General features: G+C 59.8%; 55 protein-coding genes and 1 pseudogene (2 of these 56 cut by a window edge). 36 read left to right on the top strand and 20 right to left on the bottom strand.

The genetic code is table 11. From position 1 onward, the window contains the following. The 4 genes from A3OQ_RS21110 to A3OQ_RS0101690 form a co-directional block, all read left to right on the top strand. On the top strand, window positions 1-85 hold the 3' portion of the coding sequence (locus A3OQ_RS21110) for a DUF2852 domain-containing protein (protein ID WP_020173622.1). 428 nt of this gene lie to the left of the window's left edge; only the last 85 of its 513 coding nucleotides appear in the window; the start codon falls outside the window, past its left edge; it ends in the stop codon at window positions 83-85. A gap of 60 nt (window positions 86-145) precedes the next feature. Continuing rightward, the gene (locus A3OQ_RS0101700; RefSeq protein WP_020173621.1) at window positions 146-538 is read left to right on the top strand and encodes a DUF2306 domain-containing protein; all 393 of its coding nucleotides are present in this window, start codon (window positions 146-148) and stop codon (window positions 536-538) included. A gap of 116 nt (window positions 539-654) precedes the next feature. Then, window positions 655-921 carry a nucleotidyltransferase family protein gene (locus A3OQ_RS0101695; protein ID WP_244427073.1) on the top strand — a complete coding sequence of 89 codons (267 nt, stop codon included), beginning with the start codon at window positions 655-657 and terminating at the stop codon, window positions 919-921. Further along, window positions 921-1,271, top strand: coding sequence for a HepT-like ribonuclease domain-containing protein (locus A3OQ_RS0101690; protein ID WP_020173619.1), 351 nt, complete (start codon window positions 921-923; stop codon window positions 1,269-1,271). Before A3OQ_RS0101695 ends, A3OQ_RS0101690 begins: the two co-directional genes overlap by 1 nt. A 1-nt stretch (window position 1,272) precedes the next feature. Here A3OQ_RS0101690 and arfB read toward each other — a convergent pair whose 3' ends face one another. Continuing rightward, window positions 1,273-1,695, bottom strand: a complete 423-nt coding sequence (gene arfB / locus A3OQ_RS0101685) for an alternative ribosome rescue aminoacyl-tRNA hydrolase ArfB (RefSeq protein ID WP_020173618.1) — start codon at window positions 1,693-1,695, stop codon at window positions 1,273-1,275. Window positions 1,696-1,789: 94 nt separating this feature from the next. Between arfB and A3OQ_RS0101680 the strand changes: the two genes are divergently transcribed. From A3OQ_RS0101680 to A3OQ_RS21105, 5 genes are all read left to right on the top strand, one after another. Next, the gene (locus A3OQ_RS0101680) at window positions 1,790-2,779 is read left to right on the top strand and encodes an extensin-like domain-containing protein (RefSeq protein WP_020173617.1); all 990 of its coding nucleotides are present in this window, start codon (window positions 1,790-1,792) and stop codon (window positions 2,777-2,779) included. A 78-nt stretch (window positions 2,780-2,857) separates the two neighbouring features. Continuing rightward, entirely contained in the window at window positions 2,858-3,082 is a 225-nt protein-coding gene (locus tag A3OQ_RS0101675; RefSeq protein WP_020173616.1) for a hypothetical protein, read from the top strand. A 78-nt stretch (window positions 3,083-3,160) separates the two neighbouring features. Then, the gene (locus A3OQ_RS0101670) at window positions 3,161-5,356 is read left to right on the top strand and encodes a hybrid sensor histidine kinase/response regulator (RefSeq protein WP_020173615.1); all 2,196 of its coding nucleotides are present in this window, start codon (window positions 3,161-3,163) and stop codon (window positions 5,354-5,356) included. A gap of 24 nt (window positions 5,357-5,380) precedes the next feature. Beyond that, window positions 5,381-6,148 (top strand): SDR family NAD(P)-dependent oxidoreductase, encoded by a 768-nt coding sequence (locus A3OQ_RS0101665; protein WP_020173614.1) that lies wholly within the window; start codon window positions 5,381-5,383, stop codon window positions 6,146-6,148. Between the two features lie 153 nt (window positions 6,149-6,301). Beyond that, entirely contained in the window at window positions 6,302-7,534 is a 1,233-nt protein-coding gene (locus A3OQ_RS21105; RefSeq protein WP_020173613.1) for a hypothetical protein, read from the top strand. Here A3OQ_RS21105 and A3OQ_RS21100 read toward each other — a convergent pair. After that, entirely contained in the window at window positions 7,531-9,315 is a 1,785-nt protein-coding gene (locus A3OQ_RS21100; protein WP_083931446.1) for an ABC transporter ATP-binding protein, read from the bottom strand. The two genes, A3OQ_RS21105 and A3OQ_RS21100, sit on opposite strands and share 4 nt — an antisense overlap. Window positions 9,316-9,615: 300 nt before the next feature. Between A3OQ_RS21100 and A3OQ_RS0101650 the strand changes: the two genes are divergently transcribed. Both A3OQ_RS0101650 and ppa read left to right on the top strand, forming a co-directional pair. After that, window positions 9,616-10,122, top strand: coding sequence for a GNAT family N-acetyltransferase (locus tag A3OQ_RS0101650; protein WP_020173610.1), 507 nt, complete (start codon window positions 9,616-9,618; stop codon window positions 10,120-10,122). A gap of 105 nt (window positions 10,123-10,227) precedes the next feature. Then, a complete protein-coding gene (gene ppa / locus A3OQ_RS0101645; RefSeq protein ID WP_026595378.1) occupies window positions 10,228-10,767 on the top strand; it encodes an inorganic diphosphatase in 540 nt (179 codons plus the stop codon). Here ppa and A3OQ_RS25255 read toward each other — a convergent pair. The 5 genes and pseudogenes from A3OQ_RS25255 to metX form a co-directional block, all read right to left on the bottom strand. Beyond that, complete coding sequence (locus A3OQ_RS25255; protein WP_341872090.1) at window positions 10,764-12,041, bottom strand: NAD(P)/FAD-dependent oxidoreductase; 1,278 nt, start codon at window positions 12,039-12,041, stop codon at window positions 10,764-10,766. The genes ppa and A3OQ_RS25255 overlap by 4 nt on opposite strands. Window positions 12,042-12,545: 504 nt before the next feature. Next, window positions 12,546-12,860: pseudogene (locus A3OQ_RS25250) on the bottom strand (DoxX family protein); the annotation flags it as partial. Between the two features lie 208 nt (window positions 12,861-13,068). Beyond that, a complete protein-coding gene (locus tag A3OQ_RS0101635; protein WP_020173607.1) occupies window positions 13,069-13,404 on the bottom strand; it encodes a hypothetical protein in 336 nt (111 codons plus the stop codon). 222 nt (window positions 13,405-13,626) lie between these two features. After that, window positions 13,627-14,277, bottom strand: coding sequence for a methionine biosynthesis protein MetW (gene metW, locus A3OQ_RS0101630; protein ID WP_020173606.1), 651 nt, complete (start codon window positions 14,275-14,277; stop codon window positions 13,627-13,629). A gap of 2 nt (window positions 14,278-14,279) precedes the next feature. Continuing rightward, window positions 14,280-15,473 (bottom strand): homoserine O-acetyltransferase MetX, encoded by a 1,194-nt coding sequence (gene metX / locus A3OQ_RS0101625; RefSeq protein WP_020173605.1) that lies wholly within the window; start codon window positions 15,471-15,473, stop codon window positions 14,280-14,282. 794 nt (window positions 15,474-16,267) lie between these two features. On the opposite strand from metX, the gene A3OQ_RS0101620 reads away from it, so the two are divergent. Beyond that, the gene (locus A3OQ_RS0101620) at window positions 16,268-19,939 is read left to right on the top strand and encodes an autotransporter domain-containing protein (RefSeq protein WP_210162188.1); all 3,672 of its coding nucleotides are present in this window, start codon (window positions 16,268-16,270) and stop codon (window positions 19,937-19,939) included. Window positions 19,940-20,199: 260 nt separating this feature from the next. Further along, window positions 20,200-20,517 carry a hypothetical protein gene (locus A3OQ_RS0101610; RefSeq protein WP_020173601.1) on the top strand — a complete coding sequence of 106 codons (318 nt, stop codon included), beginning with the start codon at window positions 20,200-20,202 and terminating at the stop codon, window positions 20,515-20,517. A 219-nt stretch (window positions 20,518-20,736) separates the two neighbouring features. On the opposite strand, the gene A3OQ_RS0101605 is transcribed toward A3OQ_RS0101610, so the two are convergent. After that, complete coding sequence (locus tag A3OQ_RS0101605) at window positions 20,737-22,176, bottom strand: helix-turn-helix domain-containing protein (RefSeq protein WP_020173600.1); 1,440 nt, start codon at window positions 22,174-22,176, stop codon at window positions 20,737-20,739. 165 nt (window positions 22,177-22,341) lie between these two features. Here A3OQ_RS0101605 and aceA point away from each other — a divergent pair, with 165 nt between their 5' ends. Then, window positions 22,342-23,658, top strand: coding sequence for an isocitrate lyase (aceA, locus tag A3OQ_RS0101600; RefSeq protein ID WP_020173599.1), 1,317 nt, complete (start codon window positions 22,342-22,344; stop codon window positions 23,656-23,658). Window positions 23,659-23,803: 145 nt separating this feature from the next. Next, window positions 23,804-25,303, top strand: coding sequence for a phosphomannomutase/phosphoglucomutase (locus A3OQ_RS0101595; RefSeq protein WP_020173598.1), 1,500 nt, complete (start codon window positions 23,804-23,806; stop codon window positions 25,301-25,303). 94 nt (window positions 25,304-25,397) lie between these two features. Here A3OQ_RS0101595 and A3OQ_RS0101590 read toward each other — a convergent pair whose 3' ends face one another. Further along, window positions 25,398-25,874 (bottom strand): pilus assembly protein N-terminal domain-containing protein, encoded by a 477-nt coding sequence (locus A3OQ_RS0101590; RefSeq protein WP_020173597.1) that lies wholly within the window; start codon window positions 25,872-25,874, stop codon window positions 25,398-25,400. 431 nt (window positions 25,875-26,305) lie between these two features. Between A3OQ_RS0101590 and A3OQ_RS0101585 the strand changes: the two genes are divergently transcribed. The 10 genes from A3OQ_RS0101585 (at window position 26,306) to A3OQ_RS0101545 (ending at window position 35,320) form a co-directional block, all read left to right on the top strand. After that, on the top strand, window positions 26,306-26,470 hold the full coding sequence (locus A3OQ_RS0101585; RefSeq protein ID WP_020173596.1) for a Flp family type IVb pilin: 165 nt from the start codon (window positions 26,306-26,308) through the stop codon (window positions 26,468-26,470). Between the two features lie 111 nt (window positions 26,471-26,581). Then, window positions 26,582-26,770 (top strand): hypothetical protein, encoded by a 189-nt coding sequence (locus tag A3OQ_RS24240; RefSeq protein WP_152428278.1) that lies wholly within the window; start codon window positions 26,582-26,584, stop codon window positions 26,768-26,770. Beyond that, a complete protein-coding gene (locus tag A3OQ_RS0101580) occupies window positions 26,760-27,278 on the top strand; it encodes an A24 family peptidase (protein WP_026595376.1) in 519 nt (172 codons plus the stop codon). The genes A3OQ_RS24240 and A3OQ_RS0101580 overlap by 11 nt, the downstream gene beginning before the upstream one ends. Before the next feature lie 121 nt (window positions 27,279-27,399). Continuing rightward, entirely contained in the window at window positions 27,400-28,197 is a 798-nt protein-coding gene (cpaB, locus tag A3OQ_RS0101575) for a Flp pilus assembly protein CpaB (RefSeq protein ID WP_026595375.1), read from the top strand. Between the two features lie 47 nt (window positions 28,198-28,244). Next, the gene (locus tag A3OQ_RS0101570) at window positions 28,245-29,726 is read left to right on the top strand and encodes a type II and III secretion system protein family protein (RefSeq protein ID WP_020173593.1); all 1,482 of its coding nucleotides are present in this window, start codon (window positions 28,245-28,247) and stop codon (window positions 29,724-29,726) included. 80 nt (window positions 29,727-29,806) lie between these two features. After that, window positions 29,807-30,517, top strand: coding sequence for a CpaD family pilus assembly protein (locus tag A3OQ_RS0101565; protein WP_020173592.1), 711 nt, complete (start codon window positions 29,807-29,809; stop codon window positions 30,515-30,517). Continuing rightward, a complete protein-coding gene (locus A3OQ_RS0101560; protein ID WP_020173591.1) occupies window positions 30,517-31,758 on the top strand; it encodes a CpaE/TadZ family protein in 1,242 nt (413 codons plus the stop codon). Before A3OQ_RS0101565 ends, A3OQ_RS0101560 begins: the two co-directional genes overlap by 1 nt. A 63-nt stretch (window positions 31,759-31,821) precedes the next feature. Further along, a complete protein-coding gene (locus A3OQ_RS0101555) occupies window positions 31,822-33,267 on the top strand; it encodes a TadA family conjugal transfer-associated ATPase (RefSeq protein ID WP_026595373.1) in 1,446 nt (481 codons plus the stop codon). A gap of 38 nt (window positions 33,268-33,305) precedes the next feature. After that, on the top strand, window positions 33,306-34,280 hold the full coding sequence (locus A3OQ_RS0101550; protein WP_020173589.1) for a type II secretion system F family protein: 975 nt from the start codon (window positions 33,306-33,308) through the stop codon (window positions 34,278-34,280). A 59-nt stretch (window positions 34,281-34,339) separates the two neighbouring features. Continuing rightward, the gene (locus A3OQ_RS0101545; RefSeq protein ID WP_020173588.1) at window positions 34,340-35,320 is read left to right on the top strand and encodes a type II secretion system F family protein; all 981 of its coding nucleotides are present in this window, start codon (window positions 34,340-34,342) and stop codon (window positions 35,318-35,320) included. Between the two features lie 98 nt (window positions 35,321-35,418). On the opposite strand, the gene A3OQ_RS0101540 is transcribed toward A3OQ_RS0101545, so the two are convergent. Next, entirely contained in the window at window positions 35,419-36,210 is a 792-nt protein-coding gene (locus tag A3OQ_RS0101540) for a tetratricopeptide repeat protein (protein WP_244427072.1), read from the bottom strand. Between the two features lie 185 nt (window positions 36,211-36,395). On the opposite strand from A3OQ_RS0101540, the gene A3OQ_RS0101535 reads away from it, so the two are divergent. Beyond that, window positions 36,396-37,883, top strand: a complete 1,488-nt coding sequence (locus A3OQ_RS0101535; RefSeq protein ID WP_020173586.1) for a leucyl aminopeptidase family protein — start codon at window positions 36,396-36,398, stop codon at window positions 37,881-37,883. Between the two features lie 9 nt (window positions 37,884-37,892). Next, entirely contained in the window at window positions 37,893-38,750 is an 858-nt protein-coding gene (locus A3OQ_RS0101530) for a C40 family peptidase (protein WP_020173585.1), read from the top strand. A 132-nt stretch (window positions 38,751-38,882) separates the two neighbouring features. On the opposite strand, the gene trmD is transcribed toward A3OQ_RS0101530, so the two are convergent. The 4 genes from trmD to ffh form a co-directional block, all read right to left on the bottom strand. Then, entirely contained in the window at window positions 38,883-39,590 is a 708-nt protein-coding gene (gene trmD / locus A3OQ_RS0101525) for a tRNA (guanosine(37)-N1)-methyltransferase TrmD (RefSeq protein WP_020173584.1), read from the bottom strand. Between the two features lie 3 nt (window positions 39,591-39,593). Further along, window positions 39,594-40,169 (bottom strand): ribosome maturation factor RimM, encoded by a 576-nt coding sequence (rimM, locus tag A3OQ_RS21095; RefSeq protein ID WP_020173583.1) that lies wholly within the window; start codon window positions 40,167-40,169, stop codon window positions 39,594-39,596. 136 nt (window positions 40,170-40,305) lie between these two features. Further along, window positions 40,306-40,671: a 30S ribosomal protein S16 gene (rpsP, locus tag A3OQ_RS0101515; protein ID WP_020173582.1), complete on the bottom strand. Its 366-nt coding sequence runs from the start codon at window positions 40,669-40,671 to the stop codon at window positions 40,306-40,308. A gap of 46 nt (window positions 40,672-40,717) precedes the next feature. Further along, a complete protein-coding gene (gene ffh / locus A3OQ_RS0101510) occupies window positions 40,718-42,304 on the bottom strand; it encodes a signal recognition particle protein (protein ID WP_020173581.1) in 1,587 nt (528 codons plus the stop codon). A gap of 399 nt (window positions 42,305-42,703) precedes the next feature. Between ffh and A3OQ_RS0101505 the strand changes: the two genes are divergently transcribed. From A3OQ_RS0101505 to A3OQ_RS0101485, 4 genes are all read left to right on the top strand, one after another. Continuing rightward, window positions 42,704-43,612, top strand: a complete 909-nt coding sequence (locus A3OQ_RS0101505) for a hypothetical protein (RefSeq protein WP_152428277.1) — start codon at window positions 42,704-42,706, stop codon at window positions 43,610-43,612. A 240-nt stretch (window positions 43,613-43,852) separates the two neighbouring features. Then, window positions 43,853-46,075 (top strand): sensor domain-containing diguanylate cyclase, encoded by a 2,223-nt coding sequence (locus A3OQ_RS0101495; protein WP_244427071.1) that lies wholly within the window; start codon window positions 43,853-43,855, stop codon window positions 46,073-46,075. A 244-nt stretch (window positions 46,076-46,319) separates the two neighbouring features. Further along, the gene (locus A3OQ_RS0101490) at window positions 46,320-47,417 is read left to right on the top strand and encodes an AbrB family transcriptional regulator (protein ID WP_026595370.1); all 1,098 of its coding nucleotides are present in this window, start codon (window positions 46,320-46,322) and stop codon (window positions 47,415-47,417) included. Continuing rightward, window positions 47,414-47,989: a YbhB/YbcL family Raf kinase inhibitor-like protein gene (locus tag A3OQ_RS0101485; protein ID WP_020173576.1), complete on the top strand. Its 576-nt coding sequence runs from the start codon at window positions 47,414-47,416 to the stop codon at window positions 47,987-47,989. The genes A3OQ_RS0101490 and A3OQ_RS0101485 overlap by 4 nt, the downstream gene beginning before the upstream one ends. Before the next feature lie 241 nt (window positions 47,990-48,230). Here A3OQ_RS0101485 and A3OQ_RS0101480 read toward each other — a convergent pair whose 3' ends face one another. From A3OQ_RS0101480 to A3OQ_RS0101460, 5 genes are all read right to left on the bottom strand, one after another. Next, window positions 48,231-48,623: a carboxymuconolactone decarboxylase family protein gene (locus tag A3OQ_RS0101480; protein ID WP_020173575.1), complete on the bottom strand. Its 393-nt coding sequence runs from the start codon at window positions 48,621-48,623 to the stop codon at window positions 48,231-48,233. A 163-nt stretch (window positions 48,624-48,786) separates the two neighbouring features. Next, window positions 48,787-49,116 (bottom strand): hypothetical protein, encoded by a 330-nt coding sequence (locus tag A3OQ_RS0101475; protein ID WP_020173574.1) that lies wholly within the window; start codon window positions 49,114-49,116, stop codon window positions 48,787-48,789. Then, window positions 49,117-49,344: a hypothetical protein gene (locus A3OQ_RS0101470; protein ID WP_020173573.1), complete on the bottom strand. Its 228-nt coding sequence runs from the start codon at window positions 49,342-49,344 to the stop codon at window positions 49,117-49,119. Window positions 49,345-49,459: 115 nt separating this feature from the next. Beyond that, window positions 49,460-49,801 carry a Rieske 2Fe-2S domain-containing protein gene (locus A3OQ_RS0101465; RefSeq protein ID WP_020173572.1) on the bottom strand — a complete coding sequence of 114 codons (342 nt, stop codon included), beginning with the start codon at window positions 49,799-49,801 and terminating at the stop codon, window positions 49,460-49,462. 68 nt (window positions 49,802-49,869) lie between these two features. Continuing rightward, window positions 49,870-52,077: a TonB-dependent receptor gene (locus A3OQ_RS0101460; protein WP_020173571.1), complete on the bottom strand. Its 2,208-nt coding sequence runs from the start codon at window positions 52,075-52,077 to the stop codon at window positions 49,870-49,872. A 239-nt stretch (window positions 52,078-52,316) separates the two neighbouring features. On the opposite strand from A3OQ_RS0101460, the gene dmeF reads away from it, so the two are divergent. Then, a complete protein-coding gene (gene dmeF, locus A3OQ_RS0101455; RefSeq protein ID WP_026595369.1) occupies window positions 52,317-53,276 on the top strand; it encodes a CDF family Co(II)/Ni(II) efflux transporter DmeF in 960 nt (319 codons plus the stop codon). Between the two features lie 28 nt (window positions 53,277-53,304). Here the strand turns inward: dmeF and A3OQ_RS21090 are convergent, their stop codons facing one another. Next, window positions 53,305-53,787: a Fur family transcriptional regulator gene (locus tag A3OQ_RS21090; protein WP_020173569.1), complete on the bottom strand. Its 483-nt coding sequence runs from the start codon at window positions 53,785-53,787 to the stop codon at window positions 53,305-53,307. A gap of 398 nt (window positions 53,788-54,185) precedes the next feature. Here A3OQ_RS21090 and A3OQ_RS0101445 point away from each other — a divergent pair, with 398 nt between their 5' ends. The 4 genes from A3OQ_RS0101445 to A3OQ_RS0101430 all read left to right on the top strand — a co-directional run. Beyond that, window positions 54,186-54,956, top strand: coding sequence for a metal ABC transporter ATP-binding protein (locus A3OQ_RS0101445; protein WP_026595368.1), 771 nt, complete (start codon window positions 54,186-54,188; stop codon window positions 54,954-54,956). Continuing rightward, complete coding sequence (locus A3OQ_RS0101440) at window positions 54,953-55,828, top strand: metal ABC transporter permease (protein ID WP_020173567.1); 876 nt, start codon at window positions 54,953-54,955, stop codon at window positions 55,826-55,828. The genes A3OQ_RS0101445 and A3OQ_RS0101440 overlap by 4 nt, the downstream gene beginning before the upstream one ends. Before the next feature lie 65 nt (window positions 55,829-55,893). Next, window positions 55,894-56,784, top strand: coding sequence for a metal ABC transporter substrate-binding protein (locus A3OQ_RS0101435; RefSeq protein ID WP_026595367.1), 891 nt, complete (start codon window positions 55,894-55,896; stop codon window positions 56,782-56,784). A gap of 124 nt (window positions 56,785-56,908) precedes the next feature. Further along, a protein-coding gene (locus tag A3OQ_RS0101430; RefSeq protein WP_152428276.1) for a GNAT family N-acetyltransferase crosses the window boundary here: on the top strand, window positions 56,909-57,374 show its 5' portion. Its footprint extends 77 nt past the window's final position; 466 of the gene's 543 nt are visible here — the first part of the coding sequence; it begins with the start codon at window positions 56,909-56,911; the stop codon falls past the right edge of the window.

The raw sequence follows: 57,374 nt of genomic DNA, 5'->3' as shown, positions 1-57,374 counted from the left end.
CGCCAAGGATCGCGAAGAATTCGATCGCTTCATGAATGCCCGCCGCAACTGGCAGCAGCCGCCGAGCGATGCACCTACGGCCTAATCCCAAAAAGTTGCAGACTTTTTGGATCAGATTATGCGGTGAAAGAAAGTGGGTCGGCGCATGAGTCTCGCGCCGATCCTGGCTTCGTCCGCCGCCATTCAGTTTCATCTGGCGGCGGCGGTTTTGGCCCTGGGCCTCGGATCGGCGGTGCTCGTGATGCGCAAGGGAACGCTTGCGCATCGATGGATCGGTTGGGCGTGGATAGGCGTGATGCTCGCCGTGGCTTTATCGTCCTTTGCGATCACGTCGATCTGGCCCGGCCATTACAGCCCGATCCATATTCTCTCGATCATCACTTTGATCTCGCTGCCGGCGGCGGTCTGGCTGCGGCGGCGCGGTCAGATTAAAGCGCATGCGATCACGATGGTCTCGACCTTCTCGGGACTTCTGATCGCTGGTGTCTTTACGCTTGCGCCGGGGCGACTGCTGCACGCGGCGATATTTGGGCTGTGAGTTTAAAAAACTCTCGTTCTGGCCCTGCGCGATCAATGGAATCGGGACGGCGGTGGAAATCGGCTTCCTGTTTGTGCTATATTTAATTTATGGAACGCGATGAAGCCATTAGCCGATTGCGATATCACGAAGCCGATTTGAAGCGGCTGGGCGTCGAACGTCTTTATATGTTCGGCTCGACAGCGCGCGGCGAGGCCAAAGCCGATTCCGACATCGACCTATTTTTCGACTACGAAAAAGGTAAGCTCGGCCTTTTTGAATTGATGGATGTCAAGGACTACGCGGCCCGCATTCTCGATCGCAAGACCGATATTATGACGCGCGACAGCCTTCACAAGACCTTGCGGCGGCGGATCGAAGATACAGCCATCCGCGTGTTTTAGTGGCTGCGCGCGCGCTCATCCCGCGGTTGACGGATATCGTAGAGGCCATTGAGCGCATTCGCGACGTGCTGGCAAATACACCTATCGACGCTTTCGAAGCCGATTGGCAGCGCCAATGGCTGGTGGAGCGCGGTATCGAGATTATTTCTGAGGCGAGCCGTCATCTCACAGATGAGTTGAAAGCCCGTCACCCGGAAATTCCTTGGCAGAAAGTGGCTGGCATCGGCAATGTACTGCGCCACGATTACGAAAGCATCGCGGCGCCTATCCTATGGAAGCTGGCACGGGATGATCTTCCTGCCTTGGAACAGGTGTGCCGGCAAGAACTCAAAGCGGCGGAAGAGCCGTAGATCAATCCTCCCGGCTCTGCCGCAACCGCTTCGTTGCGCCGTGTTTCACCTTGCTGTCGACGCGGCGCTTGCGCGAGGCGAGTGTCGGCCTTGTTTTGACGCGCGGCTTTTCCCGTTCCAAAGCTTTCGCGATCAGCGCGACCAGCCGGGCGATCGCATCTTCCTTATTGCGGTTCTGGGTCCGGAACCTTTGCGCGAAAAGCACCAGCACGCCGTCGCCCGTTAACCGGCTACCGGCAAGACGCGAAAGCCGCCGCTTGGTTTCATCATCAAGCGAAGGCGAAGCCCAGACGTCGAAGCGCAATTCGACGGCGGTCTCGACCTTATTGACGTTCTGACCCCCCGGCCCGCTGGCGCGCACGGTCGAGAAGACGAGTTCGCCGTCATCTATGGCCTGTCTTTCGGTGATCTCGATTTTGGCCATGCCTTCGATCTTCGTATTTGGCAGTTTTGGAATTTGGAATGCGTTAACCCCGATGGTTTAGCGCGCCTTAAAGAATTCCGCACAAATTGCGCCAATGGCGCGTCGCGTTTTGCCATATGCGGTGGCAGCTCTGGTCCTCGGACTTGCCGGCTGCTCCAATTATCAGTCGGCTCAGCGTCCTGCCTGGCGCGGCCAAGCTGAAAACGCATGTCTGTCGCAAAACCTCGTCCATGTCTCGGCCTATCTGCAACCGTCGCGCGAGATCGACGGGCCGGGCATTTGCGGCCTCTATCATCCGTTCAAGGTGACGGCCCTGCAAAACGGCGAGGTCGCACTGAATTCGACGGCTTTGCTCGGCTGTCCGATGATCGCCGAACTTGACGCCTGGCTCGCCGACGTGGTGCAGCCCTTGGCGCAGGCGCGGTTCGGCCAGCGCGTCGTCGAGATCAATTCGATGGGCGCCTATTCCTGTCGCAGCATGAACAATCAATATGGCGCGCCGGTTTCCGAACATGCCTTCGGCAATGCTATCGACATCGGCGGTTTCAGGCTCGCCGATGGGCGCGAGATTTCGATCGTGCGCGACTGGACGCGCGGCGACGATCAGACCCAGGCCTTTTTGCGCGACGTGCAGGCGGGCGCCTGCACGCATTTCACGACGGTGCTCGCGCCGGGCTCGAACGTGTTTCACTACAATCATATTCATGTCGATCTCGCGATGCACGGCAACACATCGACGGGCGCCCGCCGCATCTGCAAACCGGCGCCGCAGATGACCTTGCCCGCGCCGCCGAGCGACGGGCTGCCCGAGGCGCCTGCGATCGACGACGAAACCGATATCGCACAAGGCCGTGCGCCGCAGCCGGCCATGGCTTTGCACGCAGGGCCGGGAAGCCCCGTCGCCAGCCTGCCGCCGGCCTATACGGCGCCCGCCTATACGTCTTCGACCCGGCCGCCGCAGTCTTCGGCCTATGCGCCGGCGCCTCAGCCGCCGGCGCGCGGCAGCATGCGCGAGGACGGCGCTTTCGTGCCCGAAGGCCGCCCTGAAGAGTGGGATATCACCTCCTCTATCGCGCCGCGCTGATGGCTGCGTTTTGAGGCAATCGCGCAACCAAGTCTGTCTCGCTTAGTTGTTACAGTGGACCAACGCGAGGAGGGCCGCATGGTAAAGCTCATGGACAAGGCGAAAGCTGCGAGATCAGTCCCGCCGCGGGGGGCGCCCGCGCGAAAACCGGCTGCCGCGCCGCAAACGCGCAGCGAGACCGAATGGCCGGCGGAAGGGCCGCATGCCCGCGCCGATCTTATTAACGAGGCGGCGACGCCGGGCTCCGGCCTTTTTTCCAGCAAAGCCAAACGCGGCGGCAAAGTCGATCCTGGAGCCGGTTGAGCGTTGCAGACTTGACAACTTGCTCTAGTGTTGAGGTCATGCCCAAAGCGGCAGCCATAAAAGGCGGACCAAAGACACGTGCCCATTGGCTCGGAACCCGAACGGATCGACGGACGTCCCCTGGCCGTCCGGCCGCGCCGCATCCTGCTTCTGGCCGGTGTCGTGGTCGTCTTGGCGCTATGCGCCGCGACGGCATTGGTGATTTGGCAGTTGCGCACCCAGGAAATCCGCGCCGCGAAGCGCGAATTGATCACGCTCGACGTCCTTCTTGTCGAGGAAACCGAACGCGCCTTGCAAAGCGTCGATCTCGTCTTGCGCAATCTGCAGGAGAAAATCGCAGCCGATGGTGTAACGACTGTCGAGGATTATGTGCGCACCCAAAGCGGCCAGGAGACGCACGAGCTTTTGCGTTCGAAGATCACCGGCATTCCGCAGATCCAGGCCGTCGCGCTGATCGGTGCGGACGGGCATCTCATCAATTCATCGCGCGACGACTTGAACCCCGCGATCAATGTGTCCGGCCGGGATTATTTCGAAGCGATGCGCGGGGCTCCGGCAGACGCGCCCTTTCTCGCCGATCTTGCGCCGACGCGCGGGGCGCAGACATGGAGCATGTTTCTCGTAAGGCGGGTGAGCGCGCCCGACGGGACATTCCTCGGCTTGATCCGCGGTTCGATCGATGTCGGCTATTTCGAAAACCTTTATAAGGCGCTTGAAATCGGCGATGGCGCCGCCGTCGCCCTGTGGCGCGAGGACGGTACGCTTCTCGCCCGCTATCCGCCTGTGGTCGGCGGCGCGCGCAGCTTTAGAAGCAATGTCATCGCCGGGCGGCCGCATCTTGGCGTCCCGCAGACCTATAGCGTCGAACATTCTTCCGGTGATGGTCTGGCGCGGCTTTTCGCGACCATTACCGCGAAACAATTCCCCGTCGTCGTGACCGTGGGGCAGACCTTCGACGAAATATTGAAAGATTGGCGGCATGTCGCGACGCTCATCGTTGCGAGTGCCATTCTCTGTATCACCGCGGTTATTTTGAGCCTCTGGCTGCTCGCGCGGCAGTTCGCGGCCTATGAGGCTTTGCATATTGCGATGCAGCAGCGCGGCGCGGCCGAGGCGGCGCGGATCGAGGTCGAAGAACAATTGCGCCAGGCCCAGAAGCTCGAAGCCATCGGCCAGCTCACCGGCGGCATCGCGCATGATTTCAACAATCTTCTGACGGCCGTGATGGGCAATCTCGAACTTTTGATAAAGCATATAGGCAGTGCCGATCCGCGTCTGCCGCGCTGGGCGAAGAGCGCTTTCGAAGCCGCCAAGCGCGGCGCGATGCTGACCCAGCATCTGCTTGCCTTTTCGCGGCGCCAGCCGCTCGACCCGAAACCCACGGATATCGTGCAGCTTTTGGACTCCATGCTGGAGCTTCTCTGCCGCACGCTCGGCGAGAACATCGAGATCAAGACCATGGTTGCAGATGGCCTCTGGCGAGCCTTCGTCGATGTCAATCAGCTCGACAATGCGATCCTCAATATTGCGATCAATGCGCGCGACGCCATGGAAGGCAAAGGCCGGCTGCTGATCGAAGCCCATAACGTCGTGGTCGATGCCGAGACCTCCGCGCAATTGGACATAGAGAGCGGTGGTTATGTACTTGTTTCGATCAGCGACACGGGCAAAGGCATAGCCAAGCACGTGCTCGACAGGGTCTTCGAGCCTTTCTTCACCACGAAACCCATCGGGCAAGGCACTGGATTGGGCTTGAGCCAAGTCTATGGCTTTCTGAAGCAGACCGGCGGGAAAGCCGCGCTTGAAAGCGAACTTGGACATGGCACCACGGTTAGAATCTATCTGCCGCGCGCGGTGGCCGATGAGCCCGCCGTGTTAAGACCTGCGTCCTTGGCCGAAAAGACCAAAGCCGATGCGGGCAGCGTGATTCTTGTGGTCGAAGACGAGGACGACGTGCGCGCCTATATGGTCGAGATTTTGATCGATCTCGGCCATGCCGTGCGCGAAGCCCGGAATGCAACGGAAGCGCTCGATATTTTGCGGCGGGATCAAACCATAATCCTGCTTTTGACGGATATAGGCCTTCCGGGACTGAACGGGCGCGAACTCGCCAAGCAGGCTTTGATCTTGCGGCCCGATCTCAAGACGCTTTTTGCAAGTGGCTATGCGCGCCAGGCCATCATGCACAATGACCGTCTGGACGAAGGCGTCGAGCTTCTCGTCAAGCCTTTCACGCACGAGGAATTGGCACAGAAGGTTCGCCTTGTCCTTTAAACAGCTTTTATCCGCAGGCATGCCGTGACGCTTTTCGATCTCACCGGCAAAGTGGCCTTAATCACCGGCTCGAGCCGCGGCATCGGCCGCGCCATTGCCCTTCGCATGGCCGAGCATGGCGCGAAGATCGTTGTCTCGAGCCGGAAGCTTGCAGCCTGCGAGGAGGTCGCCGATCAGATCAAGGCGCAAGGCGGGGAGGCTCTGACGCAGGCTTGCGATATCGCCGATCAAGCCGCGCTCAAAGCCTTGGTCGAGACGGCCTTGCGCCGGTGGGGCCGCATCGACATCCTCGTCTGCTGTGCATCGATCAATCCGCATTTCGGGCCGAGCGCCGAAATTTCCGACGCCGATTTCGACAAGACGATGGCCGTCAATCTGCGCAGCCATTTCCGGCTTTGTGCCGATGTGCTTCCACATATGGCCGAACATGGCGGCGGATCGATCATCATCATATCCTCGATCGCCGGCTTTCGGGGCCACGACAGATTGGGTGTCTATGCGCTTTCGAAAGCCGCCGAGCAGCAGCTCGCCCGCAATATCGCCGTCGAATGGGGCGCGCGTAACATCAGAGCCAATTGCATCGCGCCGGGACTTGTCCACACGGATTTCGCGCGGGCGCTTTGGAGCGATCCGGCGATCTATCAGGCAACGCTCCAGCATACGCCGCTGCGCCGCATCGGCATGCCGGAGGATATCGCGGGCGCCGCCGTTTTCCTGGCCTCGCCGGCAGGCCAATTCGTGACGGGCCAGACGATCATCATCGACGGCGGAAATTCCATCGCGGCCAGCTAGACCTGAAGGGCGGTGACGAAATGGCGCGGAGACAGGGGCGCCATTCGGTTCGAAACTGTGGCTGAAGCCACACAGCCGGACGAACTTATGAAGGTTAATATGAGTTCTGAAAGGTTGCCGGGCGTTTTCGCCTCGCATTGAGATCATGCCGACATGTCCGCAGTCAGCCGTTCTTTCGACGACCCGGCCGCTGAGGCGGCCAAGCTCCTCAATCGGCTGGGTCTCGCGGTTCTCGTGATCGTCACGCCTTGCGCCGGGCTGTTTTCGATTCAGGCGCTTTATTCTCTGATGCCGGTCGGCGCGGTGCTCATCCTGATCGCGGCGGTGCTGCGCGGAGATAATGGCGTTGCGCGTTTGCTTCAGGCGCTGCGGTCTCCGCTGGGAGCGCTCGCGCTTTTCATCGCCTTCTGGTCTTGTCTGTCCCTGGCTTGGACGGTCTTCCCATTGCCCGCGGGCGAACGTTTCTTCAAGACCTTTGGCCTTGGCCTGCTCGTGGCACTCGCCGCCTCTTGCCTGCCGGATCGGACCAAAGTGTCCAATCTCAATCTCATCCCGATCGGGCTTTTCGCCACGGTGCTTGCGACCCTTATCCTGATTCTGGTGGGCGTCGCCAATTTCAAAGGCGGCTCCGATATCGAAACCTCGCTTTTGCAGCGCTCGGTCATCACCCTCGTGCTTTTGATCTGGCCGGCGCTCGGCGTCTTGAGTCTGCGCGAGCGCTGGATGACGGCCGGCGCGCTTGCGATCCTCGTCGCTGTCGCCGTCATCGGCGCCTGGGCGCGGATTTCCCTGATGGCCATGGCCATCGGCGCCTTGACTTTCGCCGGCGCGATGTCTCAGCCAGTCTGGACGGCGCGCGTCGCGGCGGTGGTTTTCGCGGCACTCTTTGCGGCGGCGCCGGTTTGGGCATTCCTCACGCGATTTCTCGTCAATGCAACTGGCTTCGCGGAGAGCTTGGCGTCGCCGATGATCGTCTGGGCGGATCTGATGGCGAATGAATGGCCGCGCGTCATCACCGGGCATGGCCTTGTCATGGCGGCGGGCGGCGTGACCATGGGCTATCTTCCGGCCGAAACTCCGACAAGCCTCATGTTCGAGATCTGGTACGATCTTGGAATCGTCGGCGCCTGGGCTTTCGCGGCTCTCATTCTTTTCGCTTTTTCCGCGGCCGGCCGCACGCCCGCCAATGTCGCGCCGGCGCTTATTGCGGGCCTCGTGGCTGGATTGACCATCGCGGTCTTCGGCCTGGCGACGGAACAGATCTGGTGGGTGACGCTCGTTGCCGTCGATACGCTTGCCTTTGCCTGCCTTGTCAAAGGCTCGCATCGCGGCAAACGGCTCCTTGCGCAGACTGTCGAAGCCGAGCAAATCGAGCATATATCTTAAGGCGTGACGGGGACGGTTTTGATGCCGTTTTCGAAGAAGGCCGCATAAAGACCGCCCCTTTCGATCAGCTCGGCATGGGTGCCCGATTCGCTGACGCGGCCGGATTCGATGACGCAAATGCAAGCGGCATCGATGATCGTCTGCAGCCGATGCGCGACGACCACGGTCGTGCGGCCGCGGCGCAAGTGATCGAGCGCTTTTTGAACCTCGCGCTCGGATTCGGCATCGAGCGATGCCGTCGGTTCGTCGAGCAAAAGGATCGGCGCATCTTTCAAAATCGCACGGGCGATCGAAATGCGCTGGCGCTGGCCTGCCGACAGTTGTGTCCCGAGTTCGCCAACATTCGTGTCGTAGCCGTCCGCGAAAGACAGGATGAACTCATGCGCATTGGCCTGTTTCGCCGCGGTGACGATCTCATCTTGCGTGGCGCCGGCGCGGCCGAGCGCGATATTTTCGGCAATGGTCGCATGGAATAAAAACACGTCCTGGCTGACGGTTGCGATCTTCGAGCGCAGCGAGGCGAGATCGATATCGGCTATATTCTGTCCGTCGATCGTAATCCGGCCTGCGGAGGGATCGAAGAAACGCTGCATCAGATGGATCATGGTCGACTTGCCGCAACCCGACACGCCGACGAGCGCGGTCGTCGCTTGCGGTATGGCGACGAAGTCCAATTGATCCAGCACGGGTTCGTCCGGACGATAGGCGAAATGGACTTTTTCGAAGGCGATGCGGCCCTTGCCTACGTTCAGCGGCGGGCGTCCCGATTGACGCGCTTCGGGTGCTTCTTCGTCGAGGAGATCGTAGACGAGTTTGGCGCTGACGAGACCGTTTTGAATTTCGAGATGGAGTTTCGCCAGTCGCTTGGCTGGCTCATAGGCCATCAAAAGCGCGGCGATGAAGGAAAAGAAAGATCCCGCGTCGGCGCCGCCAGTCCTCACGCGCCAGCCTCCGTAAAGAATGACGGACGCGATGGCCAGACCGCCGAATATATCGGCGATCGGGCTCGAAATCGCCATGCCCGCGGCCATGCGGCTCGCCGCCGTCACGACCTCTTCGACCGCGCCCGTCATGCGCTTGATCATGAGCGCTTCAAGGCCGAAGCTCTTGACGACCCGGATCCCGAGCATGGCCTCCTGCATGGCAAACATGATCTTTGCCGTGCCGTCGAAGGACCGCCGCGCGAAGGTGCGCACGCGTTGAATCAGCCGGCCGAGCCAATAGGCGCCGACCGGCATCAAAGCGAGCGCGACGAGGGAGAGCGCCGGGTCCTGCACGATCATGACGATCACGAGTCCGAACAAAGTCAGCGCGTCGCGGCCGGCGCTCGTGATCAGCACCTGCAACGTGTCCCTGATGCCATTGGCGGCGATCGAAAGACGCGCCAGGAAGTCGCCGGACCGGTTGTTTTGGAGAAATCGAAGATCTTGGTAAATCAAATGCGCGAAGAGGCGCGTCTGAACGCTCGCCACGATTCTATTGCCGGTCCGGGCGAGAAGCACGAGATAGCCGTAGGTCGCGGCGCCGCGCAGCAAAAACAGACCGGCGATCGCAAGCGACAGAAGTTTGAGCTCGGCAAAGCCGTCGGGCGCCGACATGTAGTTAAGCACGGGCTTTAGCAGAAAGGCTGATAGCGCGGTCGCCGCGGCGGCCACCGCCATGAGCAGGACCGAGACGAGATAGGCCGCAACATGGGCGCGCGCATGATCGGCAAAAAGCCGCCCGATCATGGCAAGCGATTCGGTCGAAGAGACCGAAGCTTTCGTCTTTGTGGCGATCATCGGTTGCTCAAGTGTCCTCTATTCGCATTGCAATTATTTCACATTGAAAAGAAAACTCCGGCGCATGTCTGCCGGCATCGGGCCATGATGTTGTCTTTAAAAAATTTTGCGCCTTTCCTGCGTCATGCTCAAGTCGCAGGCGTGATGGTACTAAAGTAACGAAATTTGCATGTTCTTTACGCGCGCTTTGGAGGCGCGACGATCCGTCTCGCGTTTTGACGCCAAATCCTGGCCGTTTAAACCAAAGTGTGACGCAAGAAACTCTTGCGGGTTTGGACGAAGCAGTCCTAACATCAGCTCATGGTCAAGACGCTCGTAACGATCAGGACAGCACGCGAGACCGATGCCGAAGGCATCGCGGAGGTCCATGACGCTGCTTGGCGCGAGGCCTATCTCGGCGTCATCCCCGGCCGCGAGCTGGAGAAGATGGTCGCGCGGCGCGGCCCGCATTGGTGGCTCTCGGCCATCAAGCGGGGATCGCGGCTCGTGGTCCTCGATTTCGATGAGACGATCGCGGGCTATGCGAGCTATGGGCGCAACCGGCTTCGTTCCATGCCTTATGCCGGAGAGATTTTCGAACTTTACCTTGCTCCTGAGTTTCAGGGCCTCGGCTTCGGCAAAAGATTGTTCGAGGTGGCCCTTCAGGATCTTGCCGACCACGGCTATGGTTCGACCGTAGTCTGGGCTTTGGCGGATAATGACAGGGCGATGGGTTTCTACCGCAAGCTCGGCGGCAAAATCGTCCGCCAAACCCAGGAACGTTTCGGTGGAGAAACGCGCGAGCGTGTTGCCTTTGCTTTCGAATAAAGGTTGATCCACGCAGCCATTTGTCTTGCCTTATACCCTCCTTTCACGTCCAAGGCCTTGGGCTGTCTTCAGTCCATCAGCGGCCTTCCAATCGCGGAGTTCAACATGGATCTCGACGCCGTCTCCATCGGCGCAAATCCGCCCCATGACGTCAATGTTGTCATTGAAGTTCCGATCGGCGGCGAGCCCATCAAATATGAAATGGACAAGAAGGCCGGCGCGCTCGTCGTCGACCGGTTCCTTTATACGGCGATGCGCTACCCCGGAAATTATGGATTCATCCCGCATACTTTGTCGGATGACGGCGATCCTTGCGACGTTATCGTCGCCAATACGCGCGCCATCATTCCGGGCGCGATCATGAGCTGCCGGGTCGTCGGCGTGCTGCTCATGCAGGACGAAGCCGGGCAGGACGAGAAAATTCTCGCGGTGCCTTCCGCCAAACTCACGAGACGCTACGAAGGCATTCAGAATTACACGGATCTGCCGGAAATCACCTTGCAGCAGATCGAGCATTTCTTCACCCATTATAAGGATCTCGAACCCAACAAATGGGTGAAGATCCTGCGCTGGGGATCATGCGAGGAAGCCCGCGACATCGTGCTTGCCTCGATCGAGCGCGCCAAGAAGAGCACGGCCGGCTAGGGCAGGCGGCTGGTAGGTACATCGCCGGTGATCAACCGCACGCCGACCCGGTAGGTGAGATAGGACCAGATCCATCCCACCACCACCGAGATTCGATTGCGAACGCCTGCCAAAAAAGAGATGTGGACGGCGCCCCATAACCACCATGCAATGGCGCCGGAAAGCCTGATCCTGCCGAAATCGGCAACGGCCGCCTGCCGTCCAATGGTCGCCAAGCTTCCGCGGTGCTTGTAGCGGAAGGGAGGCGGCGGCTTATAGCCAAGAATGCGCGCGCGAATGACCGACGCGACATAGGTTCCAGCCTGTTTGGCGGCTGGAGCGAGGCCCGGCACGGGCGCGCCGTTCCACGCCAGCGCCAAGGCCGTGTCACCGATCCCGAATATATTCGGCCATGCGGGAACGGAGAGATTTTCGGAGACCTTGAGACGTCCGGCCTGATCAGTCGGCTGGTCGAGCCAAGCCGCGGCGGGCGAGGCGACGACGCCTGCCGCCCAGAGCACTGTCGCCGCTGGAATCCGTTGGCCGGTGACCACGGCGCCCGCCGGATCGATCTCTTCGACGCGGCTATTGAGCATCACTTCGACGCCGAGATGCTCCAATGATTGCTGCGCATGCGCCGACAGGCTTTCCGGAAAGGTCGGCAAGATTCGCGGTGCGGCCTGGACCAGGATGATGCGCGCGGTCGCCGGTTCGAAACGGCGGAATTCTCGCTCCAAGCCGTGACGTGCGAGTTCGGCGATCGCGCCCGCGAGTTCGACGCCGGTCGGGCCGCCGCCGCAAATGAGAAAGGTCAGAAGGCGACGGCGCTCGGCCTCATCGTCGGTGGTTTCCGCCTGTTCGAAGGCGGCCAGAATCCGGCCGCGCATGGCGAGCGCATCTTCGATAAATTTGAGACCGGGCGCATGCGGCGCCCAGCGATCATTGCCGAAATAACCATGGCTGGCGCCGGTCGCAAGCACCAAATAGTCGTAGCTGAATGTACGTCCATCGGTGATGACCATCTGCTTGGCGGGATCGACCCCGGTGACTGTCGCGCGGATCACGCTCACGCGGGCATCATCCCGGAAGACGGCGCGAATTGGTGCGGCTATATCAGCGGGCGACAGGCTCGCGGTTGCGACTTGGTAGAGCAAGGGTTGGAACAAGTGATAATTGCGGCGATCGATGAGCGTGATCCGTACGCGTTCGCTCCGCAATTTGGCAGCGCATGCCATGCCGCCAAATCCGGCGCCGACGATTACGACATGCGGTTCGCCGTCATCGGGCCTTGGCACTGGTCGGCGCAAATGGTCGAAGATCAGGCGATCAACGGAGAGCCGTCCGGCACCGAAAACCAGCAGCATGGCGAAGAGAAGCGCCGCGTAAAAGCTCGCGGTCTCGGCTGCCCCCATCATCCACATTCCGGAGAGGCTTAGCAGCAACAGCCCGGCGACCAGCGGCGTCGCTGCGCCGATGACGAGCAGGAAAGCTGTTGGCCACGCAATGGGTCCCGGTAGGGAGGACAGGGTCGCGACGGGAAACCAAGCGGGCGACACTGATAGGCCGATGACCGCAGCCGCCAACCAAAGCCGCATCGCCAGCGCGTACCAAGGACCGACGCGCCGTCCACACCATGCCGCCGCGGCGATAATCTGCGGTGCCAATGGCAGGGGGCTGTTCGTCAGCCCTTTTGCCATCATCCGATCCAGAGACAAGGCTCCGGCACCATTCACCGCATACCAGCCAAAGAGAACCGCCCAAAACAGATTGACGTCCAACTGCCGATAGGAAAATTGAATGACAAGCGACAGGATCAATATGGCGATCGCGGCAGGTCGCGTGAGCAGACCGACGGCTAAAAAAATCGGCCCGGCTATTTCGATGCTGGCGCCGAGCAGCGAGGCGGTCTCCGCGTTGAGCCAGCTCACGGGATATTCGTAGCGTGCGAGTTCGAGCGCCGCCGGCCAATTTCCGACCTTCAACAGACCTGACAGAAAGAAAGCTTCGGCTAGACAAAGCCGTGCCCAAAGATCGACGAAGGGCGCGGCCAATCGAAGGCCGCCGCGGGCAAGGTGCAATGCCGAGGAGAGCTGTGCTTGAAGACGGCTGTTCATGGGATATGCCTTTGCGCGTGGCGCAGAAACGAAGCCTTGCAAGAAGGTTCGCGGCGAACGGCCGAAATGTTTCGCGCGGCCGTTGCGAAGGCATTTTTTACGAAATGAAAATTGATCGGAGATCAGGCCTGGATGCGGCTGTGACACATCGGCGACGCGGGCGTGAAAGCCAGCATCGGCGATACGTTCAACTTTTCGGCATCAAGTTTTAATGCAGGCGCGAATGGCTTGGGTCGCGCGAGATATGGGTCGAGCATTCGAGATCGAAGAGGCTCAGACGCACCATCGCAACGGTCGTGCCTTGCCCGTCTCTATATTTGAGTTCGCCGCGCTCATATTTGCCGGCCGCGATCTTGCCGAAAGCGTCGAGATTGTCGATCACGAGCTTTTGGCGCTGATGGTTCGTCCCATCTCCCGTCAGCTTGAAATAATCGTTGAGCACGTCGGTTGGAATCTGCGCATGCACAACCATCGGCTCATCGCGCGCGAGAAGCGTCACGCCCTCTTTCGTCGAGGTGGCGAATTCAAAAGGTCCTAATGCCATAAGCCCTCCGCGTATGCGCGCGTCGATTATTTCTCTTAGTTTGAAGCGGGATATCGCAATGAAGTTTACGCGCTCTGCGCAAATTCATTGCGTCGGAAAACTTTTCCTTATCCCGCTTTAGTCTTATTCTCATTCAAAGAATGAGCGCTTTCGATTCCGGATCGGACATCTTCTCCGATGGCGCGTTTGTAGCAACCCTTTTTTTATTTGCCTACCGCCGCCTTATTTCACGCGGGTCAGGCGGAAAACGCCTTGTTCGCCGAAGAGATTCCACACCCACCAGGGCAGATTGAGCTGTAAGGGCGTGCCGAAATGGTCGAGCGCCACGCCGCGTTCGATTTTGGCGCCGATCTCGTCGACGAGGCTCACAAAATCGCGGATCGTGCAGAAGTGAATATTGGGCGTGTCGTACCAGGGCAGCGCGAGATTGTCGGTGATCGGCATCCGGCCGCGCAAGGCGACCTGAAACCTGATGCGCCAATGGCCGAAATTCGGAAAGGACACGATGGCATGGCGGCCGATGCGCAGCATGTGCTCTAGCACTTTGCGCGGATGCCGGGTTGCCTGCAGCGTCTGCGACAAGATCACATAGTCGAAGGCATCGTCGGGATAATCGGCGAGATCGGTATCGGCATCGCCCTGGATGACGGAGAGGCCTTTCGCCACGCAATCATTGACGCCTTTCTGGGAGAGTTCTATCCCCCGCGCGTCCACGCCGCGCTCTTCCGACAGGAGCCTCAGCAGCGAGCCGTCGCCGCAACCGACGTCAAGCACACGGCTGCGCGCTTCAACCATATCGGCAACGAGCAGAAGATCGAGACGGCCCGCGCGGGAGAGTTTTTCTCCGACGGGCTTGCTGGCCAATTTGGTCACGCCTAGTCACTCCCGCCGGCCGCGGGAGGAATGCCCCGCGCACGCGCCGCCGCTTCGAGAAAGCCGCGCGTCGTCGCGATGAAGTCGGGCACGTCGAGCAGGAAGGCATCATGGCCACGCTCGGTCTCGATGTCGACGAAGGAGACCGACGCACCGCCGGCATTCAGCGCATGAACGATGGCGCGCGAGGCCGCCGTCGGATAAAGCCAGTCCGAGTTGAACGAAACGACGCAAAAGCGCGTCTTCGAGCCTTTGAAGGCAAGCGCCAGCGAGCCGCCATAATCCTCGGCGAGATCGAAATAATCGCAGGCGCGCGTGACATAGAGATAGGAATTCGCATCGAAGCGATCGACGAAGCTCGATCCTTGATAGCGCAGATAATTCTCGATCTGAAAATCCGCGTCGAAGGAGAAGGTCGGCGCGATGCGGTCTTGCAGCTTGCGGCCGAATTTTCGCTGCAGCGCTTCATCCGACATATAGGTGATATGCGCGGCCATGCGGGCGACTGCGAGACCCTTCGTCGGCTGCCGGCCCTCGTCGAGATAGCGGCCCTTGCACCAGTCGGGATCGGCCATGATCGCCTGGCGGCCGACTTCGTGAAAGGCGATATTTTGCGAGGAATGCCGCGCCGCCGTCGCAATCGGCATGGCGGCGAAGACGCGCTCGGGATAGCTCGCCGCCCATTGCAGAACCTGCATGCCGCCCATCGAGCCGCCGACGACGCAGCAGAGCGTATCGATGCCGAGATGATCGACCAGCATGGCTTGCGCACGCACCATGTCCTTGATGGTGACGACCGGCAGGTCGAGGCCGTAAGCGCGGCCGGTCGCCGGATTTGTCGAGGACGGTCCGGTCGTGCCCATGCAGCCGCCGACGACATTGGACGAGATGACGAAATAGCGGTCGGTGTCGATCGGGCGGCCGGGGCCGACCATGATCTCCCACCAGCCGGGCTTGCCGGTGACCGGATGCGTATTGGCAACATGCTGATCGCCGGTCAAAGCGTGGCAGACGAGAATGGCGTTGGATTTCTGCGCGTTGAGCGTGCCGTAGGTCTGATAGGCGACGGTGAGCGGGCTGAGCAGCACGCCCGCGTCCATCTTGAGCGGCCGGTCGGCGCCGAAATGCGCGACGAGACTCTGCGGCGCATCCGCCTCGCGCGATTGCCCGGCTCTGTTAAAAGGGAAAATATTCACCCTGGAATGCCTGAAGCGATACCGTTCTGTTTTCCGAACGGCCTGTCCGATAATAGAAACCTTCGGAGGGCGTGAAGTCAAGAAATAGGTGATCGTCGATCGCCAGCACGGCAGGTGGCTGTTTTCCCTATTCCATTCCGGCTCCGCCGTGGCCATTTTCGCGCGGCCGCTTCCGCCTCGAAAAAGTCACGAGCTTCACGCGCGTTTACCGTAATCGGTTCGCTCATCCATTTCGACCCGGTTTGCAGTGTGTGTGTTATCAGCGCCAAGTGCGCTAAAAACTTAAGTATAAAAACTGAGTTACATTTAATTATGATACGTAGTTTTGCGTATAAACATGGGTATTACATACCATTCTCTGCTCACAACTTTGTGAGAATTGAAAAATGACTAGCGCAGACTAGACCTATTAAGTGATTGTTTCATCTGAAATGGTTTCCTCGGAGCCGTAATCTTCGACAAACAATCGTGGCCCGATAGCCGACCACGATTTCAGTCCCGCTTCTCCGATTTCGGCGAAGCGGAGGAGCGCTGCCGTGCGGCCAAGTTTTGCCGCTCGATCTGAATTTGGCTTTGCACCGAGGTCCGAGTTTCGGGGCGCGGCTTGAAGCAAATCGGCCGAACCAAATAGCCGCTCACCTCGCGGCGCGCCTGCGGAATACTGGTCGTTGGCTGCTCAAACTCCGAGCTTGCGACTCGTCATTTTCGATACTGAGTTTGAGAGTTTGGTGTGGGGCATGACTTGGTTTGAGAGGCTCGGGGCATCCGAAGTTTTTGTGTCGCCAGGGCAGCGTTTGACAGCATTGAAGTGCAATCGGTCTTTGATGAAGATCTCGTTTTTATCGATTGCGGCTGTCTCGGCTCTCATTGCTGCGCCGACACGGGCCGCGACGATAGTGGTCAACAATCAAGCGCAATTCGATGCCGCTGTCGTAGTGGCAACCCAGCCCGGGCACGCGGACACGATCGACGCTTCGACGGCCGGAACGATTGACGCGGGGACATCTCTGACGCTCCCGGGGTCGGCCACGTCGATCAATCTGACCTTCGGCACCTTAGGCATCGGCACCAACGTGGCCGACGGAACAACGACGCTCGGCGCGGGAACAACCGTTTCCTTCGGTCAGACAAATAACCCCGGCGAATTCAATATGGGCTTTGGGCACACCGGCACCCTGAACATCAATGGCGCGTCCTTAATCTTCAATGTCACCAACGCTGGAACCCAGTTCAATATCGGCCTCGATGGCGGCAATGGCATCGTCAACATGACGAGCGGAGCCGTGACGATCAACGATTCGGGTGCGACCCCTGGCGTCTTTGGCAGCATGTCCATCGGCTATCCTTTTGGGACAACCGCGGCGAACGGGACGTTCAATCAGTCGGGCGGCACAGTCTCCGTGTCGGCGGGCGCACTGAACGTTGGTGTCGCGAATGGCACCGGCACCTATAATCTGACCGGTACCGCCGTGCTGCAGGACCGGGGCGCGACCGTCTATATCGGCGGCAGCGCCGGCGGCGTTGGCAATGTAAATATCTCCGGCAATGCCATCCTCGATTTCGAGTCCATCTCCGCCGGAGCCAATGGTCAATTGTATGTCGGCGATAATTTGGGCATCGGAACCATTACGCAGAACGGTGCCGATACCTCGGTTACCTTAAATGTCGCCAACATCGCCCAATTCGGCAGCAACGCATCCGCCGGGCCGGGCGGAGGAGGAACTGGCACCTATAACCTTCTGGCCGGAACATTGGAAATCGGCGGGTTGGGAGCGGCTTTCGGCATGGATGTCGGCGGGGTCGGCTTTCTCACCCAGAGCGGCGGAACCTTGATTGCCGCCGCGCCGGTGATCATCGGCAATTCCGGCACGGGCACCTACAGTATGACTGGCGGCACCGCGAATTTTGGGGCTGGCCTGAGGATCGCGCTCCTCGCAGGGTCCACCGGCACCGTGAACCAGACTGGCGGTCTGGTAACGATCTCGGGCGGCGTCCTCACTGTCGGCGTCTCCGGTGTTGCAACCTATAATTTGAACGGCGGTCTCCTACAGGTTGGAGGCACGAATGGCATCACCGGCACGGGCAGCCTGAACCTTGGAGGCGGTGCGCTTCAGGTCATCGGCTCCGCCCTGACCACCAACGTCGCAATGGGTCTTACGGGCACGGGTTCGATCATCGATACCAACGGCTTTGGTGCGACATTCGGCGGCGTGATGTCTGGCGCCGGCGGCTTTACTAAAATCGGCGCGGGCACGCTGGTTCTGACTGGCGCGAACATCTATGGGGGCGCAACGACGATCGCCGGCGGCACGCTGCAGATCGGCAATGGCGGCACGACCGGTTCGATCGTCGGAGACGTCATCGACAACGCGGCGCTGGTTTTCAACAGGTCCAATGCCTCAGCCTTCTCCGGTGCGATCTCCGGCATGGGCTCGGTGACCAAGTTGGGCGCGGGCATCCTGACCCTTTCGGGACCGGGCACTTATGCCGGTCCGACTTTCGTCAGTGCGGGGACGCTTCAGGTCGCCGCCGCGAATGTCTTTTCACAAAGCAGCGCTTATACGATCGCGACCGGTGCGACGCTCGACCTCAACAACTTCAACAATGCGATTGGCTCGCTTGCAGGCTCGGGCACCGTCGCGCTTGGATCGGCGACGCTCACCAGCGGCAATGACGGCACCTCGACGAGCTTCTCGGGGGCTATCGGCGGGACGGGCGGGTTGACCAAAATAGGCGGTGGCGTCTTGGCCCTCACCGGGACCAGCACCTATACGGGTCCGACCAATATCAATGGTGGCATCCTCGATGTGAACGGTTCGCTGGCATCGACGGTTTCTGTCAATTCCGGCGGCACTTTGATGGGCAGCGGCACGATTGGCGGGCTCAACGTCGCGAGTGGCGGAACCGTCGCGCCGGGCAATTCCATCGGGACGTTGCACGTCGCCGGCAATGTCGGCTTCGCCGCGGGCTCGGTCTACCAGGTCGAAGTGAACCAGGCAGGACAATCGGACCTCATCGCAGCAACCGGCCATGCGACATTGGCGGGTGGCAACGTGCAAGTCTCCGGCACGGCCGCCGTCAACCACACTTATACGATCCTGACGGCGCAGGGCGGCGTCAGCGGCACCTTCTCGGGCGCCTCTTCCAATTTCGTCTTCCTCAACCCGCAGCTGACCTACACGCCGGACTCGGTGCTGTTGGACTTTCAGCAAACACGTTCCTTTCTCAGTGCAGCCGTGACGCCGAACCAGACCAATGTCGCCGTCGCTCTCGCAGGGCTTCCTCCAAATAGCCCTCTCTATCAGGCGGTGCTGATGCAGACATCGGCCGCGGGCGCGCAGCAGGCGTTCAATGCGCTTTCGGGCGAGGTCCATGCGAGCGCGCAGGCGGTTATGGTCGATGACAGCCGCTACGTCCGTCAGGCCGTGCTTGGGCGCATGCGCCAGATGGGTTACGACAATGCCGTGGGGCCGATGTCGGCACTTGGCTCTGGCGGACCGCAGGTGGCCTATGCGGAGTCTGCTGCGGGCTTTGTCGCGCATGCCGATCCCGCTGCTGCGCCCATGGCCTATGCCGATGCGCGCGGCAGCGCGCCGCTCCTTCCCAGCATTCTGCCGCTTGGCGTGCCGGTTCCGGAGACGGCCTGGTGGGCGCAAGGCGTCGGTGCCTGGGGCAGACTCAGCGGCGACAGCAATGTTGCCACCGTCAGCCGCGATCTCGCCGGCTTCTTCACCGGCGTTGATCGCCGCTTCGGCGAAAATTGGCGCGCCGGCATCGCCGGAGGCTACACAAATTCGAGCGTGAACGACAGCGGCCGTGCAAGCTCCGCCAATATCGATACCACGCATATTGGGACTTATGCGGGCGGCAATTACGGTCCTTGGAATTTTCGCGCCGGCTCCGCGATAAGTGTGAGCACTGTCAGCACAGACCGCTCGATCATCTTCCCGGGCTTCGGCGATAATGCAAGCGCGCGTTATGGCGCCGTGACGGCGCAAGTCTTCAGCGAGGTCGGTTATGGCATGGCGCTCGGTACCATCGCGGCCGAGCCCTTCGCGGGCCTCGCCTGGGTGCATTTGAGCACCGACAGCTTCCTCGAGACAGGCAGCACCATGGCGGCGCTCAACGGATTGAGCAGCCAGAACAATGTCGGCTATTCCACGCTCGGCGCCCGCATCGCGACAAATTATATCCTGCCGAACGGAATGGTGCTGACGCCGCGCGCCTCAGCCTCCTGGCAGCATGCCTTCGGCGACGTGAAACCGGACGCCGTGCTGGCATTCGAAGGCAGCGTCTCGCCATTCGCCGTTGCAGGCGTGCCGCTCGCGCGTGACGCCGCGCTGGTCGAAACCGGCCTCGATCTCCGCGTCGCGCCGCTGGCCACGATCGGCATCTCTTATACGGGCCAAATCGCCCAAGGTGTCCAGGACCATTCGGTCAAGGGCAGCCTGCTCATCAGGTTCTAGAGTCCGATTACGGCTGCTTCAGTGACACTTCAAAGAATAGGCGCCGCGCTGAAGCTTGCTGCCGGGCATTAGGCTTAACATCACGCGAAGAGCGAAATGATCCCCGCCGACCTTCGTATTGGTGTCGCTCCACTCCATATGAATGAGACCGGGCTATTTTTCGTAGCCTGTTGTCGCTGGTTCAATGCGGGCTGTCCCACAGGCAGTGAATATAACGACGGATCTTAATCCCGTAAAAATTCACCCGAGGAGGAAACGCCATGTCGTATCGGACCATCATTTCCATTGCTGCCGCCGCAACCATTATGGTCGCGAGCGTTTCGACCGAGGCTTTCGCATTCAGGGGCCGCGTCGGCGGGGTTCATGGTGGGTATCATGGCGGCTACCATGGCGCCTATCGTGGCGGTTATCACCGTTATGGCTATCGCGGCGGATATGGATATCGCGGCTATGGCTATGGCGGCGGATATGGTGTCAACCCCGGCGCCGCCGTGGGGCTTGGCATTCTGGGTTTAGGCGCCGCCGCTGCCGGCGCGGCTGCGGCCGGTGGCGGATGCGGATATCCGGGCTGCTACTGAGTTTTCTGCCAGCTCCTTCCCGTTTAGCCCTCACCCTGATGAGGTGCGAGCCATAGGGTGTTGCGAAGCGACGCCTGTCGCAAGCAACGGGCTATGGCGAGCCTCGAAGGACGAGGGCGGCAAGCGTTTCTGACGTGCGCTGCCATCTCAAGTCGCTCCTTCGTGCTTCGAGACGGCTGCTATGCAGCCTCCTCAGCATGAGGGAGCTTATTAGCGCTTCTACAAATCCTTGAACGTGAAAGGCGAGACATTGCGCATGGTCTCGTCGATGAGGAGCGCCCGCGCCGCCGGCGCTGCCGCACGTTGCGGGCAGGCGGGACGCTCGCAAAGCCTGCAATTGATGCCGATCGGCGTCACCTCCAAAGCATTGAGGTCGAGGCGTTTCGCATAGGTGAGGCGCGGCGCATATTTGATGTCGCAGCCAAGCCCGATCGCGAATTGCGGCTCGACCGCGCCCCAAGGGGTCACGGAACGGCGCACCGTGCGGGCGATCGAGAAATATTGTGAGCCGTCGGTCAATTCGACGACTTGGGTCAGGATGCGGTTGGGCTCGGCGAAGGCCGCGTGCACGTTCCAGAGCGGGCAGGTACCGCCCGAATGGGCGAAGGGAAAGCGTCCGGACGAAAAGCGCTTTGACACATTGCCCGCGATATCGACGCGCACCAGAAAGAAGGGGATGCCGCGCGCCGTCGGCCGCGCCAAAGTGGTGAGCCTGTGCACCACCTGCTCGACGCTCGCGCCGAAGCGGGCCGATAGAATCTCGATATCGTAGCCCATGAGTTCGGCCGCCTCGTGAAAGCGGCCATAGGGCATCATCAGCGCACCGGCGAAATAATTCGCGAGCGTGATGCGCAGAAGGCGCCGCGTCGTCTCGTCATTCGGTTCGAGCGTCGTGGCCAATTCGCTCAAAAGACCGTTGAATTCGGCGAAGGCCAATTGATGCGCGGCCTGAAAGGTGCGTCCCGATTGATCCATCACTTCCGAGATGAGAAGCTGCCTTCGATGATGATCGTACCAGCGCAACCTGTCGCCCATCACGTCGAGCGGCATGATCCTGACGCGGATGCCGTGGCGCGTGCGCAAATGTTCGGAGATGGCAAAGAGCGGCTCGTGGCCTGCAAGCGCGAAATCCGCGGCGAGCGTTTCGGCCGCTTCATCGAGCTGCGGGAAATAATTGCGCGCCTCGTGCAAGAGACTGCGCACCCGGTCGATCGGGCTTTCGGCTACGAAAGGTTCTGCGCGGTCGGGGTCGCGGCCCGAGGCGAAGCCTTCCTCATTGGCCTCGCGCAAAGCCGTATAGGCGCGATAGAGCCGCTGCATGGCGATGAGAAGCGCCGGCGAATGTTCGGCGGCATCCTGGAGATCGACGCGCGAGACGGATGTCTCGCGCAGAAGCGGATCGGCGAGAATCTGGTCCAATTCGCCCAGAGCCTGGTCGCTTTCGGCCACCATGAAGTCGCGCGGGTCGACGCCATAGACATCGGTGAGGCGGATGAGAACCTGGACCGTGATCGGCCGCTGGTTGCGCTCCATCAGGTTCAGGTAGCTCGGCGAGACGTCGAGATCCTCGGCCATGCGCGCCTGGGTGAGCTGGCGCTCACGGCGCAGGCGCTTAAGCCTGGGGCCAGCGAAGACTTTGCGGGAGATTGTCTCTACCATTTGTAAAGTATTTTCAAATCGACAAGAATGACGTGTCTTATCATGACAAGGCGACTTTATTCCTCCTTTTCGCAGCTTGCAAGAGTGCAGCTATGAGCGATATCTGGGGTGACATGCGGCGTAAGCCGCAATTTTTGTCAATTTCTGTTAATATCGGAGCCTCGCATGAGCACAACAGAAAGCTTTCAGGACCTTATCCCCTCGGCGCCGGCCGGGCGCTTCGACGGAATCCGCCGTCCCTATGGTCCCGAAGAGGTAAAGCGGCTGCGCGGCTCCTTCCCGATCGCCTATACGCTGGCCGAGCGCTCCGCCAATAAGCTCTGGAAGCTGATGCAGGAGCGGCCCTATGTGCATTCGCTGGGCGCCGTCACCGGCAATCAGGCGATGCAGATGGCACGCGCCGGATTGGAGGCCATCTATCTCTCCGGCTGGCAGGTCGCGGCCGACGCCAATGTGGCCGGCGCCATGTATCCGGATCAATCGCTCTATCCGGCGAACTCAGGCCCGGAACTCGCCCGCAAGATCAACAAGACCTTCAAGCGCGTCGATGAGATCGAGCACGCCGAAGGCAATGTGACGCGCGACTGGTTCCTGCCGATCATCGCCGACGCGGAAGCCGGCTTCGGCGGTCCGCTCAATGTCTTCGAGATCATGAAGGCCTATATCGAAGCGGGCGTCGCGGCGGTTCATTTCGAGGATCAGCTCGCGTCGGAAAAGAAATGCGGCCATCTCGGCGGCAAGGTTCTGCTTCCGACGGCGCAGCATGAGCGCAGCCTCTCGGCGGCGCGTCTCGCCGCTGACGTCATGGGCGTGCCCACGCTCGTCGTCGCCCGTACGGACGCTGAATCGGCGAAGCTCATCACTTCGGATGTGGATGAGCGCGATCGTCCCTTCATCATCCCGGACAGCCGCACGCCGGAAGGCTTCTACCGCCTGAAGGACGGCACCGGCCTTGCCCATTGCATCTCGCGGGGCCTCGCCTATGCCGAGGTCTCCGACATGCTGTGGTGGGAAACCTCGCACCCGGATCTCGGCGAAGCCCGTGAGTTCGCGGAAGCGGTCCATAAGAAGTTCCCGGGCAAGCTGCTCGCCTACAATTGCTCGCCGTCGTTCAACTGGCGCGCCAAGCTGGATAAGGCGACCATCGAGAAGTTCCAGCGCGAGCTGGGTGCCATGGGCTACAAGTATCAGTTCGTGACGCTGGCAGGCTTTCACTCGCTGAACCTCTCCATGTACGAGCTGGCGCTCGGCTACAAGGATCGCGGCATGGACGCCTATTCGGAGCTTCAGCAGGCCGAGTTCGACCTTGAGGCCAAGGGCTATTCGGCAACGCGGCATCAGCGCGAAGTCGGCACCGGCTATTTCGATGCCGTGTCGGTTGCCATCTCTGGCGGCGCATCTTCCACCACCGCGATGGGTGAATCGACCGAGAGCGCGCAGTTCAAGGACAAGACCAAGCCGTCTTCCGTCGCCGCGGAATAATACCTAATACCCGTATCCCCGGGTAGAAACTTAGCCTTCCTGCCTCGTGCGGGAAGGCTTTTCTTTTGCGCGCCGGAATGCGGCCTATTTGATTGGCGGGAAGAATGGTTTAGGACCGCGCCTATCCCGCCGTTCAGGATCTCCCATGTTTCCGATGCCCGTGCCGCAATTGACGCCGAATACATATGCCTATGAAACCCAGCCCATGGTGAAGCCCACGGGCTTTCGCGAATATGACGCGCGCTGGCTCTTCGAAAAAGAAATCAATCTCATGGGCGTGCAGGCGCTGGGCCTCGGCATAGGCACGCTTCTGCACGACATGGGCGTGAAGCCCGAGATCGTGACGGGCCATGATTTTCGCGCCTATTCGGCCTCGATCAAATATGCGCTGATGACCGGGCTCATGGCGGCCGGCTGCAAAGTGCACGACATCGGGCTCGCACTTTCGCCCATGGCCTATTTCGCGCAATTCGCGCTCGACGTGCCGGCCGTTGCGATGGTCACGGCCTCGCATAATGACAATGGCTGGACGGGCGTCAAAATCGGTGCGCAGCGGCCAGTGACCTTCGGGCCCGACGAGATGGGCGCGCTGAAGGACATCGTGCTCTCCGGCAAGTTCCGCTATGCGGATGGCGGCGCCTATCGCTTCGTTCCGGATTTTCCGGCCCGCTACATGGCCGATCTCACCGACCGGCCCAAGATCGCGCGCAAGCTCAAAGTGGTGGCTGCCTGCGGCAATGGCACGGCGGGGGCTTTTGCCCCGGCGGTTCTGGCGAAGCTCGGCTGTGAGGTGATCCCGCTCGATACCGAGCTCGACTATAATTTTCCGCGCTATAATCCCAATCCCGAAGATCTGAAAATGCTGCATGCCATAGCCGATAAGGTGCGCGAGACCGGTGCCGATATCGGGCTTGGCTTCGACGGCGACGGCGATCGCTGCGGCGTGGTCGACGGGAAGGGCGAAGAGATTTTCGCCGATAAGATCGGCGTCATGCTTGCGCGCGATTTGTCGAAGCTCCATCCGGGCGCGACTTTCGTGGTCGATGTGAAATCGACAGGGCTTTTTTCAACCGATCCCGTGTTGATCGAACGCGGCGCCAAGGCGGATTATTGGAAGACCGGGCATTCCTATATCAAGCGCCGCGTCACCGATCTGAAGGCGCTCGCAGGCTTCGAGAAATCCGGCCATTTCTTCTTCAATGCGCCGGTCGGACGCGGCTATGACGACGGGCTCGTGACCGCGATCCAGATCATCGACATGCTCGACCGCAATCCGCAGAAGTCGATGAGCATGCTCTACGCCGATCTGCCGAAGACATGGGGCTCGCCGACCATGTCGCCGCATTGCGCCGACGAAATCAAATATGAGGTGGTCGAGCGTGTGCTTGCGCGCTTCAAGGCCATGCAGGACAAAGCCGAGACGATCATCGGCTCGAAGATTCGCGATCTTGTCACCGTGAATGGCGTGCGCATCACGGCGGAAGACGGAACCTGGGGACTTGTGCGTGCCTCGTCCAACAAGCCGGAGCTCGTGGTTGTCGTAGAGAGCCCGGTGTCGGAAGCGCGGATGCGCGAGATGTTTACAGCCGTTGATCGGGTGCTGCGGGAAAACCCGGAAGTCGGCGCCTATAATCAGACGCTCTAAGCATGATCCCAAAAAGTTGCAGAGTTTTCGGATGAGATCATGCGTCTGGACGAATACTTGGAGCGTGTGCCTCTCGTCAAAGCCCTGGCCGTGTTTAGTGGCCGCCGGAGGCAGCGCTATGCGCTTGGACCTGACCGGAGATTTCGCCCATATATTTGGGATCGTCGCCAAGTTTGACGGTCGGCTCGCACCTTGGCGCGCATGAATAGGACTGCTGGTCCATGCCGCGTTGAACCACGAGGGCATTGGTGCCCCCGATCACCTCGATCATCGATTCTGCCACCGGATTTCCGGCCTCGTCCAATGCGATGAAATTGGTTTGGCCGAAGCCTTTGCCCGTGACGATCATGACGCCGTTCTGCAAGGTCACGTCTGCGATGATCGGATTGCCGATCACGAGCGTCCTGGCATTGGCGGGGATCTTGACGATCCGGGCCTGATCTACGGTCACGACGATCTTGTCCGTATTCGCGACAGCCGGAGATGCGCAAGCCAGCGCCAAGATGAGGACAGCCTGAAACGGAAACGACTTTGGTGCCAGCCAAGCTGCGAAACGTTGCGACAAACGCATGGCCTGCCTAATGCGCGAAGGGGGGGTGCTATCCGCAATAAAACCTAGAATAGTGAATGAAGTCTAAAGACGTGCGTGCGCGGGAGGGGGCTCCCCGAACGGGCAGTGCGCGGCACTTCTCCGCACGCCATCGGTTGAATCCTCTGTCGCAGCAACATCATGCCAGACGCCCGTTCCTTTGGCGCTATCATAAGTAATAACACTTAGAAATTTATGTAATAATGACGGACATGTGGATATTAACACGGGTCAATTAAGCTTTCACAAGGCTGTTCAGGATCGTTTAACCAATAAAATATAGTTAGCCGTCACGCTGTTTTCATTCTTCGGATTAACGCGTTTGCAATCACCAGCCGATAGCTTTCATTTCATCCAGTCGACTTGACTATGAAGAGGGCTGGCCTTGGAGATTGGGAATCAGGAGCAAACAGATGAAGAATTTACTGTCGCGCTTTTCACAGGATCAATCCGGCGCAACGGCAATTGAATACGGTCTGATCGCGGGTTTGATCGCTGTTGTGATTATCGCCACGATCACGACGGTCGGCACCAAGCTTTCGGCGAAGTTCAACGCCATCGCTGCCAACCTCACCTAAGCTCCGGATCTTTTCCAGAGACTTGAGAGTAGCCGATCTGTTTAAGCCTCCGTACAAGCGCTGCCGTCGGGCAGCGCTTAGTATGGGGGCTTCAACGTATCTGGAGGCTCCATGCGCGGCGTGATCCGTAAACGAACGGTCAATGAGTTTGGTTTACGTTCCAAACGATATGAGATGTTTAAGGCTGGCCTCGGGACGTTCCTGCACCAGCTTCCGCCAGCAGGAATTTGGCCTTTGCCGGAAGGCAGGGCTTTAAGCCTTCGGGCCGAGCTGCATGATGGACCGACAGATGATCCTTGAAACGGCGACGCTGATATTTTTCCCCGGCCTCATGGTCTTCGCGGCCTTTTCGGATCTGTTTACGATGACGATCTCGAATCGGGTCTCGATCGCTTTGGTCGTGATCTTCTGCGGGCTCGCCTACGCCATTCAGATGCCGCTCGCCGAATTCGGCCTGCATCTGTCCTGCGGGTTTGCCGTGCTCATATGCACTTTCACGCTTTTTGCGTTCGGCTGGATTGGCGGCGGTGACGCCAAACTCTGCGCCGCTACGGCGCTTTGGGTCGGCTGGGACCATCTCGCCGATTACAGCCTGCTGACCGCTCTGCTCGGCGGCGGCCTTACGCTTTTCTTCCTTCAGCTTCGTAGGTGGCCTTTGCCGCAATGGCTCTACGCGCAGCAATGGGTTGCACGCCTGCATGATCGCAACAATGGCGTTCCCTATGGCATCGCGCTCGCCATTGCCGGGCTTATGATCTACCCGGATACCGGTATCTGGCTAAGCGCCGCCTCCTTGCCGCAGGTCTAAGACCCCCGCCTCCCCTGAGAGAACTCCAATTTTACAGAATTGATTAACCTTAATTTGACCTTTGCATGGTCCAATTCCGTCCGCGTCAAATGAAGACGTGCGAACGGATTGACCCTGAAAAATGAAAGTAGCTCGGTTAGCAGTTTTGGGTGTGGCTCTGGTGGCCGGTCTTGCCGCGGCCTACTTGGCCAGCAGCTCGAAACCGCCGGAAGCGCCGGCTCCTGTTCCCGCCGCCCCTACGGTCGCTACGGACGACGTGCTGGTCGCAGCGCGTGAGTTGACCTTCGGTTCCGTTCTCACGCCGGCGGACATGCGCTGGCAGAGCTGGCCCAAGGCCAATGTGCCTGAAGGTGTCATTCGCAAAAGTTCTTCGCCAGACGCGATGAACGAGGTCAATGGCTCGGTGGTGCGCAGCAATTTCTCCGAGGGCGAACCGTTCCGCCGCGAGCGTCTGGTTAAGGGCGCGAATTCGAATTTCATGGCGGCGATACTGACGCCCGGCATGCGAGCGGTCTCCATCAACATCGAAGCCAGCGGCTCCAATACGGCCGGCGGCTTCATCTTGCCGAACGATCACGTCGACGTTCTTCACACGATCCATGACGACGCAACGGCGAAAGCCGGCGGCGACGGCTATGTCACCGAGCCCATTTTGACGAACATAAGGGTTCTCGCCATCGGCCAGACGGTTCAGGAAAAAAACAATGAGCGCGTCGTCTCGGGCACGAGCGCGACGCTCGAAGTCACGCCGAGACAGGCATCGATTCTCATCCTGGCGCAGCGTATCGGCCAATTGTCGCTGATCCTCCGCAGCATGGCCGATTCCAATACGAACGAGAGCGAAACCACCGAACGGCCGGAACAGCCCGTCAAGACGATCGTCAAATATGGCGTCGCCTTGCAGGTTCAGTCGCATTGAAGACGGATTTGGATCGAATCAATGATCATTCTTCTGGAGAACGGAATATGAAAACGCTTATTCCGGCTCTTTTACGCGGGTTTGGGGTGAGCCTCTTCTTTCTCATATCGGCGGTCACGGTCCATGCCGAAGTGAGTTCCGACACGCAACAGATGATAGGAGGCGTTCTGACGCGCCGCATTTCCATGGGTGTCGGCAAGTCGATCATCGTCGATCTTCCGCGTGACGCGTCCGAAATCTTCATCGGCAATCCGAAGGTTGCAAATGCCGTCGTGCGCTCGGCGCGCAAGCTTTACGTCATCGGAATGGAGAACGGGCAGACGACGGTCTTTGCACTCGATCACGACGGCCATCAGATCGCCGTGCTGGAATTGAGCATCGGCCGTGACACCGGTGAGTTGCAGCAAATCATCAAGGCTGCCTTACCCGGCGCCAACGTTACGGCACGCACGATCAATGACACGATCGTTCTGACCGGCGAAGTCGATTCGGCCGAGGATGCGCAACGTATCGGAGACATCGCGCAAGGCTTCGCCAAGCAGTCCAACGGAGCTGCAGGGGCGGGTAGCGAGGGCTTGGTCATCAATTCGCTCGTCATCCGCGGCCGCACTCAGGTCATGCTGAAGGTGACCGTGGCCGAGATCCAACGCAACGTTGCAAAGCAGCTCGGCCTGACGAGCAGCACGATCGCCGGCAGTTGGGGCTCGTTCACGCAAGCCAATCCATTCGCGATCAACGGGCCCTTGAGCAGCGTTGTACCTAACGGAAGTACCAATGCGGTCACGACGCAGCTCGCGCTGACCAATCCGGCAGGAACGCTCGCGGCAAACATCCAAGCTTTCGAGCGCTACGGCGTTACGCGCGTTCTCGCGGAGCCGACCGTGGCGGCGGTTTCCGGCGAAAGCGCGACCTTCATGGTCGGCGGCCAGTTCCCGATCCCCGGGCCGGCCGTCGCCTGTTCCGGCACGACGAGTTCGGTCTCGACGAGCAGCCAGGCTTTTTGTTCCGGCGGTGCGATTTATCAGAATTTCGGCGTTGCTTTGAATTTCACGCCCATCGTTCTCGCCGAAGGCCGCATCCTTCTGCATCTCTCGACCGAGGTAACAGACGTCGACTTTTCAAGGACGGTCGTTATCCAGGGCGTGCCTGTGCCCAGTCTGCTCACGCGCAAGAATTCGACGAGCGTTGAATTGCCCTCGGGCGGCTCGATTGCTTCGGCGGGGCTTTTACAGACGCAGACGGCGCAAGTCATCAATGGGCTTCCGGGCCTCATGAATGTTCCGATTCTTGGCACGCTGTTTCGCTCGCGCGATTATCAGCGTCAGGAAACCGAACTCATGATCATCGTCACCCCCTATATCGTCAAGCCCGTTGCCGCGAACGAATTGCCGAGGCCGGACGATGGCTTTGCCGACGCGTCCGATCCGCAAACGGTTCTGCTCGGCAGGATCAATAAGCTTTATGCCTCGCCCACGAATCCGCAGGCGGTTCAAAACTACAAGGGACATATCGGTTTCATTCAGGATTGAGGCAAAGCTGCCTCTGTCGAAGCACTTCCGCAGGACAATGAATCATGATGCCGGTATCTAAGCAAAAGGCACAGCGGGGCATGCCGAACTCCTTTCTCTCGCAAGGCATCGTGATCTTGGGCTTGAGCCTCGGTCTTTGCGCCTGCAACACCGTGGATCGCATGCAAACATCGTCGATCCCGATGGACGACTATCGCGTAAGACACCCGATCACCCTGTCGGAAACATCGCGGGTTCTCGATATTTTCCCGGCCGGAGGCCCAGGCGTCCTCGATCAGCATAGCATCGGCGAACTCGTGACCTTCGGGCATCTTTACCGGCAAGTGGGCGAGGGACCGATTTTGATTCTCTATCCCACAGGCTCCGGCGTGCCCGGCCATGTGCCGGCAGAAGCGATCCGCCAAGTGCTTGCCGCCAGCGGCGTGCATGCACCCGTCAGGGTTGGCAGCTATCCTGTCACCCAACCCGCATTGGCCTCGCCCATTCGATTGAGCTTTACAGGACTCAAGGCAAAAGTCGCGACGCCTTGTGGAGAATGGCCGAGCGATCTTGCCTCCGGCAGTACGATCCAGGGCTGGGATAACAAACCCTATTGGAATTACGGCTGCGCCTATCAGTCGGCCCTTGCCGCACAGGTGGCCGATCCGCGCGATCTCGTCGAGCCGCGCGGCGAAACGCCGCCGGATACTTTGATTAAAGCGCGCGGGATCGAGACCATTCGAAAGGGTACCGACCCAAGCACCGCCTGGACAACCAAGAACACCGCGATCAGCAATGTGGGAGGCAATTGATGAAAGCGGCTGCGTTCGATGTCGAGCAGATCGCGCCGGTTCCGCGTATCTCGGTCCAAGCCTTTTGCGAATCGCCTGACGTCGCCCAAACGATCAACGATGCGATTGCCGATCGCCGCATGGAAAAGGCTCATGTGAAGGTTCACATGGGCGGGCTGGCGGCTGCGATCGAGGCCTATCGCACCGCGCCGACACCCAATGTGATCGTGATCGAAACCGCTTTGGGGCGGGACGAATTGATTGCCAACCTTGAAAGCCTTGCCGAATTTTGCGATGCCGGAACCAAGGTCGTCGTTCTCGGCCGGATGAACGATATCCTTCTTTATCGCGATCTCATGGCGCGCGGCGTCAGTGAATATCTCGTCGCGCCCTTCGCTGTCCTCGATTTCATCCGCACGATCTCAGGGCTCTATACGCATACGGGCGGCGATCCCCTCGGTAAGATCATCGCCGTGGTCGGCGCCAAGGGAGGTGTGGGCGCCTCGACGATCGCCCATAACGTCGCCTGGTCGATTGCCCGCGATCTCGAAATCCAAACGGTGATCGTCGATATGGATCTCGGCTTCGGCACGGCCGGTCTCGACTTCAATCAGGATCCGCCGCAAGGCATAGCGGAAGCCGTTTTTGCGCCGGATCGTGTCGATGCGAACCTCGTCGACCGCCTGCTGTCGAAATGCAGCGAAAAACTGAGCATTCTCGCGGCACCTGCGACCCTCGATAGGGTCTACGATTTTTCCGACACGGCTTTCGATAGTCTGATCGATATTTTGCGCGCCTCGACACCCTTTGTCGTGCTCGATATCCCGCATATGTGGACGGCTTGGACGAAGCGCTTGTTGATCGGCGCCGACGAGATCGTCATCGTAGGCACGCCGGATCTCGCCAATCTGCGCAACATCAAGAGCATTCTCGATACGGTGCGCGGCTCGCGTCTGCACGATGCGAAGCCAAGACTTATATTGAACCTGGTCGGAGTCCCGAAGCGGCCGGAAATCACGATGAGCGATTTCGCCAAGGCCGTCGATCTCGATCCAGTGCTGGCGATCACTTTCGAACCGAAGCTCTTCGGGACCGCAGCCAATAATGGGCAGATGATCGCGGAAGTCGATGCGGCGAGCAAGACCGCGGAAATGTTCAGCGAACTCGCCCGGATCGTGGCGGGACGCAGCGAAATACGCAAAGCAAAACGTAATATTCTTGAGCCGTTTATGCAGAAGCTCGGACGGAAAAAGGCCTCGTGACGGTTCATGAGAACCATCCGTTAATCGCGGGCTGATTCACTGGATCGAGCCAAGGGAAGCATGATGTTCGGTAAGCGTTCAACCTTCGAAAGCGCGGAGCCTGTTGCAAAGCAGTCTGTCGCGGTTCCGGAGCTCAGAAACCAAGCCGCCGCCAATAAGTCGGCACGCCCGCAAAACGCGGCGCCCGAAGTTGTGGCCGTGCCTCTGGTCGACGTGCACCACTCCGAACAATATTATGTCACGAAAAGCATGATCTTCGGCGCACTGATCGAGGCGATCGATCTGTCGCAATTGTCGCGTCTCGATGCCGAAAGCGCACGCGAAGAAATTCGCGATATCGTCAACGAAATCATTTCGATCAAGAATGTCGTCATGTCGATTGCCGAGCAGGAGGATCTGCTCGACGACATCTGCAACGACGTTTTGGGCTATGGGCCGCTCGAGCCGCTCCTGGCGCGCGATGACATTGCCGATATTATGGTGAATGGCGCGACACGGACCTTCATCGAAGTCGGCGGCAAGATCCAACTGACCAACATAAGGTTTCGCGACAATGCGCAATTGATGAATATTTGCCAGCGGATCGTGAGCCAAGTGGGCCGCCGCGTCGATGAAGCTTCCCCGATCTGCGACGCGCGTCTGCATGACGGATCGCGCGTCAACGTGATCGCCCCGCCGCTCGCGCTCGATGGTCCGGCTTTGACCATCCGCAAATTCCGCAAGGACAAGCTGACCCTCGACCAACTCCAGCGCTTCGGCGCCATTTCGCCGGAAGGCGCCGAAATCCTGAAGGTGATCAGCCGCGTCCGCTGCAATGTCCTGATTTCCGGCGGTACCGGCTCGGGTAAAACCACGCTGCTCAATTGCCTCACCAATTACATCGATGCCGACGAACGCGTCATCACATGCGAGGACGCGGCGGAACTGCAATTGCAGCAACCCCATGTGGTCCGGCTCGAAACGCGGCCGGCGAATCTTGAAGGCAGTGGCATGATCACGATGCGCGATCTCGTCCGAAACTGCCTGCGTATGCGTCCGGAACGGATCATCGTCGGCGAGGTGCGTGGACCTGAAGCCTTCGACCTTCTTCAGGCGATGAACACCGGTCACGACGGATCGATGGGAACGCTGCATGCCAACTCGCCGCGCGAAGCCTTGAGCCGCCTCGAATCGATGATCACCATGGGTGGTTTCTCGCTGCCGCCGCGCACGTTGCGAGACATGATCGTTTCATCGATCGACGTGATCATTCAGGCAGCGCGCTTGCGCGACGGCTCGCGCCGCATCACGCATATTACGGAAGTGCTCGGCCTTGAAGGCGATGTGATCATTACGCAGGATCTGTTTGTCTACGAAATAACGGGAGAGGATGCAGCCGGCCGGCTGAAAGGCAGTCATCACTCGACGGGCATAGGCCGGCCGCGGTTTTGGGAGCGCGCCCGTTACTACGGCGAGGAAGTTAGACTGGCCGCAGCCCTCGATGCCGCGGAAAAGAGAGATATCGCATGATCTTCGCCAAAACGGCATCGAGCTAGGATTGAAGCATCATGGAACCGAATGTCTTGATCATCACGGTCTTGGCGATGATCACCTCGGGTGGTCTCTTCTATGCTCTTGTCTATCCCTATCTATCGGGTGAAAAAACAGCCGAGAAACGGCATGCCGCGGTCCGCAGTCAAGGGCCGAAAAGAGCGGCTGAGCGCGTTCAAGAGGGCGTCAATCGCCGCAAGCAGGTTGCCGACAGTCTGAAGGACATCGAAACCCGCGCCAAAGGCAAGAAGCTGTCGCTGGAAATGCGGATCAAACAGGCGGGCCTCACATGGTCGCGGAATAAATTCATTGTTGTTTCCATTCTCCTCGGCCTCGCTGGCCTGGGCGTAGGCTATATCCTGTCGGGCAATATTTTCGCGATGATCGCAACGACTATCATCGGTGGCCTCGGGGTTCCGGCTTTTTTGCTTTCGCATTTGCGTAAAAGCAGGCTCAAGAAATTCCTGAACGAATTTCCGGGCGCCATCGATGTGATCGTCCGCGGCGTCAGGGCCGGTTTGCCTCTGGTCGATTGCATGCGCATCGTCGCCAACGAGACGGCCGAACCCGTCCGCGGCGAATTCAGGCAGATGATCGAATCTCAGTCGATAGGGCTTTCGCTGGGCGATGCGGCCTCGCGCATCGCGGAGAATGTTCCAACTCCCGAAGCGAATTTCTTTGCGATCGTCATCAACATCCAGCAGAAATCAGGTGGCAATCTTGCCGAGGCGCTCGGTAATTTGTCGGCAGTCTTGCGCGATCGCAAGCTGATGAAGGGCAAGGTCGCGGCGATGTCCAGCGAGGCAAAGGCTTCCGCGGGCATTATCGGGGCGCTGCCCTTCGTCGTCACGCTTCTGGTCTACCTTTCTAGCCCTGGCTATATCTCGCTTCTTTGGACAACCACGACCGGTCAATTCGTCCTCGGTTGCGCGGCGTTCTGGATGACGATCGGAATCGTAACCATCAAGCGAATGGTCAACTTCGATATGTAAGATTGAGAGCTCAGATCAAATCTGTCTTTTGTCGGTGCGCTGAACCTCGGTAACGATCCATGTTTGACCTCATTCTTGAAAAGCTGCACGACGGCCATTTCGTCTTGAGCGTGCTCGTGGGGATCGCGACCATCGCATCGGTCCTGAGCGTGGCGATGCCGTTTATCGAGGCGGACACGCTTTCGCAGCGCATGAAGGCGGTCGGCGCCGAACGCGATCGGATCCGTGCGCGCGAACGCGAGCGTATTAATGGGGCGGCCAACAAGGTCAATCTTCGGCAAGCGCCCAAGGCCTATATGAAGCAGGTCGTGGAATGGTTCAGCCTGTCGAAATGGCTCGGGACGGAGCAGGCAAAGCTGCAGATGCTGATGGCCGGCTATCGCGGCGCGCAAGCCGAGGTCGGCTTTCTGTTTTTCCGGTTGGTCACGCCGGTCGTCATCTGCGTGATAAGCGTGACCTATGTCTTTTTTCTTGCCGATCTCGATTGGCCTTTTACCTTCAAGCTCGGCGCCGTGCTCGCGGCGGTTTATGCCGGCCTCAAGGCACCGGAAATCTATATCCGCAATCAGATCGCCAAGCGGCAAAAGTCGATGGGCCGAGCCTTTCCGGATGCGATGGACTTGCTGTTGATTTGCGTGGAATCGGGCATGTCGATCGAACATGCGTGCCGCAAAGTCGCTGAGGAGATCGGCGCTCAGTCGGTCGCGTTGGCGGAAGAATTCACTTTGACCACGGCAGAGCTTTCCTACCTGCCCGACCGTAAAACCGCCTATGAAAACCTGGCCATCCGCACGGGAATCGAGGCCGCCAAACAGATCTCGACCGTCCTGATCCAAGCGGAACGCTATGGCACGCCGCTCGGCACCGCCTTGCGGACGGTTGCTCAGGAAAGCCGTTCGCAACGTCTTCTCGCGGCCGAAAAGAAGGCGGCCTCTCTGCCACCGAAATTGACCGTGCCGATGATCGTCTTCTTTCTGCCGGTGCTTTTCGCGGTCATTCTGACACCGGCGATCATCCAGATCTCGGCGACGGTGTCTTAAAGCGTGATCCCGAAGAGTTGCAGAGTTTTCGGGTAAGATCATGCGGCTAAACAAAAGCTACGGGCGCAACCGAAGGTCGCGCCGCGTTTGCCAAAGCATCAATTGATGTCGGCGGATGCTTGCGCCTTGGGGATGGTCTTCGTCTTGCCGTCGACCTTCTGGATTTGCTGCCAGGTGTTCGATTGCGCGATCATTTCCTTGATGCTTTCGACATTGGTCGCGGCATCGACCGGCGAGAGGTCGCGCGCGGCAATCGTTTGCGCCTCGTTGAATTTCCCCTGCAAGGCGAGAACGAGCGCCAGGTTCTGCCGCACCCGCATGTCGGCATTGGGCTGAGCCACGGCTTTTTCCAGGGTGGTCTCGGCCTGTGGCAGATGTTTCGAAAGCGCGTAGGAAAGCCCCAGATTTGAAAGCACTTCCGGCTGATCGGGGGCGATCTTGAGAGCCGCTTCATAATAGTTCTGGGCTTGCGCATGGTCGCCGAGCTGATCGGCAACCGAGCCTTGCGCGGAGAGGATGCTCCAGTTCGGCTGCTCCGGCGTATGGGCGTGCGACAGAACGTTAGCCGCTTCCTGCAGGCGTCCGGCATCGGCAAGCGCCTTGCCATAGGCGCCGAGCACCTCCAAGTCCTTCGGATATTTCGCGGCCAGTCTTTGCATCACGGCGACGGCTTGGGCATATTGCGTGAGGGCGCGCAGTCCCTTGGCATAGGCTATGGCCGTGTTCTTGCTTTCCGGATTGGCATCGTAGCGGCGGCCGAGATCCTCGGTATAGCGCCGCAGCTCCGGTTCCGAGGTGGGCATCGGGCGGTTTTGAGGGACGCTGATCGATCCGGTGACGTCGGAAAGGCTTGTGTTCTGACAGCCGCCGGCCATGAGGCAGGCGCTCAATATGAGGGCTATCCCTGCCGCTTTGGCAGGACGGCTTGACGGAAAAGGAGAGGACTTTCGCAGCGGAACCATGCGGACCTCATCTCGTGATTGGCTTTTAACAGCAATAAAATGTTAACCCTAAGAGAAGGTTAAGAACGCCAACCATCTTCGGTCTGGAAGGCGTTCGACGATAGGAGTTCGCGATGTCGCTCACGCGTGCCGGCGCACCGGAAGCCGTGCCGATCTATTTCGTCTCGGCGGATACGTGGCCGGAGATCCAAGCCGCGTTGCCGGCGGGCAGTGTCGCCTTTGCCAAGGCCTGCGGCTTCGAGCCAACGCCCGGCCGCGCGATGATTCTGCCAGATGCCGATGGCAAAGTGGCCGGCGTGCTCTTCGGCCTCGAGAAGGTCGCGGCGCCGGCGCGGGACCTGTTTTTGCCGGGACGGCTTGCCACATCGCTGCCGACCGGAACCTATCGTTTCGCCAATCAGCCGCACGATTTGGAGCTCGCGACGCTCTCCTGGCTTCTCGCCTCCTATCGCTTCGGCAAATATAAGTCGCACGACACGCACGGGCCGGAGCTGTCGCCGTCGCAGGAAGTCGATACGACGCGGGTTGCGCGCATCGCAGACGCCGTCGCCTTCGGGCGCGACCTTATCAACACGCCGACCAATGATCTTGGTCCCGATGCGCTCGAAGCCGCCGCCTTGAAAGTGGCGAGCCGCTTCGGCGCCAAAGCCACGGTCACGCGCGGCGACAAGCTGTTGCAGACGAATCTGCCGCTGATCCATGCGGTCGGGCGCGCGGCCGAGCGGGCGCCGCGCCTCGTCGATTTTAGCTGGGGCGATCACGCTCATCCCAAGGTGACTCTGGTCGGCAAAGGCGTCTGTTTCGATTCGGGCGGCCTCGATATCAAGCCCGCCTCCGGCATGGGCCTGATGAAGAAGGACATGGGCGGCGCGGCAACGGCGCTGGCGCTTGCCACGATGATCATGGACGGCAATCTGGCCGTGCGTTTGCGCGTTCTTTTGCCGATCGTCGAGAACGCGATCTCCGGCAATGCCTTCCGCCCCGGCGACGTCTATCCGAGCCGCAAGGGGCTGACCGTCGAAATCGGCAATACGGATGCGGAGGGCCGCCTCATCCTCGCCGATGCCTTGGCCGTCGCGGATCATGAATCGCCCGACCTTCTCTTCGATTTCGCGACGCTCACCGGCGCCGCGCGCGTCGCGCTCGGCCCCGATCTGCCGGCCTTCTATACGATGGATGATGCGCTCGCGGCCGATATCGCGGCCTATGGCAAGGCCACGCAGGATCCCGTCTGGCGCATGCCGCTCTGGGACGCTTACGACAAGATGCTCGATAGCAAGGTCGCCGACATCAACAATATTTCCGGTGGCTCCTTTGCGGGCTCGATCACGGCTGCCTTGTTTCTCCGCCGCTTCGTCGAAAATGCCAAAGCCTGGGTGCATTTCGATATTTACGCCTGGACGCCTTCGGCAAAACCGGCGAGCCCTGAGGGAGCCGAGGTTCAGACCGCGCGTCTGCTCTTCGATCTGCTCGAGGATCGCTTCGGTGCCAGCGCCCGCCCTGACGCGCCGGACGAAAAGCCGCGCCGCATCGTGATGCGGCTCAAGGAGCAGGGACCGTTCCAAGGCCTCACTTTCGACGATCTATCGAACCTGTCTTGACGAGGTGGTGTGAGCGTTTTCGACCGACGCCTGACGCCGGCACGGCCCGATCTCGCGGCGGCGCATTTGCGCGGCGCGGTCGAGGCGGCGCGTTATGTCGAAGGCCGCCTCATGCATGTCGTGGCCGAAATGACGGATCTGCGGCCGGTGCCTTCGCTTGAGAGCGGCATCGATACGCAGGCGCTCTATGGCGAAGAGGTGATGCTCTACGATACGGAAGAAGGCTGGGGCTGGGTGCAGCTCAAGCGCGATTCCTATGTCGGCTATCTCTCGACGCAGGCTTTGGCCGAAGGCCCGGCTGCCGCGACGCATAGGCTCACGGTCAATCGCACATTCATCTATCCCGGCCCCAATATGAAATTGCCGGTGATCGGCGCTTTGCCGCTCAATGCGGAGCTAAACATCGTTTCAAGCGAAGGCGATTTTCTGCGGCTCGCGGAAGGCGGATTCATCTTCGCCGCGCATGCCGCGCCTCGGCAGGATTATGAAAAAGACTTCGTCGCCGTTGCCGAGCGTCTCATCAACGTACCTTATCTCTGGGGCGGCAAATCCGCGCTTGGGCTTGATTGCTCCGGTCTCGTGCAAACCGCTTTGACGGCAGCCGGGCAGGCTGCGCCGCGCGATACGGATTTGCAGGAAAAGCATTTGGGCATGGACCTCGCCTTCGACGAAAAACTCACCGGCTTGCAGCGCGGCGATGTGGTTTTCTGGAAGGGCCATGTCGGCATCATGCGCGACGCGCATGAGTTTCTGCATGCCAATGCGCATCATATGCAGGTTGCGAGCGAGCCCTTGGCCGAGGCGGTCGCGCGCATCAAGAGCAGGACCGGCGCTACGATCACCTCGATCGAGCGGCTGGTGGTGTGAGTTAGCTTTCTCCCTCGTGCTTCGAGACGCTTGCTGCGCAAGCTCCTCAGCATGAGGGCTTGTAGCGCACTTGGTGTAAGCCCTCATTCTGAGGAGGCCGCAAAGCGGCCGTCTCGAAGCACGAGGGCGTCGCTAACGTTTCTTAGCTTCCTCATCCACCGCCTTCGCCAGAAGCTCCGGCCGCCGCTCCTGCGTGATCCGCAGCGCCTCGGCGCGGCGCCAAGCCTCGATCTTCGCGTGATCGCCCGAGAGCAGCACGGCTGGAATCTCGCGCCCCTCGAAGGCGCGCGGTTTCGTATAATGCGGATATTCGAGAAGGCCGTTTTCGAAACTCTCGTCGGTTCCAGACGCCTCCTTGCCCATGACGCCCGGCAAAAGCCGCACGCAGGCATCGATCAGGACCATGGCGGCGAGCTCGCCGCCGGAGAGCACGTAATCGCCGATCGAAACCTCTTCCAATCCGCGCGCGGCGATGACGCGCTCGTCTATGCCTTCAAACCGGCCGCAGACGATGATGACGCCGCCGGAATCGGCGAGGCCGCGCACACGCGCCTGCGTCAAAGGCCGGCCGCGCGGGCTCATCACGAGACGCGGGCGGGAATCGTCTTTTTGAAGGACGGCATCGAGGCTCGCCGCGAGCACATCGGCGCGCATCACCATGCCGGGACCACCGCCGGTCGGCGTATCGTCGACGGCTCTGTGACGTCCGATCCCCTGATCGCGAATGTCATGCGCGGCGAGCTGCCAAAGCCCGCGTTGCAAGGCCTCGCCCGCGAGCGAGCCGCCGAGCGGGCCCGGAAACATGTCCGGGAAGAGCGTGAAGACTTCGGCGCGCCACATAGACTAGCGGCTGGATGAGAGCGCGGCGTCCTGCGGCTCGGACGGTTGCGCCGCATCTTCGTCATCGCCCGAGGCTTCGATCTCAACCGGCGGCACGACGGTCACTTGCCGGCGCGACAGGTCGATCTCCGGCACGACCTCCTTGGTGAAAGGCAGAAGCCAGGTTTCGCCGCCGCCTTCCGGAACCACTTCCAGAATATCGCCGCCGCCGAAATTCAGCACATTGAGGATCGTGCCGATCCGGACGCCTGCCGTATCGCGCGCGTCGAGTCCGATGAGATCGGTGAGATAGAATTCGTCTTCGTCCGGTGGCGGCAGGACGGCGCGATCGACGAAGAGCTCGACATTGACGAGCGCTTCGGCTGCCGTGCGGTCCTTGATGCCTTCGACGCGGGCGACGAAGAGATCGCCCTTCACCGGCCGCAGCGACGTCAAAGTGAACTGGCGTCCTTTGAGATCGCTCAGCGGTCCGTAGCGGTTGATCGCCGCCGGATCGCCGGTGAAGGATTGGAGCCGCACCTCGCCCTTGATGCCATGCGCGGCACCAAATTTTCCGACGAGGACAAGCTCTTTCGCCATGCGAACCTTATGTGCTTAAGTCCTCATCCTGAGGAGCTTGCGAAGCAAGCGTCTCGAAGGACGAGGACGTTCTTGCCAGCCCTCATGGTTCGAGACGCGCCTTTCAGGCGCTCTTCACCATGAGGGTAGCGCCGTTTCAGCCCGCGGCCGCTTCGGCAGCGGCCTTTTCAGCGGCGGCGGCCTGAGCGGCGGCGCGTTCCTGCGCCTTCTTCTTCGGCAGACCATGTTTCGGATTGTTCTTCGGTTCGCGCTTGCCGATGCCGAGCGCTTCGAGAAGCCGCGCGACGCGATCGGTCGGCTGCGCGCCCTTGGCGATCCAGGCCTGTGCCTTTTCTGTGTCGAGCACGACTCGGTCCGCCGCATCCTTGGGCTTCAAGGGATCGAAGGAGCCGATGCGTTCGATGAACCGTCCGTCGCGCGCGAAATGCGAATCCGCGATGACGATGCGATAATAGGGGCGCTTCTTGGCGCCACCGCGCGAGAGACGAATTTTAACGGACATAGAGTTTTTCCTTACAGGTGTGTGATGTGAAAATACTGACGATAAGTCATTTCTTTTTGCCGCTGAGCGGATTGAATCCGCCGCCGCCGAGGCCCGGCAATTTCATCCCGCCGAGCCCAGGAAGACCCGGCAATTTGGGTGCTTGTGCAAACAGGTTCGCAGGTGGCGTTTCGGGCAATTTCGGCACAGCCGCGGGCATTTTCCCGCCCGCGCCGCCGGCTGCCTTTTGCAGCGCCGCGATCTCTTCGGCAGACGGCATGGGCATGCCGCCGGGCAATCCGCCCATGCCGCCCATACCGAACATTTGCGCCATCTTGCCCATGGCGCCGCGCTTCGCGCCGCCCATCGCCTTCATCATATCGGCCATCTGGCGATGCTGTTTCAACAGCTTGTTAATGTCTTCGACTTTGGTGCCGGAGCCGGCCGCGATGCGCTTCTTGCGCGAGGCTTTGAGAATATCCGGGTTGCGCCGTTCCTGCGGCGTCATCGACAGGATGATCGCGCGTTGGCGCCTGAAGATTTTCTCGTCGAGATGGGCAGGCGACAGTTGATCCTTGATCTTGCCCATGCCGGGCAGCATGCCCATGATGCCGCCGAGGCCGCCGATCTTTTCGACCTGCGCCAATTGCTCGGCGAGATCTTCAAGGTCGAATTTGCCCTTGCGCATTTTGTCGGCGATCTTCTGCGCCTTTTCGGCGTCGATCGTCTCGGCTGCGCGTTCGACGAGCGACACGATATCGCCCATGCCCAAGATGCGATTGGCGATGCGGGCCGGATAAAACTCCTCGAGCGCATCGATCTTTTCGCCGGTGCCGAGCAATTTGATCGGCTTGCCGGTGACGGCGCGCATCGAAAGCGCCGCGCCGCCGCGCCCGTCGCCGTCGATGCGGGTCAAAACGATGCCGGTGATGCCGACGCGGTCATTGAAATTTTTCGCGAGATTGACCGCGTCCTGGCCGGTCAAACTATCGGCGACGAGCAGGATTTCATGCGGATGGGAGACGTTCTTGATCTCCACCATCTCGGCCATGAGCTCTTCGTCGATGTGGGTGCGGCCCGCGGTGTCGAGCAGCACGACATCATAGCCTTGCAGACGGGCCGCCTGTTCGGCCCGCGTTGCGATCTGCACCGGCGTTTGGCCCGGAACGATCGGCAATGTATCGATGCCGACCTGCTTGCCGAGCACGGCGAGCTGTTCTTGCGCCGCCGGACGCTTCACGTCGAGCGAGGCCATCAGCACCTTGCGCTTCATCCTGTCGGCGAGGCGCTTGGCGATCTTCGCGGTCGTCGTCGTCTTGCCCGCGCCCTGCAGGCCGACCATCATGATTGCGACCGGCGGCGCCGCATCGAGATTGATCGGATCGGCGTCGGAGCCCAAGGTCTCGATCAAGACGTCATTGACGATCTTGATGACCATCTGGCCCGGCGTGACGGATTTGACGACATTGGCGCCGACGGCGCGATGTTTCACCTTGTCGACGAAGGAGCGCACCACGTCGAGCGCGACATCGGCTTCGAGCAATGCGCGGCGGACTTCGCGCATGGCGGTATTGACGTCCTCCTCGGAAAGGGCGCCGCGCCGCGTCAGCTGATCGAATATGCCAGAGAGCTTTTCAGAAAGCCCTTCGAACATGGTTTGCTCCTATAAACCTTAACCCTCGGGTTAAGGTGGGATCATCGGCCGGAGGTTGATAGACCGCCGGAAAACTATTCATCCCTTGTTTACAAGGGCTTAAGCCAACGCCAAACGCGCCCGGGGGCGCAACGCGCTGCCGGGCGTGAGCCGTGCCCGCTAGAGGAGCTGCGGCCTAAAAAATCCAATCTCTCGTGAAATCGGACCCTTATCCTAAAAGGCACGGGCCGGAAGGTCAAGGAAACCGGTTTGCCAGTGTACAAGTCAAGCTTGCACGGCAAAGTCACGCGCGTGCCTTATAAAGCAATCGGCTGATTTAACGCCTTATTGGCTGAACTCCCGCCATTGTGGCTCCAGCTCCTTGGTTATCCGCCGGATCAGATGAGAAGAAGGCCCGCCGTGCTGAAAGCACTCATTTGCCTATTGCCGCTGAGCCTTTCCCTTCCGGCTTTTGCGGCCGAGGTTCACTCGCTCGACCAGGTCCCCAACCAGATCAAAACACCGGAAGGCAAAGCTTATTTCTCGGAACAAATGGAAGGCAAACCCGGCCCGGATGGGCTCGGCTTGAAACTGCCTGCGAACCTGCCGGCGAAGACGATCACCGATCTGCTCGTGCCGCCAAGCGATCGCAACACACCCAATATAATAGGTGCCAAACCATGGCCGGCGCGGCCGGACAGCTACGTCGCGATCGTCTGCACCGGCGGCTCCGAACCATTGGGATATGAACCTCACTGCGCGCAACCGCAGGATTTCGACAAGAAGCAGGAGCCCCTGCACGTTTACCTCGGAGTCGTCGAGATGAAAGAGGGCAGCGCGCCGCGCCTGATCGCGAAAAGCGAGCCCGTAGAGGCCGCGGTGAACTGGGCGAAGAGCGGGTTGCCGCGCGAGCCTATGGCGGCGGAGGATGCGAAGGGCGTGGCCATCAAGCCGGAAAGCTTCGACCGCTTCGATCTGGCCGCCTACAAGATCGCGCCCGATGCGCTGGCCTTCGGTCTGCGCGGCAATTGGATGGAAAGCTATTCCGGCGGCGGCGCTTCCTTCAGCAACCTCACGCTCTTTACGATCGATGGCGACAAGCTCAAGCCTATATTATCCGTACCTATGTCCGCCTATAGCGATGTGGCTGGCGATTGGCACAAGAACGGCACGCGTGACCATGAGATCACCGATAGTGCCAATATCATCGTCGTGACGTCACATGCAGCCGATCAGCATTTCGATCTGATGTTGAAGAATCGCTCCAACCGCTGGCAGCGTCTCTACCGTTGGTCGCGGACGGCGGGAGCCTACCAGCCTGCCGATTGAACTTAACCTCGACCGGCCGTGCGCGTTGTTCGACGCTCCGGCCATCGCCGAAATATCCCCGCAGTCTCAGCCTTAACGCTGGCCTAAAAGCGTGGAGTTTCTCCTTACGAATCTGAACAAAATCCATCTAATTCGCAGCAAATTTATTGACCGGTGGGCGCTAGCACAAAGCAGCCCCTGGAGGCCGTAGATGCGGCGCGGCCGTTCCGCGATGGCGATCACCAAAAACTGGCCAGGCTCATGCGGGAACATATGGCTGCTTTGATCAACTCTCAGCTGGATTTCATTTTTTTCTTTTATGGTCTGGCGTTCATTCTGCTCGGCAGCACTTGCTTCGCCATTGCGCGAGAGGCAGGGCGCGGCGAGCCTTGGGATGTGCTCGGCCTGTTCGCCTTCCTGCATGGTGCCGGTGAGTGGCTGGACCTCGCCGCGCTGGATATAGCCGATACGCCCTTATTTGCCGTGATGCGCACGGCGCTCATGGCGATATCTTTTCTTCTCCTGATGGAGTTTGCCCGGATGAACGCCATCCGGTTCGGGTTGCGCGCACCGGCGCGATGGCTGTTTGGGCTCTATCTTCCCCTGCTCCTGCTGGTCGTTTTCGCCGGAACGCAAGGCGGAACCGCGACGGCCAATGCGGTTGCGCGCTATGCAATCGGATTTCCCGCGGCGATTGCCGCCGCTTCGGTCTTCGCCTGGTTCGCCAAAGGATTTTTGGGCACTGCGAGACATTTGGCGATTTTCGCCGCAATGGCCTTTGTCCTTTATGCCTTTGCCGCCGGCATCATCGTTACGGTGGCGCCCTTCTGGCCTGCGGATACGATCAACCAAGACTGGTTTGTGCAGCTTACGGGAATCCCGATTCAGCTGGTGAGGGGACTTCTCGCCTGCGCGCTCGCGCTCACGATCTGGGCGATCTGGAGACATCAGCTTGTTTTGAAGGTCGCTTCCGAGCGTTACACGGCCTTTCTGCACCAGCAGTTCATCTGGACCCTCGCGGCGATGGGCATCATCCTCGTATGCGGCTGGATCCTGACGGAATTTCTCGGCGGAATTTACAAGCAAAATGCGGAGATGGCGGCGCGGGCGGATATTGATCTTATCGCGAGCCATCTCGCGGCCGAGACCGCGCCCATTGAAGCCATGGTGAAATCGTTCGCCGGTGCGCCATCCGTGCAATCCCTATTGGGCGGCGCAAGTGCGGACGAAACTGAGCGTGTCAAATCGATGTTGGATCTCGATGTCGAAGCGTCGGGCGCGAAGCTCGGCATGATATTCGACGGGTCCGGCAGAATCGTGATGTCTTCCGGTCAAAAGGAGATGGGGGCGGTGCCGCTCAACGCCGGTTCCGCGCCTTATTTTCTGACGTCGCTCGCAGGCGAGTTAGGCCGATACTTCGCATTCGATGCTGCGGCCAAGGAACTCGATTTTTATGCAAGCTATCCGATCCGGGGCAGGGTTGGCGAAGTCGTCGGCGTCGCGGCTCTCCAGAAATCCCTCAGTGGCTTCGATGCCGATCTTCGGGAGTTTGACCGCCCATATTTCTTTGTCGATCCCAATGGCGTCATCGTGCTCACGAACCAGCCAAAGATGTTGTTGCGGCCGTTTTGGCCGCTTACCCCCTACAAGGCGGCTGCGCTCGCGGTACAATACGGGACGCTGAATGATCGGCCCTTGATGAAACGCGAGGTCGAAGACGGGACATGGACCCAGGCTGATGGTGAACGCAATTATCTGCGCCGCCGTTTCGTGCATGCGAGCCAATGGTCCTTGGTGATATTGAACCCGACGCAGGAGATATTCGCGAGCCGCATTTTGGGAATCGTCATCACCTTTCTGACGACGATCATGGCCTTGATCTATCTTTTCGGTCGCGAGCGTTGGATGCGCGACAAGGTCGAGGTGGAGAAGCGCCTCGAATTGCAAAAGCTGGCGCGTGATCTCAAGTTCCAGGCAACCACGGACCCGCTCACCGGCCTATCCAATCGACTGCAATTCGATCAGGGGCTGGCCAATGAAATGCTGCGGTCAGAGCGTTATGAGACGCCGCTATCCTTGGTCCTCTACGACATCGACCATTTCAAGGATATCAACGACACATATGGCCATCAGACGGGCGATAAAGTTCTGGTCGATCTTTCGCAATTCGTCGCGGCCCGGATCCGGAGCACCGATTTGCTCGCTCGCTGGGGCGGCGAGGAATTCGTTCTTGTACTGCCTGGAACCGACAGCGCGATGGCCTATTTGGCTGCGGAAAAATTGCGCGATGACGTCGAGAAAACCGCCTTTGACGGACTTCAAACCGTGACCTGCAGTTTCGGCGTGGCTCAATTCGCCGTCGGCGACACAGCGGAAAGTTTTATCGATCGCGCAGATGCCGCTCTGTATCAGGCCAAAATCAGCGGCCGCAATCGCGTGAAGCTTGCGCCCAAATCGGCAGCCGAAGAGGGCTTTGTCATTTAAAGATCTGCGCGCGGCTAAGGCCGCTCGCGATGACCGCCGAGGTGAAGCCACCCCTCGCAGGCAGGATGAAGATCAAAACATCGTATGGTTGCGGCTACTATGGCTATCCGGGATATTACGGCTATTGGTAATGGCGCGGCCCGCCTATAGAGCTGAATAGCATGCGAGCCCCGCCGGCCGATGTCAGCGCGGGGCTCGTCGGACGAAATGGAATCCGTTTCGTCCGGGAATTAATGAGATACTCATGCTTCGGCGAATGCGGCTTGCTTCAGTCTCGGTCGGCCAACATGGCGGCCATGTTCAATGGGGCCTCCTCCTTCTTCTCTCCATTCTTGTCACCTTGCCGCTGGAGCTTTTGCACCTGCCGGCGGCTCTGCTGCTTGGGCCGATGATCGCAGCGATCCTCGTGGCCGCGGGCGAAGCCTCGGTGCGAGTGCCGCAACTGCCGTTCATTCTGGCGCAAGGCGTGATCGGCGCGCTGATCGCGCGCAGCCTGTCGCCCTCGATTCTGGGCGAGATGATTCATGATTGGCCGCTTCTTTTGGCGACGGCCTTTTCGGTCATTCTGGCGGCGAATGGGCTTGGCTATCTTCTTGCGCGGCAGCAAATCCTGCCCGGGACAACCGCGATCTGGGGCTCCTCGCCGGGCGCCGCCACGGCGCAGGTCTTGATGGCAGCGGCCTATGGCGGCGACATGCGGCTTGTCGCCTTCATGCAATATTTGCGGATCGTGCTCGTCGCCGGTTTTGCATCCGCCGTGGCACGCATCTGGCTGCCGCCGGCCGCGACTGCTGCTGCGGCGATCGACTGGTTTCCTCCGGTCGCTTGGCTGCCCTTGACCGAAACTCTGGCTGTCGGCTGGGGTTGCGTCTTGATCGCGCAGCGTCTGCGCATGCCCGCCGGGGCCTTGCTGCTGCCCTTGATCGTCGCGGCCATATTGCAAGGCATGGGCGTTTTGACGATCGAACTGCCGCCCTGGCTGCTCGCCGTCAGCTATGCGCTCGTCGGCTGGAGCATTGGGTTGCATTTCACGCGCCCCATCCTGGTTCATGCGGGCCGCGTACTGCCGAAAGTGCTGCTTTCGATTCTGTCGCTGATGGCGATCTGCGGCCTCTTTGCCGCCATCCTGACCTTCGCGGCCGGCATCGACCCTTTGACCGCCTATCTGGCGACGAGCCCCGGCGGCGCGGATTCGATCGCGATCATTGCCGTCTCTAGCAGGGTAGACGTGCCCTTTATCATGGCGTTGCAAACTGCGCGTTTTCTCCTCGTGGTCGTCACCGGCCCGAGCGTCTCGCGCTTTGTCGTCAGACGCATGGGCATTTTGAAGGAGCAGATGTGACTCCCGCCGTCGAGCGCATGATCGGGCATTGGCTCCGCCGGGTCAGGGCGGGCGACCGCCATCTTGCCTGCAACGATCCGCGCCTGGCCGACGCGCCGGAAACCATTTCACTCTCGAGTCCGGCCTTTAACGAGAATGGCCCGATGCCGCGGCTTTATGCCGGCCTTGGCGTCGGCGAGAATATATCGCCGCCGCTTGAATGGTCGAACGTGCCGCTCGGCACGAAGGAGCTTGTGCTGATCCTGCAAGACCCTGACGCGCCGTTGCCGCGTCCCGTCGTGCATCTGATCGCGATCGGCATTTCGCCCGAGATGAAAGGCGTGCCCGAGGGCTGTCTGACGCCGGAGGAAAACCCGCCTTTCCGGTTTGGCCGCGGTTTCATGGGACGTGTTGGCTATGCCGGACCGCGCCCGGTGCGCGGCCATGGACCGCATCGTTACGTATTTCAGATCTTCGCGACGCGGCAACAACTGGATTTGCCAGAGAAGGCGAATCTCGAAACGGTCATCGCGCAAATGGCCGATGTGCTTCTCGCACGCGGAAGATTGACCGGCGTTTATGAGAGAGACTGAGATCAAAGCTTCATAAAAGCCCTCACCCTGAGATGCGAGTATTCGCAGCCGCCCTTCGCGGCTTCGAATGCGAGCCTCGAAGGGCGAGGGCTCTATGCAATGCCTTTGATGGCTCAACCCTCGTCCTTCGAGACGGCGCTTTCCAAGTCGCGCTTGCACGACTTGGACATTTAAAATGTCCATTTCGGGCTAAACCCGAAATGGATTGCGCCTCCTCAGGATGAGGATTTCGCGGCAAGCGCTAATCCTTTAAGAATTGCGGATCGACCGGAACGTCATAGCCATGCACGAGGCGGTTCGTCTCATTGGCCAGCCCGATCACCGCGAGCAATTCGGCGAACTGTGCGTCGGTCATGCCTTTGGCCCTTGCTGCAGCCGAATGCGAAGCGATACAATAGCGACAATTATTGGTGACGCTGACTGCGATATAGATCATTTCCTTGGTGAGCGGATCGATCGCGCCCGGCGCCATCACCTGCTTGATATTGTCCCACATGCGTTTCAACGTCGCCGGATGGCGCGCCATGGCCTTCCAGAAATTATTGACCCAATCCACTTTTCGGACAGCTTTGATGTCTTCGTAAATGGCTTTGACTTCGGGAGAGGCTTCGCTCTCTTCAATGAGTATCGTCATCGGCAAAGCTCCCGTAATCTAGAGTCAGGACTCAATTGATGGATCGTCATTGCGAGGAGCGAAGCTCCGAAGCAATCCATGCCACCACTTGAGTGGTTGTTCCTGGATTGCTTCGCTTCGCTCGCAATGACGGTCCTCATTATGCAATGATTAGGTCTTGACCCTAGGCACCTGCATTATCCGACAGACGGTGAGGTCCCACATAGCCGATAATGAGGTTCTCGACGTGGCCTGCCAAAGTTGCCCGGTTCTCGGCGAGCGCGATCCAAGCGTCGAAGGCTTCGCGCGTCGGCCAGGATTGCATCTCTTCGGCGCCTTCGAATTCGCCAAGCTCCTCGAACATGGAACCGGCGTTCATCCAGCAAAACCGTTCGACTGAGAAGAGCGAATAACCCTCTTCGCGCTCGACGAGAAACGTGCCGTCGCCGCGTGAAAAGAGAAGCCGGACAGCGGTGATGCTGCCCGGACCTAAGGCCTGCTCATCGGAGGCCAATTAATGACCGCCTTCATGCTTCTCGGCGGCGGCATGTTTCAGCTCGCGCGCGGCATCGACCGCGAATTTGGCTTGCGCCTCGGTCAGAGCCTTATTGGCGGCGATCGCGGCCTTCATCTTCGGCATTTCGACGGCGGTTGCATTGGGCAGCTCGGTGACGAAAGCGGTGAGCGCCGCGCAAATGCCGAACAATTCGTCGATTTTTTCTTCCAGTGATTTCTCGGCCATGGCTTCCTCCAAGGGCTAAACGCAAACATGGGACCAGGATCAAATGCGGACGCAGAAAGTAGGGTCGAAGCCAACTACTCCTTTTTAACCGCCGATCCTAGCAAGATAGGATCGTTCAGGCTTTTCCGCCCGCCGGCCTCTCCCAACCGACATCGACCTGGATTTGATCGCCCCGGACCCGAAGCTCAAAGGGTTCAAGCTTATGGTCGGTGATACTTGTCACGCATTTGCCTGTGCCGGCGTTGAAGCCCCATTGGTCGGTGGCGCAGACGATTGTCTTACCGTCGAAGGTCGTCTTATCGTCAAAAGGCACATCCTTATGTGGACAGCTCCCGCGATAGGCCTTGAGCTCGCCGCCCGTCGGCCAAAGCAGAACAACGCTGGTTTGACCGGCTTGAAAAATGCCCATGCCGCCTTCGCTCACGGCATCCGTTGGGCAGAGATATTTAAACCCCATTGAGGTCCCTTTCCCAATAAAAGTTGACCTTTACAGGCAAGTTGCGGACCAGAAAAGGCGCCGAAAACTCAAAATTTCTGCGAGAGCCCGGCGAAAAAGCCCCGGCGCGGGCCAAATTGCGGCGCGAAGACGCCAATGCCCGAGCCGTCGCGGATTTCATAAATATGATCCAGAAGATTGACCACGTCGAAGCGGACAGTCAGAGGCCCCAAGGGCGAGAGCTGGTCTTTCGGAAATTCATGCGAGATGCCGAGATTGACCTGCGCATAGGGCGACACCGCGCCGGTATTGGCGAAACCGCTGCGCAAGCCGCTGCCATAGGTGAGATCGGCGCTGATGCGTGTCCCGTAAAGCAGGTATGAAGCACCGGCCGAGCCCGTCCATGTCTGCGCGTGATCCGTGTAGACGTAATGGGTCTGCGCATAGGCGAGTTCATCGGCGTCGAAGAGATATTGATTGGAGGAGGGGTCGGTCGCGCGCTGCTTCGCCCAGGCGAGATTGGCATAGGCGCGGAAATTCTCGTTGACGTAATTCGCCTTGAATTCGACGCCGGTATTATAGGCGCGGTCGTAATTGAAGGCCGTCAGCACCAGCGCCTGACCGAATTGCCCATCGTCCAGAAGATTGCGGGCGCGCTTGTAATAAGTATCGACGCCGGCCTCCAATCCGGGAACGAAGGGAATTTTTTGCGTCACGCCTAGATCGACATAATCGGCGCGCTCAGGCTTGACCGGATCGTTCTGCATCACGCTCGGTTGCAGCGTCGTATTGTTGAAGGCCGCGATATTGACGGGCGCTGCGAGCGCCTGTTCCGGCGGCGTGAAATAGCGCGCATAGCCTGCGTGAAAGACCGTACCTTCGAAGGGCGTATAGGTGAAACTGATGCGCGGGCTCACCTGATTGGCATCCGTATATTGATCGATCTGATCGAAGCGGACGCCGCCATTGACTGAGACTTGCGGCGTGATCTTCCATTCGTCCTGCGCGTAGACGGATCCGATCCACCCAAGCTTGCTGCTCGAACCCGGAATGTTGAACGGCGCATCGACCGGATTTCCCATGTCGTCGAGCGGCAACACAGTATTGGAATCGATGGCCCTGGTCTTTTCGGCGCTGACCTGAAAGCCGGCGCGCATCGTGTGCAGGCCAAAATGATAGGCCATATCGCCCTGGAAGCCGTTGAGTAGCGACTCGCGCGTCACATCCGAGGCGACGCCGTTGAAGACGAGATCGCCGATGGGGTCCGGTACGAAATGCAAGGTACTGTAGCGCGAGAAGAAGGCCAATTGCCCGTCGATATTGCCGACCGTCCTTTGGATCGCGAGTACATTGTAGAAATTCCGCTCGACTTGGTTCTCGTTGAGCTGGGACGAGTCGAAATTGCTGACGCCGAAAGCGGTGAATTGCGGCGCCTGTCCGGGCGTATTCGGAATCTGATAGCCGCTGATCGAGAGGCCCGAGAGGTAACTGAGCCGCGTCGAATCGTCGAGAAGCGTCGAGACATAACCGAAGAAGCGGCCTTGCCGGCTCAAGTCGTGAATGGCCTCTGTGCTCGACGTCGGATTTTCAATGCCGAGATTGGTGTTGAGAAAGCGGCCGGTCATGTAAAATTGCGTCGGGCCGACCGTGCCGCCGTAAGAAAAGCTCGGTAGCAATGTATCGTGGCTGCCGCCATACATGCTGATCGTCCCGCCTGGCTGATATGTGCCGCTGCGGGTTTCGATGTCGATGAGGCCGGCCGTGTGCAATCCGAATTCGGCCGGCAGAACGCCGTCGACCAAGCTCAAGCGTCCGACGAAACTCGTGTCGAGAATCTGTCCGAAGCCGGAAACGCCGTCGGGCAGGAGAATGCCGTTGATGCGATATTGCACATTGGCATGTTCGTTCCGGATGTGGAGATCGCCGCTCGCCGCCGAATCCTGACTGACACCCGGTAGTTGAAGAAGGACCTTGTCGAAGGACTGGTCGGTGCCTTGCGGCATCGCCTCGATTGCCTTGTCGTCGATGCTGGTCGTATTGGCGCCCGCCTGAGTGAAAATATCGCGCCGCGCCGCGTCGAGCTTGATCGTCTCGGCCAAAACCTGCGGGCTTGGCGCGAGCACCGCGCCGACGCCGCTGCCATTCGAAGACGCCGAGTCGGGCGTCAGCGGCGCAAGCGGGGCCGCCGTCACATCGACCTGGGGAAGGCGCTCTTCCGCGAAAGCGGGCGATTGCAGGGATAGGAGCGCCGGCAAGGCGCTGCCGGCGAGCAGAAAACAACAAAAGGAAGAACGCATTCCGCAACCTGACCTCGGCTAGAGCTGTGATGTTATATTAGTACGTAATAACATAACATATAGTCAAGCCCAGGGTCGGAGCCGGGGACCCGTCCCGATTGGAGCGCGTAAGCGAGCGAAGAATCAGCGGCTGGTCGCGTCTTGAGGGCCGAACTTTGGCCTCGCAATGACCTGAGCGCGAAGCGGATGTTCTGTGGAGTGCGACGTGCTAGAAGCAGCCTCCAATTGGAGCTGTCCGCATGCACTCGCATTCCCTAGAGCCATGGACTCACGAGCACGCCTTTTTGGGCGAAAAGCACCATGACAACGAGCGCCGGACTTTGGCGGTCGTGGCACTCACCGCTGCGATGATGGTCGCCGAGATTGTCGGCGGCACGGTTTTAGGCTCGATGGCGTTGATCGCGGACGGCTGGCATATGTCGACGCATGCGCTGGCGCTTGGTATTGCGGCGCTGGCCTATCGTTTCGCGCGGACGCACGCGCACGATAGCCGTTTTTCATTCGGCACCGGCAAACTTGGCGAACTCGCCGCTTTCGCCAGCGCCATTATACTTGCGATGATCGCACTCTATATCGGCTCGGAGAGCGTGCACCGGCTGTTTAATCCGGTCGCCATCGGTTTTTCCGAGGCGATCCCAATCGCCATTCTCGGTTTGGGTGTGAACGTCGCCAGCGTTTGGCTTCTGCATGATGACGATCATCATCGCCATGATCATGACGACCACGCCGACGACCATGGTCACGCTCATAAACATCATGGTCACGATACGAATATCCGAGCCGCCTATGTTCACGTTCTCGCGGACGCTTTGACCTCGGTGCTCGCCATCGTCGCGCTGGTTGGCGGTTTGGTCTTCGGGCTTACTTGGCTCGACCCCGTGATGGGTCTCATCGGCACGGTCGTCATCGCGGCTTGGGCCGTGAGTCTCATGAAGACGGCTGGAGCCGTCCTGTTGGACGTCGCGCCCGATAGGGACGCCGAGCGCGCCATTCGCGAAAGGCTGGAGCGCGCTGGCGACCGCGTGACCGACTTGCATCTCTGGCAGGTTGGACCGGGCCACCGCGCCGCCGTTGTCTCGATCGTGAGCGACGATCCGCAACCGCCTTCGGTCTACAAGCGCCGTCTTGCCGACCTCGAGCACCTTAGTCACGTGACGATTGAGGTCGAAGCCTGTACCGGCCGTGCGGAGGCGGCTTAGGGTTAGCGGGTTTGTCGCTGCAGGAGCGTCAGGCTTGTGCCGCTGCCGCTTCGGAACAGGATTGGCAAAGGCCTTCGACCTCGACCACCTGGCGCTGCAGATGAAAATGCGAGGCCGACGCGGTCTCGATCAGGATTTTATCGACTTCGACATTGTCGATTTCCGTCGATCTGCCGCAGCCGGAGCAAATCAATAGGATGCCGTGATGATCATGGCCGGGATCGTCGCAGGCAATATAGGCTTGCCGGCTTTCGATCTTCACGACAAAGCCGTTCTCGACCAGGAAATCGAGCGTCCGATAGACGGTGGGGGGCGCGATCGTGCGGCCCTTGAGTTTGGCGAGATGATCCATGATCTCATAGGCGCCGACGGGCTTGCCGAGCTCGGCGAGAATGGAGACGACCTCCCGCCGCAAGGGCGTGAATTGCAGACTCTTGCGCGCGCAAAGCTCTTCCACCTTTTTGACCCAGGCCTTGCCGGGGTGAACCTCGTCGCGGGCTTTGGATATCATGACATCGATTCCGGAATGGTCGCGGTGACGCTAGTCAAGATATTAGGCGAAATTGCCGGTACGTCACAGAGTTTCTTGGTCTTTTCCTCACCCAGGAAGATAATGCCCCAGAAATCACTCGCACTTCCGCCGCTTTTGCGTTTATTTTAAAGTTGGTTGCCAGTCCCGGCACGGTGAGGGGCGTCAGTTTCGCATTCGCGACATAAGATCTGTAATGGGTTGACTGACATATTATAACATAATAATACCAGATCAATGCACAGGTGGATCTTGCCTTTCTTTGCCGATGACCCTTTCAGAGGCTCGCTCCTGGCGCGATCGGCCGCGGCGCGTCTTGCTGTCGTCGCCGGGATAATTGCCTGTTTATGGCTCGCGATTTTTTGGGCGGTATCTCTGCCATGACCGCTACCGCGCCGCGCGACACGACCATCCGGTTGAGCAATGTCACCATTGCCTATGAACGGCATGCTGCCGTGCATCATCTGCAAGGATCTTTCGCGCCGGGAAGCCTGACGGCGATCGCCGGGCCGAACGGGGCAGGCAAATCGACTTTGCTGAAGGCGCTCATGGGCGAATTGCCACTTGCCGCGGGAACGATCGACCGCGGCGGATTGGCGATCAGCGATTTCGGCTATCTGCCGCAAGCGGCCGAGATCGACCGGTCCTTTCCCTTGAGCGTCGCCGACACAGTTTTGCTCGGCGCCTGGCGTGAAACCGGCCCGTTTCGCTCCGTATCGGCTGAGACGGCCGATAAGGCGCGCCGCGCTTTGGCGACGGTCGGGCTCGAAGGATTCGAACGTCGCCGCATCGGCACTTTATCCGCCGGACAATTCCAGCGCGTCCTCTTCGCGCGGCTTTTGATGCAGGATGCAAAGATCATCCTTCTGGACGAGCCTTTCACGGCGATCGATTCGCGCACCAGCCAGGACCTTCTGGAATTGATCCATCGCTGGCACGAAGATCACCGCACGGTGATCGCGGTGCTGCATGATTTCGAACAGATTCGCGCGAACTTTCCCCAGACTCTGCTGCTCGCGCGCGAAGTCATCGCCTGGGGCCAGACCGACGTTGCCATGTCTGGCGAAAATCTGCTGCGCGCGCGTGCGATGGCCGAACATTGGGACGAGACCTCGCCGCTCTGCGCCGCCGAGGATAAGATCGTCGCATGAGCCTTTATGATGCCCTCATCGGGCCTTTCGCCGATTTCGGTTTCATGCGCCGGGCCTTTATCGCCTGCGTCGCGCTTGGACTTGGCGCCGGGCCCATCGGCATCCTTTTGATGCTGCGCCGGATGAGCCTTGTCGGTGATGCGATGAGCCATGCCGTGCTGCCAGGCGCCGCGATCGGCTTTCTGGTGGCCGGCGGTCTGTCGCTCTCCGCCATGGGTTTAGGCGGCCTGATCGCAGGCCTTGCCGTCGCGCTTCTCTCGGGTCTCGTCAGCCGTTCGACCACGCTGCGGGAAGATGCGAGCTTTGCGAGCTTTTATCTGTCCTCGCTCGCGGCCGGCGTTCTCATCATCTCATTGCACGGCTCCAACATCGATCTGCTGCATGTGCTTTTCGGAACCATCCTCGCGATCAATGCCGAGGCGCTTTATCTTGTCGGCGGAATCACTTCCTTCACTTTGATCGTGCTCGCCGTGGTCTACAGGCCTTTGATCGCGGAATGTTTCGATCCGGGCTTTCTGCGCGCCGTCGGCGGACGCGGGCATCTTTATCATCTGCTCTTCCTGTTTCTGGTCGTGCTCAATCTCGTCGCAGGCTTCCAGGCGCTCGGCACTTTGATGGCCGTCGGCCTCATGATGCTGCCCGCCGCCGTCGCGCAGCTCTGGGCGCGCAGCCTGTCCATGCTCGTGATCGTCGCGACGAGCATCGCCGCGATTTCCGGTTACATCGGCCTGATCGTTTCCTTTCATTTCGGTTTTGCCTCGGGTCCGTCGATCGTGCTGACGGCGAGCCTGTTTTACGGTCTTTCGCTTTTATTCAGCCCGTCCGGAGCGTTGCGGCGGCTCTTGCCGTCGCCGCCGCATTTGGCGCACTGACAGAGAGCTATTGTTCGCGGAAACGTCGCTGAATGCGGCAACGTTATAACAGCAAAGGGCTTCGCATGAGACGGATCGCGCTTGGGCTTTTGATGTTTACGCTCGCCATGCCGGCAGCGGCGGTGCCAGCGGCGGCGAAGATGATGCATATCGTCGCCAGTTTCACGATCATTGCCGATATGATCCGTCAGGTCGGCGGCGACCATGTCGACGTGGTGAGTCTCGTCCACTGGAACGGCGACCCGCATGCCTATGAGCCGTCTCCCGACGACGCGAAGCGGCTGCGCGACGCGGATATTGTTTTCGTGAACGGCATGGGTCTCGAGGGCTGGATGGATCGCCTCATCAGCGCTTCCGGCTACAAGGGCAAGCCGGTCTTCACCGCGAATGGTATGTCCGTGTTGAAGATGGAAGAGAACGGCCAGTCCATCGTAGATCCGCACGCCTGGAACAGTGCGGCCAATGGCATCATCTATGTCCGCAATATCATCGAGGCCTTATCCGCGGCAGATCCCGAAGACGCGCAGGATTTCAAGACCTCGGGCGAAAAATACATCAAGGATCTAGAGGCACTCGATGCCTATGCGCATCAGGAAATCGATGCGATTCCGCTGGCCAAACGCAAAGTGATCACGACGCATGATGCCTTCGGCTATTTCAGCCGCGACTATGGCGTGATGTTTCTCTCGCCGGTCGGTCTGTCGACCGAAACGGAAGCCTCCGCCGCCACCGTCGCAAAGCTCATCAAACAGATCAAGGCGGAACATGTGCACGCGTATTTTTTTGAAAATTCGAACGATCCGCGTCTCGTTCAGCAGATTGCGAAAGCAACGGGTGCGGTACCGGGCGGTGAACTCTACGTCGAAGCCCTGTCTCCGCCCGATGGCCCGGCGAATACCTACGCGCAGATGTTTCGCTATAACGTCGACCAGCTCGTGAGGGCGATGAAAAATTAAATCGAAATTCGAAGATTCCTATCGCAAAGCTTGAGCAAAACTCTGTAAGACAGTTCCACCCATCCGGTTGGTCTCGGCAAAAGGCACGTTCGATCCTTTTGCTGCCGGGGTGTGGGAGGAATGCGTGTCGGATACGGAATTTTTGCAAGGCGTCGTGATCCGTGACTGCGTCGAGGAAGACATACCGGCCGTAACGGCCATTTACAGGCACGCCGTCCTAAACGGCACCGGCACCTTCGAGATAGAGCCTCCGGGCGAAGCCGAGATGAAGATCCGCCGCCGCGTCATGCTCGCCTCGAACTATCCTTATCTCATCGCCGAGAGCGACCGGAAGGTCGTCGGATATGCCTATGCCAATAGCTACCGGCCGCGCGAGGCCTATGCGAAAACGATCGAAAATTCAGTCTATGTGCGCGACGGCTTTCATGACCGCGGCATTGGGCAGAAGCTGCTTGCGGCGCTCATCGATGTGGCGGCGGAGCGCGGTTTCCGGCAAATGATCGCCATCATCGGGGATTCCGAAAACGCCGGATCGATCCGGCTGCACGAAAAATTGGGCTTTGCACGGGCCGGACTCTTACGCGCCGTCG

The organism is Methyloferula stellata AR4 (assembly GCF_000385335.1).
GTDB lineage: Bacteria > Pseudomonadota > Alphaproteobacteria > Rhizobiales > Beijerinckiaceae > Methyloferula > Methyloferula stellata.
Note: the sequence above shows the minus strand (reverse complement) of the source record. Positions and strands in the feature narration are given on the sequence as shown.

Coding starts and splice junctions, on each gene's coding strand:
- A3OQ_RS0101595 (WP_020173598.1), top strand. CDS start 23,804: ATGTTTCCGATGCCCGTGCCGCAATTGACGCCGAATACATATGCCTAT.
- A3OQ_RS0101555 (WP_026595373.1), top strand. CDS start 31,822: ATGTTCGGTAAGCGTTCAACCTTCGAAAGCGCGGAGCCTGTTGCAAAG.
- A3OQ_RS0101490 (WP_026595370.1), top strand. CDS start 46,320: ATGCTTCGGCGAATGCGGCTTGCTTCAGTCTCGGTCGGCCAACATGGC.
- A3OQ_RS0101465 (WP_020173572.1), bottom strand. CDS start 49,801: ATGGGGTTTAAATATCTCTGCCCAACGGATGCCGTGAGCGAAGGCGGC.
- A3OQ_RS0101480 (WP_020173575.1), bottom strand. CDS start 48,623: ATGACGATACTCATTGAAGAGAGCGAAGCCTCTCCCGAAGTCAAAGCC.
- A3OQ_RS0101680 (WP_020173617.1), top strand. CDS start 1,790: ATGGCGCGTCGCGTTTTGCCATATGCGGTGGCAGCTCTGGTCCTCGGA.
- A3OQ_RS21100 (WP_083931446.1), bottom strand. CDS start 9,315: ATGATCGCCACAAAGACGAAAGCTTCGGTCTCTTCGACCGAATCGCTT.
- A3OQ_RS0101675 (WP_020173616.1), top strand. CDS start 2,858: ATGGTAAAGCTCATGGACAAGGCGAAAGCTGCGAGATCAGTCCCGCCG.
- A3OQ_RS0101535 (WP_020173586.1), top strand. CDS start 36,396: ATGTCGCTCACGCGTGCCGGCGCACCGGAAGCCGTGCCGATCTATTTC.
- aceA (WP_020173599.1), top strand. CDS start 22,342: ATGAGCACAACAGAAAGCTTTCAGGACCTTATCCCCTCGGCGCCGGCC.
- A3OQ_RS0101435 (WP_026595367.1), top strand. CDS start 55,894: ATGAGACGGATCGCGCTTGGGCTTTTGATGTTTACGCTCGCCATGCCG.
- A3OQ_RS24240 (WP_152428278.1), top strand. CDS start 26,582: ATGCGCGGCGTGATCCGTAAACGAACGGTCAATGAGTTTGGTTTACGT.
- rpsP (WP_020173582.1), bottom strand. CDS start 40,671: ATGTCCGTTAAAATTCGTCTCTCGCGCGGTGGCGCCAAGAAGCGCCCC.
- cpaB (WP_026595375.1), top strand. CDS start 27,400: ATGAAAGTAGCTCGGTTAGCAGTTTTGGGTGTGGCTCTGGTGGCCGGT.
- dmeF (WP_026595369.1), top strand. CDS start 52,317: ATGCACTCGCATTCCCTAGAGCCATGGACTCACGAGCACGCCTTTTTG.
- A3OQ_RS21105 (WP_020173613.1), top strand. CDS start 6,302: ATGTCCGCAGTCAGCCGTTCTTTCGACGACCCGGCCGCTGAGGCGGCC.
- A3OQ_RS0101460 (WP_020173571.1), bottom strand. CDS start 52,077: ATGCGTTCTTCCTTTTGTTGTTTTCTGCTCGCCGGCAGCGCCTTGCCG.
- rimM (WP_020173583.1), bottom strand. CDS start 40,169: ATGGCGAAAGAGCTTGTCCTCGTCGGAAAATTTGGTGCCGCGCATGGC.
- A3OQ_RS0101570 (WP_020173593.1), top strand. CDS start 28,245: ATGAAAACGCTTATTCCGGCTCTTTTACGCGGGTTTGGGGTGAGCCTC.
- A3OQ_RS21090 (WP_020173569.1), bottom strand. CDS start 53,787: ATGATATCCAAAGCCCGCGACGAGGTTCACCCCGGCAAGGCCTGGGTC.
- A3OQ_RS0101550 (WP_020173589.1), top strand. CDS start 33,306: ATGGAACCGAATGTCTTGATCATCACGGTCTTGGCGATGATCACCTCG.
- A3OQ_RS0101580 (WP_026595376.1), top strand. CDS start 26,760: ATGATCCTTGAAACGGCGACGCTGATATTTTTCCCCGGCCTCATGGTC.
- A3OQ_RS0101545 (WP_020173588.1), top strand. CDS start 34,340: ATGTTTGACCTCATTCTTGAAAAGCTGCACGACGGCCATTTCGTCTTG.
- A3OQ_RS0101565 (WP_020173592.1), top strand. CDS start 29,807: ATGCCGAACTCCTTTCTCTCGCAAGGCATCGTGATCTTGGGCTTGAGC.
- arfB (WP_020173618.1), bottom strand. CDS start 1,695: ATGGCCAAAATCGAGATCACCGAAAGACAGGCCATAGATGACGGCGAA.
- A3OQ_RS0101610 (WP_020173601.1), top strand. CDS start 20,200: ATGTCGTATCGGACCATCATTTCCATTGCTGCCGCCGCAACCATTATG.
- A3OQ_RS0101585 (WP_020173596.1), top strand. CDS start 26,306: ATGAAGAATTTACTGTCGCGCTTTTCACAGGATCAATCCGGCGCAACG.
- A3OQ_RS0101445 (WP_026595368.1), top strand. CDS start 54,186: ATGACCGCTACCGCGCCGCGCGACACGACCATCCGGTTGAGCAATGTC.
- A3OQ_RS0101605 (WP_020173600.1), bottom strand. CDS start 22,176: ATGGTAGAGACAATCTCCCGCAAAGTCTTCGCTGGCCCCAGGCTTAAG.
- A3OQ_RS0101635 (WP_020173607.1), bottom strand. CDS start 13,404: ATGGCATTAGGACCTTTTGAATTCGCCACCTCGACGAAAGAGGGCGTG.
- A3OQ_RS0101700 (WP_020173621.1), top strand. CDS start 146: ATGAGTCTCGCGCCGATCCTGGCTTCGTCCGCCGCCATTCAGTTTCAT.
- A3OQ_RS0101440 (WP_020173567.1), top strand. CDS start 54,953: ATGAGCCTTTATGATGCCCTCATCGGGCCTTTCGCCGATTTCGGTTTC.
- ppa (WP_026595378.1), top strand. CDS start 10,228: ATGGATCTCGACGCCGTCTCCATCGGCGCAAATCCGCCCCATGACGTC.
- A3OQ_RS0101650 (WP_020173610.1), top strand. CDS start 9,616: ATGGTCAAGACGCTCGTAACGATCAGGACAGCACGCGAGACCGATGCC.
- ffh (WP_020173581.1), bottom strand. CDS start 42,304: ATGTTCGAAGGGCTTTCTGAAAAGCTCTCTGGCATATTCGATCAGCTG.
- trmD (WP_020173584.1), bottom strand. CDS start 39,590: ATGTGGCGCGCCGAAGTCTTCACGCTCTTCCCGGACATGTTTCCGGGC.
- A3OQ_RS0101590 (WP_020173597.1), bottom strand. CDS start 25,874: ATGCGTTTGTCGCAACGTTTCGCAGCTTGGCTGGCACCAAAGTCGTTT.
- A3OQ_RS0101470 (WP_020173573.1), bottom strand. CDS start 49,344: ATGGCCGAGAAATCACTGGAAGAAAAAATCGACGAATTGTTCGGCATT.
- A3OQ_RS0101560 (WP_020173591.1), top strand. CDS start 30,517: ATGAAAGCGGCTGCGTTCGATGTCGAGCAGATCGCGCCGGTTCCGCGT.
- A3OQ_RS0101495 (WP_244427071.1), top strand. CDS start 43,853: ATGCGGGAACATATGGCTGCTTTGATCAACTCTCAGCTGGATTTCATT.